Source organism: Pseudomonas gingeri (assembly GCF_013385425.1).
Taxonomy (GTDB): Bacteria; Pseudomonadota; Gammaproteobacteria; order Pseudomonadales; family Pseudomonadaceae; genus Aquipseudomonas; species Aquipseudomonas gingeri_D.
In genome coordinates this window covers 1-57,671 of the sequence record NZ_JACAQA010000043.1, presented here as the reverse complement: position 1 = coordinate 57,671, position 57,671 = coordinate 1, and the positions used below count along the sequence as shown (strand labels likewise).

The window sequence follows — 57,671 nt, the reverse complement described above, 5'->3', positions numbered from 1 at the left end:
GCACCTGGCGGTCGTGGACAGCTCCATCGAAGCGCACATGCTCGATCTGTTGATCTATCGCCTGAATGCCAAGCTGGCCCCCAGCGCGGGCGAACACACGTTCATGGTGTGCGGCAAATCCTGCCTGGCCGGAGACATTTTCGGCGAGTATCAATTTGATCGCCCACTGACCATCGGCGATCGGCTGTCGTTTGTTGACGCAGCAGGTTACACAATGGTCAAGAAAAATTGGTTCAACGGTCTGAAAATGCCGTCCATCGTGGTGAAGCAACTCGACGGAAGTGTCGAGGTGGTTCGTGAGTTTGGTTACAACGACTACATGTCCAGCCTTTCCTAAGCTGGCAGATAAAGAGAAATAGATAATTGAAGAAGAACGTACTTATCATTGGTGCAGGAGGTGTCGCCAAGGTGGTGGCCCACAAGTGCGCGCAGCACAACGACGAACTCGGTCGTATTGCTATCGCGTCGCGCAACATCTCCAAATGCCAGGCCATCATCGACAGCGTCAAAGCCAAGGGCAGCCTCAAGGTGCCCGCCGATATCCAGGCCTTCTCGTTGAACGCCCTGGATGTCGAAGCGACGAAGGCACTGATCCGCGAAACCGAATCGCAGATCGTCATCAACGTCGGTTCGTCCTTCCTGAACATGTCGGTGCTGCGTGCCTGCATCGATACCGGCGTGGCCTATCTGGACACCGCCATTCATGAAGAGCCGGGCAAAGTCTGCGAGACGCCGCCCTGGTATGGCAACTACGAGTGGAAGCACCTCGAGGAATGCAAGCAGAAGAACATCACTGCCATTCTCGGTGTGGGCTTCGATCCGGGTGTGGTCAATGCCTATGCCGCATTGGCGCAGCAACAGTATTTTGACAGCATTGACTCGATCGACATCCTTGATGTCAATGCCGGTTCCCATGGCAAGTATTTCGCCACCAATTTCGATCCGGAAATCAATTTCCGCGAATTCACCGGGCAGGTGTGGAGCTGGCAGAACAGCCAGTGGACCAGCAACACCATGTTCGAAGTCAAGCGCACTGACGATCTGCCAGTGGTCGGGGCGCAGAACCTGTACCTGACCGGCCACGATGAAGTGCACTCGCTGTCGAAGAATCTCGGCGTGCCCAATGTGCGTTTCTGGATGAGCTTTGGCGAGCACTACATCAATGTGTTCACGGTGCTCAGGAACCTTGGCCTGCTCTCCGAGCAACCGGTCAAGACCGCCGAAGGCCTGGAAGTGGTGCCGCTGAAAGTGGTCAAGGCCGTGCTCCCTGACCCAAGCTCGCTGGCACCCGGCTATACCGGCAAGACCTGCATTGGCGACCTGGTCAAGGGCACCAAGGACGGCCAGCCGCGTGAGGTGTTTATCTACAACGTGGCGGACCACGAGGAAGCCTACGCCGAAACCGACAGCCAGGGCATTTCCTATACCGCGGGCGTGCCACCTGTGGCGGCGGCCTTGCTGGTCGCTCGCGGCGAGTGGGACGTGCAACGCATGGCCAACGTCGAGGAGCTGCCGGCTGAGCCGTTCCTCAAGGCACTGGACGTGATGGGCCTGCCGACCCGTATCAAGGACGAACACGGAGACCGCCCCTGGAACGGCAAGGCCTGAGACCTCCACGCTAGTGTGAGTCTCGTTCCCTGTTCCATGCGCAAGAACGCCGCTCTTTGAGCGGCGTTTTTATTTGTGGGTAATAGCGCTCGACAAGGCCAGCAACTTTCAGCGATGAATCCCCTCCAAGGAGCGATACTTGCATCGTGTCAGCCACCCATTTCACCTCGACCGGCTTTTCTTTTGGCTGCCCGGCCCCTGAACCACCAACCAGTGGCTCTTCGATAGCGTATGACGGATTTTTAAATGAGTAGCAGCCCCACCACAGAAACCCCCGACAACTGGCAACCGGTCATTGCGCTGGCGTTGGCGGCCTTTGTCTTCAACACCACCGAATTCGTGCCGGTCGGCCTGTTGAGTGCCATCGGCGACAGCTTCGACCTGTCGAGCGCGCAGGTCGGGCTGATGCTGACGATCTATGCCTGGGTGGTGTCCCTGACCTCGCTGCCGGTGATGCTGCTCACCCGCAACGTCGAACGACGCAAACTGCTGATGGTGCTGTTCGGCCTGTTCATTGTCAGCCATGTGCTGTCCAGCTTGGCCGCAAGCTTTGGTGTCCTGCTGGTGAGCCGGATCGGCATCGCCTTGTCCCATGCGCTGTTCTGGTCCATCACCGCGTCCCTCGCGGTGCGGGTGGCGCCGAAGGGCAAGCAGGTGCAGGCGCTGGGCCTGCTGGCGACCGGGACATCCATGGCCTTGGTGCTGGGGATTCCGCTGGGCCGTCTGCTCGGCGAAGCCATGGGCTGGCGCACCACCTTTCTGGTGATTGCGTTGATGGCCGGCGCCCTGGTGCTCTGGCTGGGCAGAAGCCTGCCGTTGCTGCCGAGCCAGAACTCGGGCTCCCTGAGAAGCCTGCCCATACTGTTCAAACGCCCCGCACTGGTGGCGGTCTACGGCCTGACGGCGACGGTGATCACGGCTCAGTTCACGGCCTATAGCTATATCGAACCGTTCATCAAAACCGTGGCCGGCATGAGTGGCGAGGTGGTGACCCTGATCCTGCTGCTGTTCGGTGGCGCGGGGATTTTCGGCTCGCTGCTGTTCAGTCGATTCAATCGGCAGCACCCACAGCGCTTTCTGCTGGCGGCCACGGCGTTGCTGGTGCTGTGCCTGGCATTGCTGTTGCCGTTGAGTGGCGGGGTTTCGACGCTGGGGATACTCAGCGTGTTCTGGGGCATGGCGATCATGTGCTTCGGGCTGTCGCTGCAATCGAAGGTGCTGGTGCTGGCGCCGGACGCAACCGATGTGGCGATGGCTCTGTTCTCGGGGATCTACAACATCGGGATCGGTGGCGGGGCACTGGTGGGCAGTTGGGTGGGGCGGCAACTCGGGTTTGCCTATGTCGGCGTGGTGGGGGGCGTGTTAGCAGGCCTGGCGCTGGCGTTCTACGGCCTCTCGGTTTATCGCGCTGGCCGGGCAGGGGCGGGGCGCTGAGCCCTGATCGAACGTGGGCGCCAGGAGCCCGGTCAGGTTCCTGGCGCTCATCGTGTTGCAATCACATCGCGGCGTGGAAAATCTCTTCGATTTGCGCCTGTTCTGCCGTCCGCGGGTTGGTGAAGCCGCAGGCGTCTTTCATGGCATTGGCCGCCAATGTTGGAATGTCCTCCACCTTGACCCCCAATTCAGTCAGGCCGCCTGGAATGCCAACGTCCAAAGACAATTTACGGATGCCGGCAATGGCCGCGACCGCGCCTTGCTCGTGGTCAAGATGCTGGGTATCGATCCCCATCGCCCTGGCGACGTCCGTCAGGCGAGCCTGGGAAACGCTGGCGTTGAAGCTCTCGACGTGGGGCAGCAATATCGCGTTGCAAACACCGTGGGGCAGGTCATAGAAGCCACCCAGTTGGTGGGCCATGGCGTGCACGTAGCCCAGGGAGGCGTTGTTGAACGCCATCCCGGCCAGGAACTGCGCGTAGGCCATATTCTCCCGCGCCTGCATGTCGCCGCCGTTGGCGACCGCATTGCGCAGGTTGGCGGAGATCAGCTCCACGGCCTTGAGCGCGCAGGCATCGGTGATGGGCGTGGCCGCGGTGGAAACATAGGCTTCGATGGCGTGGGTCAACGCGTCCATGCCGGTGGCGGCGGTCAGGCCTTTGGGCATGGCGGCCATCAATGAGGGATCGTTGACCGACAGCAGTGGCGTCACGTTACGGTCGACGATGGCCATTTTCACGTGGCGGGTTTCGTCGGTGATGATGCAAAAGCGGGTCATCTCGCTGGCGGTGCCCGCCGTGGTATTGATGGCAACCAGTGGCATTTGTGGTTTGGCAGACTGATCGACGCCTTCGTAGTCACTGATATGCCCGCCATTGGTCGCACACAAGGCGATGCCCTTGGCGCAGTCATGGGGCGAGCCACCGCCGAGGGAGATGATGAAGTCGGCGCCGCTGAGCTTGAGTCGCTCCAGACCGTTTTCGACGTTACTGACGGTCGGGTTCGGCTTGGCCCCATCGAATAGGGTCGCCTGGATGTCCTGCGCCGCCAGCAATTTGGCGACCTTGTCCGCGACCCCAGCTTTTGCCAGGCCGGCGTCGGTGACGATCAGGGCGTGACGCAAACCATATTTGCGAATGGCGACCATGGCTTCATCGAGACTGCCGATGCCCATCATGTTTACGGACGGAATGAAGAACGTGCTGCTCATGACTAGCCCTCGTTATTGTGATTATTGGCCTGAACGGCCGGTGGTGCATTCATCAAGACGCACTCATCCTAGGAACGATGGCATAACGGTTAAATGGTCCTTTAGTCCTCGCAAGGGGGGTCTTTGGTCGTAATGGCACGCGGCTTCCTCCCATCGCAGGGGGGACCCCCTACCGAAGTAGGATACGGACCCGGGTCCAGTCTTCGTAGACTGAAGGATCAGACAGCGCACTTTGCGGACGGCGACCATGGGACAGACCCAAACAGACGGCATAATCAGCGCGATGTCGATGGCAACCGAGGCGCAAGAGGTGGCCCAGGAGCTGGCGCGGCAGCTATTGCACCCGTACTTGGGGTTTGTGCTGTTCTTTTGTTCGGTCGAATACGATTTGCGCGCCCTGGGCAGCGCATTGCAGCAGAGCTTTGGCGGCATTCGCGTGGTGGGCTGTACCAGCGCCGGGGAAATTACCCCGCAGGGCTATGGCCGAGGCTGTGTGACCGCGGTGGGTTTTGATCATCGGCATTTCTCCATTGCTGCCGAGCTGATCGACGAATTGGAACGTTTCAGCCTGATCGACGCCCAGCAAATGGTCGAGCGACTGGTCGGCGGCTGTCGCAGCAACAGCCTGGCGCCGATCAAGGGCAACAGTTTTGCCCTGACACTGCTCGACGGCCTGTCCAGCCGCGAGGAAACGGTCCTTGCCGCGCTGAGCGCCGCCTTGGGCGATATCCCGCACTTTGGCGGCTCTGCCGGAGACGATAACTACCTGACCCATACCCATGTGTACTTCGGCGGCGAATTCCACAGCGGCGCGGCCGTGGTGCTGTTGGTCAATACCTGGTTGGACTTCGAAGTGTTCACCACGCACCACATTCTGCCGCGTGCGGAAAAGCTGGTGGTCACCCGCGCCGATAGCGGCATGCGCCGGGTCTACGAACTCAATGCCGAGCCTGCGGCCGAGGAATACGCGCAGATCATCGGGGTGCCCGTGGCACAACTCAATCACCAGGTTTTTGCCGCTCACCCGCTGGCGGTTCGTATCAACGATCAGTACTACGTCAGGGCCATTCAACAGGTCAATCCTGACCTGAGCCTGAGCTTTTACTGTGCGGTGGAGAACGGCATCGTGCTCACGGCGATGACGCCCGGCCCCTTGCTGCCGAACCTGCAGACGCTGTTCGACGGCTTGCGGGAGCGCCTGGGGCCGTTGTTGCTGACCATCGGCTGCGACTGTTTCCTGCGGCGCCTGGAGCTGGAAGACGATGGCAGCGTCCAGCAGATCGGCGCCTTTCTGCGCGAGCAGCGGGTGATAGGTTTCAATACCTACGGAGAGCAGTTCAATGGCATGCATATCAACCAGACCTTTACCGGTGTCGCCATTGGACGCAACCGTGCAGTCATCTCCCGCTGAGCTGCTTGAGCAGATCGAACAACTGCGGCGGGACAATCACAAGCTGCGGCGGATCAATACGGCGCTGATCGAGCGGGTCGAGTCCGGGACCGCCCGTGGCAATGATTCCTATGCGGCCTTTCAGCACTCGGTGGTCCTGGCCGAACAGGTCAGGGAGCGTACCGATGCGTTGAACCAGGCCATGGCCGAGCTCAAGGCCAGCAATCATCTGCTCAGTGACGCACGCCTGCGGGCGGAAACGGCCCATCAACATCTGGTCGATGCCATTGAAAGTATTTCCGATGCGTTCGTGCTGTTCGATGAAGACCAGCGCATCGTGCTGTTCAACAGTCGCTTCAAGGCGTTCTGGGCCAACAGCCGGGTACGGATCATCGCGGGCATGCGCTTGACCGAGGTCAAGCGGCTGCTGGCCAGTACCGGGCTGTTCAGTGAAGAGCCACGGCACAGCGCCGGCGCACACCTGCTGTACCGTCTGAATGATGGTCGCTGGCTGCAGGTCAGCGAGCGGCCGACCCGCGAGGGTGGCCGGGTGATCCTGTTTACCGACATCACGGACGTCAAACTCAGCGAAACCATGCGCCGCGAGCAAGCCGTCGCGCAGAAGTCGCACCTGCTGCAACGGGCCGTCGACAACCTGTCCCAGGGTGTCGCGATGGTCAACGCCGAGGGCATCCTGGAACTGTGGAATCGGCGTTTCCTGGAGCTGAGCGGGCTGGCGCCGGTTGCCGCGCACAGGCTGTTTTCCGAGGTCATCGCCGACAGCGAACTGGAGCTGTTGACGCCGGACAGCCGCGACGCCAACGGCCGGGTGATCCATGAACGGGAGCAGCGGCTGGACGATGGCCGGGTGCTGGAAATTCGCACGCATCCCTTACCCACCGGCGGTTTCGTCAACACCTTCACGGACATCACCGAACGCTACCAGCATGCTGAAGCCCTCAGCGAGAGCGAGCGCTGGATCCGCCTGATCACCGACCATGTGCCGGCGCTCATTGCCTACCTGAACGCCGACCTGGTCTATGAGTTCACCAACAAGGTCTATGAACAGTGGTACTGCTGGCCGCGTGGCGTGATGCTCGGACAGAGCCTGCGCGAGGTCCACAGCGAAGAGCATTACCAGCGCCTGGAAACCTATGTCGAACGCGCCCTTGCGGGGGAAAGCGTGACCTTCGAATGCCCTGAGATCAACATCAACAATCAGGAGCGCTACATGCTGCGCTCCTATGTGCCCAATCGCTTGGCCAATGGTGAAGTGATCGGCATCTTTGTGCTGATCCGCGATATCACCGAACGCCGCCGTACCGCCGAAGCGCTGCACCAGGCTTATCAGAACCTCGAGCAGCGAGTCCGCGAGCGCACCACCGAGTTGACCACCCTGAACAGCCAGTTGCTGCGTGAGATCGACGAGCGCAGTCGGGTCGAGTCGCGCCTGCGTGAAGCCAAGCTCGAAGCCGAGCAGGCCAACCTGTCGAAAACCAAGTTTCTGGCCGCCGTCAGCCATGATCTGCTTCAGCCGCTCAACGCCGCACGCCTGTTTACCAGTGCCTTGTTGGAGCGCCGCGAACCGGAGGCCAACGCAACCCTGGTGCGTAATGTCAGCAATTCGCTGGAAGACGTGGAGAATCTGCTCGGCACGCTGGTCGATATCTCCAAGCTGGATGCCGGGGTGATCAAGGCCGATATCGCGCCGTTTGCCCTGAGCGAACTGCTGGAAAACCTGGCGGTCGAGTTCGCGCAAGCGGCTGCCAGCGAGGGCTTGCGCCTGGCGTTCGTGCCGTGTTCGGCGCTGGTGCGCAGCGATATCCAGTTGCTCGCGCGGATTCTGCGCAACCTGCTGAGCAACGCCATCCGCTACACCACCACTGGCCGCGTGGTATTGGGTTGTCGTCGGCATCGCCATTGTCTGTCCATCGAAGTCTGGGATACCGGTATCGGGATTGCCGAGAACAAACTGGAGGAGATTTTCCAGGAGTTCAAACGCGGCGACGCGCAACGACCCCATCAGGATCGCGGGTTGGGTCTCGGGTTGGCCATTGTCGAAAAAATCGCCGGGATCCTCGGGCACAAGATCAGCGTCCGCTCGACCCCCGGCAAAGGCTCGATGTTCGCTGTCGAAGTGCCGCTGACCCTCTGCGCGCCCAAGCCACAGATCCAGTTACCCATGACGGGGCTCATGCTCGAAAGGTTGCGCGGGGCACGGATCTGGGTGCTGGACAATGATGCGACGATTTGCGCGGGGATGCGCACGCTCCTGGAAAGCTGGGGCTGCGAGGTGGTCACCGCGCTGTGCGAACAGGACCTGGCGCGGCAGGTGGACAACTATCATGGCGACGCCGACCTGTTGATTGCCGATTATCACCTGGACCATGAGCAGAACGGTGTCGATGTCGTGGCCACGATCAACGCCCGACGTGGCTTGCCCTTGCCGGCGCTGATGATCACGGCCAACTACAGCAATGAACTGAAGCTGCAAATGCGTGAGCTGGGCCACACCTTGATGCACAAACCGGTGCGGCCGATGAAGCTCAAGACTGCCATCAGTCATCTGCTGGGCAAGGAGTCGGTGGGTTGACCCATTCAGCGCCGCAGGTAGGCGGTGAAATCGATATCCCCGGCGCTGAGAATCGCCTGGACCCGGTTATGCACGTTGAGCTTGCGCAGGATGGCCGAGACGTGCGCCTTGACCGTGGTCTCGGCGATTTCCAGGGTGTAGCCGATCTGTTTGTTCGACTCGCCCTTGGTCATACGTTCCAGGACCAGCAATTGCTTGCGGGTCAGCGATTGGAGTAACTCAGGCGCAAAGCCGGGGGCGCTGTTCATGCTGCGCCGGGTATCGGCCTTTGGCGAGTGGATGATATCCGGAGGCAGATAGACATTGCCGTTGAGGATCTGCTCGATGGCTTCAGTCATCTGCGCCCGTGGCGACGACTTGGTAATAAAGCCCACCGCACCGTACATGATGGCTTGCAGCACAATCTGCTTGTCTTGTTCGGCGGACACGATCACCACCGGGATGGTGGGCGCCTCGTTGCGCAGATTGATCAGGCCATTGAGGCCGTGCATGCCAGGCATATTCAGGTCGAGCAGAATCAGGTCGAAGTCGTCATGGCGCCGAGTCAGTGTCAGCGCGCTCTCCAGGTCGGCGGTTTCCATCACTTCGCAGCCCGGAAAACCGTCGCTGATCACATTGGCGATGGCTTCACGAAACAGCGGGTGATCATCGGCAATTAGAATTTTGTACATGGCCTTGCACCTGTTTATTTTTGATTGCGGTGTGATGGCGGGGTATCTCTGTTGTTCAGGGAAAGGGCTCAGGGTACGAGGTCCGGGGTAGGCGGCATAAGGGCGATTCCTTTCTTGTAATGGCGGCATTACATGCCACTCCCCCTGCTTTGTGAATGCGACGATAGTCAGGTAAACCCCTACTAAAGTACGAAGCGTTGCGCGTTTGCGGTTTTCCAGAAGGGCCAAATTACGACTAAATGACAAGGTGACCCCTGCCAAGGGCGTATTCGTTTGGCGGCGTGGGCTCTCTAGCATCTGTTCATCGCGTGTGCGACCCACAGACAATGACCCGCAAAGAGGCCTCAATCATGATTTACGCACCCCCCGGAACCCCAGGCGCTGTCGTTTCTTTCAAATCGCGCTATGGCAATTACATCGGCGGTGAGTTTATCGCGCCGGTCCATGGCGAATACTTCACCAATACCTCGCCGATCAACGGTGACGTGATTGCCCAGTTCCCCCGTTCCACCGCCGCTGATATCGAACTCGCGCTGGACGCCGCCCATGGGGCAGCCGATGCCTGGGGCAAGACCTCGGCACAGGATCGCTCGCGGGTCCTGTTGAACATTGCCGACCGTATTGAACAGCATCTTGAAGTGCTGGCCGTTACCGAAACCTGGGACAACGGCAAGGCCGTGCGCGAAACCCTGAATGCCGACGTTCCGCTGGCGGCCGACCACTTCCGTTATTTCGCCGGTTGCATCCGTGCCCAGGAAGGCGGCGCCGCAGAGATCAACGAACTGACCACGGCTTACCATTTCCATGAACCCCTGGGCGTGGTGGGGCAAATCATTCCGTGGAACTTCCCGCTGCTGATGGCGGCCTGGAAGCTGGCGCCTGCGCTGGCGGCGGGCAACTGCGTGGTGCTGAAACCGGCCGAACAAACGCCGCTGTCGATCATGGTCTTCGCCGAACTGATCAACGACCTGCTGCCACCGGGTGTCTTGAATATCGTCCATGGCTTTGGCCGTGAAGCCGGCGAGGCCCTGGCCACCAGCAAGCGTATCGCCAAGATCGCATTCACCGGCTCCACGCCGGTGGGCGCGCACATCATGAAGTGCGCGGCCGAGAACATCATTCCCAGTACGGTGGAGCTGGGTGGCAAGTCGCCGAATATCTTCTTCGAAGACATCATGCAGGCCGAGCCGCAGTTTATCGAAAAGGCCGCTGAAGGCCTGGTGCTGGCGTTTTTCAACCAGGGCGAGGTTTGCACCTGCCCGTCGCGTGCCTTGATCCAGGAATCGATCTACGACGCGTTCATGGCGGTCGTGATGCAGAAGATCGGCAAGATCAAGCGTGGCGATCCTCTGGACACCGAGACCATGGTCGGCGCCCAGGCCTCGGAGCAGCAATACGACAAGATTCTTTCGTACCTGAAGATTGCTCAGGAGGAGGGGGCGGTGCTCTTGACCGGCGGCGCTGCGGAGCGCCTGGAAGGCGATCTGTCCACCGGCTACTACATCCAGCCGACGCTGCTCAAGGGCAACAACACAATGCGCGTGTTCCAGGAGGAAATCTTCGGCCCGGTGGTGGGCGTGACCACCTTCAAGGACGAAGCTGAAGCCCTGGCGATTGCCAACGACAGCGAGTTCGGCCTCGGTGCGGGCCTGTGGACCCGTGATATCAACCGTGCCTACCGCATGGGGCGGGCGATCAAGGCCGGTCGCGTGTGGACCAACTGCTATCACCTGTACCCGGCGCATGCCGCGTTCGGTGGCTACAAGAAATCCGGTGTCGGCCGTGAAAACCACAAAATGATGCTCGACCACTACCAGCAGACCAAAAACCTGCTGGTCAGCTACGACATCAATCCGCTGGGCTTCTTTTGATGCGCTGAGCCTTTTACCGGCAAACGCTTGAAATGGCAGGAACCTGGCATGCCCTCGTTCCTGCCGTTTGTTTTGTCCATGCTCGGCTTGTCGCAGCAATCGAAGGCTGGTGGGCGAATAAAGGGCCGATTTGTTTTCCGTTGTGCGTCCCTGGCTTGTTAGTGGAGCGTCACCACCCGGCGGCTCTCGCCGATCCGGATCCTGTCCAGCGCCCGGTTCAAGGCGTCCAGGGCATCGAGAAGTGCTTTTGCCTCGGTCTCCCTGCCATCCCCCCAAAGGCGTTCAGCCATTTTGTTCAGGGCCTGGATGGATCTTTCGATCTCAGCAGCCGTTGCTGCCGCGCTAGCTGCCGGCTTTGTCTTTGGCATTTTCAGAACTTCAACTGTCGGGTGACTGATTTATTTATCATGGCAGGATCTCTCCTGGAAACGTGTTTTATCCATGGGGAAGGCTGGAATGGAACCTCTCGACCAAAGGACGCGACAGTTATGGAAACCCTCTTTTCTCAAGTCGGCGAGCGTTTGAACGATCGCCGATTTACGGTAGCAGGCAACGCCCACGGGCTATCCGGTGCAGGTACGGTATTTCATTACCATGTCGAGGGAAACGCTATTTCGGGCACCTACCAAGGCGGCCGGATCCGCATGGGTCATCAAGTCGGGCGCGTGACAGGCCCGGATACCATTGAGCTTCTTTATCATTGCTTGACCACGGAGGGCGAGATGCTTGCCGGTTGGTCCCGTGGCACGGTAGGCGTTGATCACGCAGGGCGTACCACTCTGGCTTTCGTATGGGGTTGGTTGTCGGGCGCGACTGGCGGTGGGGAGTCCAGCTACGTCGAGTTTGTCCCGTAGCCGTTAAGGATTCTCTGCGTAATCAAAAATGGTATCAGGGAGAAAGCTGTGAGCTTACGGATCGAGATAAAAGAAGCGCCTCAAGAGGCCGATTACCAGGCAATCCTGGCACCGTTGATCGAATACAACCAGGCACAAACCGGACGGGTGGGAGTCGAAAAACTTGCGCTTCTAATCAAGGATGAGACGGGCAACACTGAGGGTGGTTTATACGCCAAAGTTTCCGGACAGTGGCTATTCATTGAATTGCTTGTTGTGCCTGAAATCGCCAGAGGGCAGGGCATGGGATCGAAGTTGATGAACATGGCGCAAGCGCTGGCTCGTGAGAAAGGTTGCCAAGGTATTTGGCTGGACACTTTCTCCTTCCAAGCGCCGGAATTTTACCTCCGACACGGCTTCAGTATCTTTGGCGAGCTCAAGGATTACCCGGTCGCTGGGCACAACCGGTTTTTTATGCAAAAGCGGTTTGATCTTTAAGAGAAGCAGGCCGGGTAAGGGCTCAGATAGCCTGCACCTGAAAGCTGGCGTGGGTTCCACGCTTTCATTGCCCGATGGGTTGGCTGTACCGATCCTGGATGCGCTTCAACTCACCTGACTGGCGCAGTTGCTCCAGGGCGTCGGCCCAGGCGGCTACCCGTTTGTCGTCACTGTCGCGGCTGAAGGCAATGTACAGCGATGAGCGATAGAGCTCGATGGGAATCTGCCGCAGCGTGCCGGGGGCGATGTTCAACTCGCGGCTGTAGTAAGCCACCCCCGCGGCGGTGTCGCCGACGATGATGTCAGTGCGTCCGGCGAGCAGCATGCGATAGAGCTGCCGGCTCTCGATTGCAACTTTTGCGAGGTTGTTGAAGCCCCGCGACTGCAGAACCTCGGGTATCAGGCCGGCCTGTCTCGTCGTGATCTGTGGCGCGCGTAGTAGCTGTTCCAGGGAATTCACCGGCTGCTGCGCATTGGCTAACTGATAGGGGTAAATGGACTCTTCCACGATCGGTCCGACCCACTTGTATAAGGGATCGCGCTTCGCCGTGCGGAACAGGGAATACAGGATGGTCTTGGGGCGGGTATTCAATGCGTGGATGCTGCGCATACTGGGCAGCAGCACCATCTCGAAGTTATCCCCGGTCCGCGCCATGATGGCCCGGACGATCTCCGTGGACATGCCCGTGAGCTGATTGTTCTCCTGATAGTTGTACGGTGCCCACTCCTCGGTAACGACCAGATAGGACTCGGCCCTGGCGGGAGCGCCGAGCAATAGACAGAGCAGCGCTACAGCAAGTGTCGAAGACTTCACGTGTTCTGCCTGGTTGACTACACGGTGATCAAGGCTGGCTCCTGATTAAAGGGGCAAAATCAGTATAGACCCTGACACCTGTCTGACGTCTGAGGCAGTGTCGTAAACGGTGGTGCAGGTTTTCGCTGAAGCTTGTCCTGGCTGAGCATAGGCGTCGCAGCCAGTGGTATGAGTCAGCCTCCGGGCACCCAGTGCCCGGAGGTTGTCGCCTGTTACTCGAGCAATTGTTCCAGGCTTGGATCGCGGATCACGCGCTGCAGTGGCTGCGGTGCCCCATTTCCGGACTTCAGCATCTTCAACTTCAGGCCGGCGGTTTTCGCGCAAGCGTTGATGCCGTTTTCGTAGATCCCGCCCATGTCACACTTCCACTGGTAGAAGTTCACCAGACTGCCCGACATCTGCAGGCTGAAATCCGTGCTCTTGGTTCCAGGAGTGAACGGATGGCCTGCCGGAATGTTCTGGAACCACCTCATCCAGTCAGGCGAACCCACCGGTGGCGGATTTTTCTGGAACAGTGGATTCATGATCGCCACTTGCGGCGCCTCGGCCGTCATATGGCAGCTCTGGCAGGAGCTGTTGGGATTGTCCACCGGACCGTTGAGGCGCCCGTTCCAGCCCAGGTGGGTCGGCGGCAGCTCCTGGGTGTTGGCGTTGATGGCGGTCTGTTGCAGCGCCGGGTTGATTTTGGTGACGGTCGGTTTCGGGTTGGTGAAGTCATTGCCGGTTTCTTTCGGATCGTTGCCCCAGATGATCCCCACCGGTACCAGGTTGTCCCAGCCAGCCTTGCCGGTCTTGGCGCCGTTGTACTGGAAGGTGCCGAAGATCCAGCCGGTCTCCTTCATGCGGGTGTCACGTACGGCGATGTCCATCTGGATCAGGGCGACATCCTTCACCACGCGATTGGCGGAGGTGAAGGTGTCGGTGATATAGCCCTGCCACAACACCGGGTTGACCAGGAACGGCACGGTGTTGCGGTCGATGTCGGCAAACAGGGCCTTGCACACGACCGTACCGTTGGGGAAGCTGTTGGGCTGCGAGGTGTAGCTCGGATCAGGGTTCTGCGGGTCTTTCCAGACCTTGCCGATGGTGTAGGCGCCGATGTCGTTGTAAATGCCCACGGCGTAAGTCTGGCCGGTGGCGGTTTGCGTGGACGCCAGTTGCTGGGCCTGGATCTGCGCTTCCTTGGTCAAGCCATGGATGCCCTCGCGCCCCAGCGGGCCATAGTGCTGCCACGGCATGTGATACCACTGGCGAACCTTGTTTTTCTGAACGTCCCAATTGACGTCGACGTTACCTTCCAGGCAGTAGTTTTTCACGGCGTCCATGTAGGCACGCCAGGTTTCAAAATTGTTGTCCTGCTTGGTCGGCAGCTTCTTGAAGAACTCCGGCAGCGGGCCTTTGGGCGGTGTGGTGGGATAACTCTGGCTGAGCACGAATTTGGCGCCGGTATAGGTGTCGGGTGGCGCGTAGCCGTAGTCAGGGTAGGTGCCGGCCTGGGCGGCGACGCTGAACAACGCGGCCGCCACCGCGAAGGCTGTGAGCGTTCCTGGGGATTGGGTCATCGATCATCTCCTTGATAGGGAAAACGCCTGGCATCGCTTGGGCTTATGCTTGCCAATGCGGGGGCTTCCTTTTATTTATTTTTGGTCAAGGTCTCGGTTTGATCGCCGAGACGGGCTTCACGGGTGAAACGGGGTATCGAGTATGGGTGGTCTACCTCCTCGGCGGCGCCGGACGACTGAGTTCAATCCCCAACGATTTGCCAGGAATGATCAACAGAGAGGAAACGGAGTGTGCGCAGGGAGGGCGGGGGATTCTGACTATCGACTCCTGTCGATCGCTGGCCGTTCTTCCTTGCTATCAGGTGTAGGTCATTTTCAGGAAAGTGCCATCCTTTTAGATGGCAGCCAGGGGAACATCGGGAGGCATGCACGTGCTGAATCCATCGCGTTGGACACATCCTATAGTGTGAACAATGGACCGCTGGATTAACGGCTCAGGTCACTAGACAGATATCAAATGGCCGCCTACGCTGCAAATCGCTACTGTTAAACCTGTGCCTACACAAGCTGGATCGTTCGGTAATACCTGACATCGGATGTAAACTCTTCATTAGCCAGGAGGCTAACCTTATGTCTGTTCAACCGCTTACGCATGTACTCATCGATACCGATGTCGATTTCGATGATTACATGGCCATGTCGTATTTGCTCAAGCATCATGGGATAAAAGTCGAAGGTATTACTGTGACGGGGGTGGGCGCTGTTCACTTGAGTCACGGCGTTGAAAATGTCAGCAATTTCCTCACTTTGTTTAATGACCCTGAGATAGAACGTATCCCCGTTGCGGCGGGTCTTCAACGCCCCATGGTGTATAGCAATACCTTTCCCTTTGAAACACGCCAGGCGGCGGATCACCATTACGACGCCCTGTTTCCACGGAAAAACCCGAATCCCACGCGAGCCGATGCGCTCGCTTTTTTAAGGGAAACATTGGAAAAAGCCAATCATAAATTTACGGTGTTGATGATCGGTGGTGGTACGACCTGGGGGCATTTGTTCCAGCACGCTAAAACCGATAGTGCATTGCAACGCTTGTTGCTCAGCAAAGTAGACCGCATCGTGATGATGGGCGGGAATTTGTTGCCGGAATACGTCCAGCCTGGTGCGGGCGGTAATATTATTGACGCCCTGGGTGATGCGCCTTACTACACCAATCAGGTTGCCGAATGGAACATCTTCCTGGATCCGCTGGGTGCCCACTATGTCTTCAATGGCGGGGTCCCCATTCAATTGGTTGCGCTGAACGCCAGTAACTTTATCCCCATTACCCAGAGTTTCGTGAGCCAGCTCTCCCGGATTTCCAACCCGGTGGCTCAGTTCCTTACCCACGTGCTGCAAAGCTCGACCATCGCGCCGGGTATCGGCAAATATCTGTATTTCTGGGATCCCTTGGCGGCCGTCGCCATCACCGACCCTCAGTTTCTTCAATTTACCCGCTATCACCTGCGGGTGGAGCAGGAGCTGAACGAAGAGCAGGATATGACCGGGAAGTTGGTACCGGATAACGCGGGTGCCCCAGTCGATGTGGCCCTGTCGGCCGCCCCCGGATTCGTCACCACACTTTATCTGTACACCCTCGCAGGAAACTCGACCGAAGCCACCGCCGAAAACATGGCCAAAGCAGCGGAGGCCGTGGCCGCTAAGTAGCGTTGCAAGGCAAGGGCCGGCAGCCATGGAACAGCTACGCCGATCAGGGCGCCCCCGCGCCCTGTAGTAGCCGCTATTCAAAGGAGCGAATATATGAACGTCAAAGCAATGCTGGGTCGACTGTTGCTGTGCCTGGGTGGCGTGCTGGCGGTCTCGTCGGTTTATGCGGAGAGTGTGATCATCGCCACACCGCAACAAGGTGTGGGGATCACGGTCGATGTCTTTGATCATCCAGAGGCTTCAAGTGGCACGCCTTCTTCGACGAGCACGGTGCCCTTCAGGCCGCAAGCGTTTTATATACCCTCGGTGCAGTCGTTCAAGGGTAAGGTTTATATGTTCTGGGCCAACAACAATGACCAAAAGCATATAAATTATGCCACTTCGGCGGAAGGGAAAAACTGGTCTGCCACACAAACTATCAGTGTGGATAGTATTTTTAGTAATGTCTCGGTGAGCGTGTTCAATCAAAAATTGGTACTGACCTTTACCGATCCCCAGGGCCGCTTGAAGACCGTCAGCTCCGAAAACGGCACCGGCTGGTCCACGGCCAAGCCTATCAGTACGCTCCATACGGCCATCAATAACAAACCGATTGTGTATAACGGACAGCTCTTTGTCTTGTATAGCGAAAACTCAGGTAACGCTGTTTATTATGTCACCTCGAATGACGGTGTTGCGTGGAGCCGGGAAAATCTGGCCTTCCAGGAAAGCGCCGACAAAATTCTAACGATGGTGCCCGTCGTCTATAACGGTCAATTGTGGGCTTATTACGCTTTTGAAAATGGCGCCATGTTCGCCCGCACTTACGACCGGGCCGGCCAGTGGGGGGCGAAGCAAGCGCTGACGGGGATAAACGGCCAGGGGCCCAGGGGCTTCCTGAATAGTGCAACGATGATCGGCGAGCGCGTGTTTATCAGCAGCAGTTCCAGTACGTTTTATTCAAACGACGGGCTGCATTGGAATGCGTATTTCTCCAAACGCTTCCCTGGGAATTCGGCCTATCCATCGGGATTGGGCGTTTCCTATGCCATCACTGCAAACGATTTGACCATGAACAATCCGCAACTGCCCGCGGATCTGGCCACGGGCCTTAGCCATACCGATTATGCAACTTTCGCCTGGCGCAGCTTTATCGCACTGAACAATGCCGCCAACACGCCGTTGCCGGCTAACCGCGGCATTGGCAATCCCTCCAGCAGCTTTGCCGATTCGGGCAAGTTGCCACAATCTCCCAGTCCTTTGTTGTGGCAAACCTTCGCCCACCGCACCGAGTTGTTTCCTCCGGGAGGGGAAAAAAAAGGCGTAGGCGGCCCTACGCGGCCGTTCGCTTCCAGCCCGCAATACCGCTATGTCAGTTTCCCCAACGGTGTGCCTTTGGCCCCAGGCGCGAGTTTTGCTCATTACAACAATCTGGATGAGGCGACTCAAATAGGACAAAACGCGATATTTTTCCCGGTCAACCCACCACGACCAGCAATGAACGGGAGTCACTATGCCCCTTCGAACGACAGCCAGATCCTGTTCGAGGCCAAGGCCAATCCCGTCATTTACACGTATGCGCAAGGCCTGAGCATGTACCCGGATCATATCGTCCTGCCCGACGGCGCGGTGGAGGTCAAGGCGGCATGGCGCAAGCTGGCGGATATTCCGGTGGCGCAGCGTGCGCGCTACCATACGGCGACGGTGGTGACCTATCACGGCACCGATAAGGCACCGGTGGCGTACAACGAAGACTATGCCCTGGTCGCCTTGCATATCATCCATAAGACGGCCAACTACCCGACCTTCATTTTCGCCACGTTCGAGCATGAGGATGCGATGACCTTGCCCGACAAGTCGCCGACCGGGCTTTACTATATCGCCAACTACGACAAGGTTGCCTACTCGCCGGATAACGGTTTACCGCCGGTTGCTACCTTCTCTGACGGCAACACCACCCATACGGTGACCCTGCCCAGGGGCGATGTTGTGGACTCGGCCCATACTTCGCCCATCTACTCCGGCAGCAACGGGATCCCCAAGGGGCAGGCCGGGCCTATTCGTGTCGTGCAACCGCAAACCATCTATTCCGAAGTCACGGCGGTCAACAACCAGGTCAAGCAACTAATGGACGGCAGCAGTGCGTTCAACAATTCGGTCTGGAAGCACTACCGGCTTAAAGGGGTGCAGGCCATTCCGTCGAGCACTGAAACCGACCCGGATTATTACCTGGCCAATATCCTGGTCGAAAGCAGCCAGCCGGGGATTCAACTCTTTCGCGGAAGCAACGTATTCCCCGTTCCGGAGGACAACACCCTGACCAATATGCGCACGGTGAAGAACATCAAGGTGCCGGATTTTGATCACAGCACTGGAAGCCAGACCATGGGCGGCTGCATGGGTTGTCATGGCATCGCCCAGAGCACACTGAAACAAGGTTTCAGTTTTCTGTTTGATGCGATCAATCGCGCTAACTTCATGGACCCCTCCAGCCCTACCGGCTTTGCGAATCCGGAGACCATAGGTTTGCCGGATACTCGCACCCAGCATGCACGGGCTCTGAAATACTCTTTCGGCTTTCAGAACAAAGGCGCGGTTGAGGAGACGGGCAAGTAGGAAGCCGGTGTGGCTCACTCCCGCTTCTCGGCCACCAACAGCAATGACTGAGGCGCAGCACTCTGTGGGTGCTGCGGCTCCTGCAAAGTACTCAACCGAAAACCGGCCATGTCCAGCGCATTGAGCCAACTGGACAGGGTTCGGAAATACCAGGGCATGGCTTGCCACTGCCCCTTGAACCCATCGAAGGTTTCGTTTCGCCAACCATCCTGATAGTCGCCCGCCGCCGCAGTCCACGGATGGAGGGTCTGGATCACCAGCGCGCCGCCAGGGGCGAGCAGGGTGTTCATGGCGGCGAGCAGAGGGATGATGTCCTGGTGCAGCAGGGCGAAGTTGGCGCAGATCAGCGCGTAGTCGCGGCCGATATCCACCTTCGCCTCCACCAACGCTTCGTAGCTGGCCAAATGCACTGGCGAAGAGCCCGCCGCCCGCGCGGCCTCAACCAGCGTCGCATCGCCGTCCACACCGACCGCGTTGATGCCCCTCGTCGCCAGCGCCCGCAACAGCCAGCCCTCGCCACAACCCAGGTCGAGCACACGCTCGGGCTGGCGGCCCAGCACCGCCAGGAGGATGGCCTGGTCGGTGACCTGGCGGCGGCTTTCGATGGCGCCGCCGCGAACCGCTTCAATCCAGGATTGGGCGTTGTGATGCCAGCTTTGCAGGAGGGCGGATTCGGGGGCGGGCATTTCGGTGTCCGGAGTCGGTGGTTGGATGGAAGGATAGAACATCTATCCGCCTGCCTGATGGACTTCGTCGGTCATTCAGCGCCTGCCAGCGTGAAGGGTCGGACGGTGGAACATCAGGTGATCGCCCATGGCTTGGCCCTGGGCGAGCAGGCGTTGCCCCAAGGCAATCTGTGCCGGTTCCCAGTTCGCCAGGGCGCGATCCGTGTCGTCTGGGGCCTGGCTCAGGCACCGGGCCAGTTCGAGTGCGTTGAATGCCGCCTTGGAGGTGCTGGCGGCGGTGTGCGGCCGGGGAATGGCGGCCGCATCGCCGAGTAGGACCACCCGGCCATCAACCATCCGCGGCATCGCCAAATCGCGGATGCTTTGCACGAAAGGCTGTTCGGTGGCTTGCACCACTTCCCGAAAAGCGGGGGGCAGCAGCCTGTCGGCTTCCCTCCAGACATGCTCGCGCCACGCCGGCGCGAGAAGCCCTTCCGGTACCGAATAGTCGCGCTTGTGCCCATTGGCGTCGGTCATGAGATCGCCGATGAGTGGCTCCTCGACAACCCGATACCAAACCCAGTTGTAGTAGCGTTGTCCGGGACGAATATCGTTGTGTTCACCGGGTACCAGGTAGCCCAGGATGTGCGAGCCGCCGGCGTTTGCGAAACCGAAGTCACCCGCCAACACCTGGGCAGGCAACTCGGGCAAACGGCTTTCTGGCAGGAGGCCGCGCCAGGCAACATAGCCGGCGTAGCCAGGCTGGTATTCTGGCCAGAGCAATTGACGTACCTGCGAGTTACCGCCATCAGCGGCGACGAGCAAGTCAGCCTCGATGCGCTCGCCGTCTTCGAACACGGCCACCACCCGACCGGCTTCTGGCTGATCGAGGTCCACCAGGACTTTCCCCTGGTGGTAGCGCTCATTGCCGAAGGCCTGGCGCAAGGTTGTGTAAAGCAGTGACCAGGACGTCTGGACTTGCGGGGCCAAGGTTTTGCTTTGGACACGGCCGTCCGGATACAGCACGGTGCGGTACTGCGAGCGAACGCCCATCTCCAGGTGGGTCAATGGAACGTTCAGCTTGCGAAACGCTTCGACCACCTCCGGCTGCAGCACTACGCCGCCGCCTCGACTGTCGAGGTCGTGGGAAGAACGCTCGAAAATATCGACGTCCCAGCCGATCTGGCGCAGCAGATTACCTGCGAAAAGCCCGCCCAATGATCCGCCAATCACCAGGGCACGAGGTGCCCCGGCAGGTCGTTGAGGGTGAGTTGTAAATGTGCCCATGGTAGGTCCTCCTTTTCGACCCACTCTAAGGGCTGGACCGGACGCTGATAATCAGCACTCCTCGCCAAACCGTATTGCGTGAGTTGCAACACCGGTCTGGGTAGAGGCCACCATGACCGCGCTCACGCTCGGTCATGGTGGCCGCACTCAAAGCGACCGGGTCAGGGGCAGTTGTAAAGGCCGTCGGCCAGTGGCGTGGGCCAGGGCATTGCCGAGGGCGGCCGCCATCGGGCCTTGCACGATCTCCGCGGCGCCCAGAAATGGCTGGCCTGGCTGATCGAGCAAATGCACTTCGACACGCCGTGGCAATTGTGGAAAACGCAGGATCGGATAACCGCTCCAGTCGTAACTGCGGACGCCTGCGGCATCAAAATCGACGGCTTCGAACAACGTCCAACTGGTGGATTGCACAATCCCACCCTCTATCTGGTTTCGCAGGCCATCGGGGCTGACGATCTGTCCGACATCCACGGCCGTGACCACCCGATCAACCACGATGTCACCGGTTTGCGGGTGAACGTTGATCTGCACCGCCAGGGCGCAATACCCCATGATGTTTTTGTATCGCGCGAAGGCAAAGCCGACCCCCACGCCCGGCTTGACGGGCTGGGTTGTCCAGCCGAAGTCGTCCCGCACTCGCGCTATCACCGCCCGAGCGCGAGGGTCATCCAAATGGGCGAGGCGCAAAGCGACGGGGTCCACACCGGCGCGCGCCGCCAGCTCATCCATGCAGGCTTCGATCGCGAAGACATTGATGTGCGCACCCAGGGAGCGCATCGCCGAGGTGCGAAATGGCATCAGGGTGATGAAGTTCATGTCGATACGGGTCGAGGCCGTGTTGTAGAGGGGCACGGCGTTACGATCACCGTCGCCTTCCGGTTGTGCGATAGGCACCGATGGGGCCGAGGTGAAGGGTTTGGAGAGCAAGCGTGCCGGCAACAGGCGACCGGCATTGACGATGCGTTCGTTGTGCGGGGTCGTCCACAGTTCGTAGGCCCAATCCTGGATCCGGCCGTCTTGATCCAGGCTTGCCTGCACCTCGGTGATCATGGCCGAGCTGTAGGGCTCCCAGAGGTTTTCCTGCTCGCGCATCCATTGAACCCGCACGGGAGAGCCGGGCACGCGCATGGCAATCAGGGCGGCGTCCGCCGCCGCGTCATCCGCGCCGTTATGGCCGTAACAGCCGGACCCTTCGGTATGGATGCAGCGAACCCGTTCCAGGGGTAAGCCGAGCATTTGCGCGATACCCGCGCGTAGCGGATAGACACCTTGGGAGTGGGTCCAGACAGTGAGCACGTCGTCCTTTAACCAGGCCACCGCGCAGGACGGGCCGATAGAACCGTGCATGAGATAGTGCTTGGTCACCCGTGCCCGATAACCCGGTCCGGGGGCCGCCGCCGGACTGCCCGTGTGGCTGATGGGGTAACGGCGCGATGGCAAGTGCGGGAGCAACGCATGGATGCTGCGTGCGTCGGGCAGCGCAACGCCTTCGCTCCATTTCGCCTGCGCATACCCCGCGCGCATCGCCTTCACGGCCTGCCATTCGTCCTTCGCAACCACGGCCAGGTAGTTGCCGTCATGAACGACCTGCACCACACCAGGCAGGCTTTGCAAGGCCTCGGGATCAAACGACAGCAGTTGGCAACCTGGCCTGGGTGGCCGGATGAGTCGGGCATGCAGCATGCCTGGCAAACGCATATCTTGTACGAATGCGGCACCGCCACTGACCTTGGCCGGGATGTCCAGGCGAGGCAGTGAGTGCCCGATCAGGCTGAATTCTCCAGGGGCCTTTGCTGGCGATTTCGGCAGCGCATGGCGATGCAGGTCCACGCCGCCGACGGCCTCGAAGTAGCTCATGCGCTGCCCGTCGGGCCCTTGAATCAGCGCATCACGGGTCACCAGCCCATCAGGCTCGACGTGCCAATGCCTGGCCGCGGACTCCACCAGCAATTGGCGCACCTGGGCCGCGGCATTGAATAACGCCGTGCCACTGTCGACGATGGTGTGACTCCCCGCGGTATAGCCTTCATCGGGTGTCAGCGCGGTGTCGGCAGTCAGCATGTTGATGGTATCGGGCGCCACTTCCAGACGCTCGGCGGCGATCTGTAACAAGGCGGTTTTCACTCCGGTACCCAGTTCGACCTTACCGGTGTAGACGGTTATTCCCTGCGCATCGACGCGTATCCAGGCATCCAGGTAAGGGTTGCTGCGCAAGCTGCCGGCCAGGTCTGGAGCCAGGACCAGCGTGCCGAGGGTATCCACCTCGGTGTCGGCCCATGCATTGCCGGCAACCGGTAGCAGCGAGAACGCCACCAGCAAGGAACCGTTGCGCAGGAAGGCGCGCCGCCCGAGATCGACGTTAGCGTTGCTCTTCATGGTGTGCTCCCGACGCGGCGACGGCACGGATGGCCTCGATGATTCGCAAATGTGTACCGCAACGACAGAGGTTCGGCGCCATGTGAGTGGTGATTGTCTGCTCGTCAGGGTTGGGATTGCGCTCCAGCAGTGCCTGGGCGCGCATCAACATTCCGGCGATGCAGTAGCCGCATTGTGCGGCTTGTTTTTCGATAAAGGCCTTTTGCAAGGCGCCGGGCTGATCGGCTGTACCCAGGCTTTCCACGGTACGGATTTTTTTGCCCTGCACACTTGAGCAAGGGGTGACACAGGAAAAGATCGGCTTGTCGTCGACGATCACCGTGCAGGCGCCACACTGGCCAAGCCCGCAGCCATACTTTGCGCCATTGAGCTCAAGCTGGTTGCGCAAGGCATAAAGCAGGGGCGTGTCGGCGTCGATGTCCAGCACGTGGGACGCTCCATTGACATTCAGGGTCATGCGGCTCATTGCGCATCCTCGCGTAAGTCGTCGATAGTTTCCGGGAGGTCGGCCCAGGGATGATTCGGCTCGGCGCGAGCGCGCAGGTATGTCGCCAGCACCGTGAGTTGGGCGTTGTTGAGAAGGGCGGCGAACGCCGGCATGCCGGGGCCTGAAGCGCCCGGGGTCATGGCGATGCCCTCCCGTACCGTCTTCACGAAGTTGCGCGAACTGGCGGAGCGCAGGGCCGAGGTGTCGGCAAGATCAGGACGCCCGTCGATCAAACGCATGGGGGCGCCTGCGCCATGACAGCCGGCACAGGCCGCCTGGAAGAGGGCGGCCCCTTCATTGCGTGCCGTCGGGTCGAGCGCTCGGGTGTCAGGCGTCGGCGAGGGTGTTTCAGCTGGAGTGTGCGCACCCAGGCTCAGCAGGTATTCGGCAATGGCCTGCACATCACTGACGGGCATTTTCCCCAGGCCCAGGCTGACCGGTCTCATGGGGCCGGCCGCCGCCCCATGATCGGCCGCCACCTCGCCGCGCAGATAGTCCACCAGTTGCTGACTGTTCCAGGGCTTGCGCGCTTGGGCCAAACCCAGCAGGGAAGGCGCCTCCCAGCCATCGACCGTACCGCCGGCCAGCGATTGCCCAGACTTTTCGGCGCCCAAAAGGTTGAGCGGTGAATGGCATCCCGCGCAGTGCCCGGCGCCTTCGACCAGATACCGGCCTCGACTCCATTGCGCCGTTTGCCCGGACTCCGGTTGTGCTTGTGCGCCATGAAGGAACAGCAGGTTCCAGAACGAAACCAGCGGCCGAATGTTCATGGGGAAGTTCATCTGGTTCGGCCTGGCGGGCGAGTCCACTGGCGGTCCGCTCATCAAATAGGCATAAGCGTCTTTCAGATCGTCCTCGCTCATGCGGCGATAATGGGCATAGGGAAACGCCGGATACAGAAAATGCCCATCACGGGATACGCCGTGACGCATGGCCCGCTCGAACGCCTCCAGGGACCATTGACCCATACCCGTGCGATCGTCGGGTGTGATGTTGGTGCTGTAGAGCGTGCCAAAGGGGGTCACCAGCGGGAGTCCGCCGGACAGATACTCGCCACCCGGGCGCGTATGGCAGACCGCGCAATCGCCGGCCTCGACCACCAGCGCTCCGCGCCGGATCTGCTCGGCATTGCGCGGCGCAGGTTGCTTGACGGGGGGCAGGGAGGGTCGCCACATCAGTGCACCGGCTAAAGCGGCGCCACAGACGGCGAGGGTAAGCCCACCTAGCCACAGACCTTTCTTGTTCATGCTTGCTCATCCTTCGCCAGCGTTGTGCTCGAAACGGGAAGGGTAGGCAGGCATGCCGAAGCGGGGTATCACCTCGCCGCGCAACAGTGTGTTGCGCCAACTGCACCTGCGCCGAGCATTGCGCCTCGCGCATCGTAGTGTTGCTCCGCCGCCTGATTCCTAAGTTGCAAACAGGCACCTAGGCTAGCGCCATCCATTCAACCCCTAATGAGGTGTGGCCATGTCCCTTGGCAGCTCCACAACGTCTGATCTGAAGGCGACGCCTGTCACGTCGCCAACCCTGTCCACCACGATGGTCGTTTTGCTTGCGTTCTGTTGCGGGGCCGTCGTCGCCAACCTGTATTACGCCCAGCCCATCGTTGAACTGATTGCGCCGCAGATTGGCCTGTCAAGCGAGCACGCCAGCCTCATCGTTGCCTTGACTCAGCTCGGCTACGCATTGGGTCTGTTCTTTTTGGTGCCCCTGGCCGACCTGATGGAAAATCGTCGGCTGGTGGTTGGCTTCTCGCTGGCGGCTTCCTTGTGCCTGGCCGGTGCCGCGCTGAGCCAGACGCCTTCAGCCTTTCTGATCTGTTCGTTGCTGATCGGCCTCACATCGGTGGCCGTGCAGATCCTGGTGCCACTGGCGGCGCATATGGCGCCGGAAAAATCCCGCGGCCAGGTGGTGGGCAACATCATGAGTGGCTTGCTGTTGGGGATTCTGCTTTCCCGCCCGATTGCCAGCACGCTCACCGAGTCGTTCGGCTGGCACGGGGTGTTCTTTGGTGCGTCCGCCCTGATGGCGATGATCGCGCTCTTGATGGGGGTTGCCCTGCCGCAACGAATGCCCGCTCACCGTGCCAGCTACGGGGCGTTGATCGGTTCGATCTTCAGCCTCGCGCGCCGTTATGCCGTGCTTCGCGAACGCTCTTTGTATCAAGGATTGCTCTTTGCCAGCTTCAGCATTTTCTGGACGATTGCGCCTGTCGAACTCATCCGTCATCACCATTTCAGCCAAACACAGGTAGCCCTGTTTACCCTGGTGGGCGCGGTCGGGGCGATAGCGGCTCCGATTGCAGGACGCCTGGCGGATGCCGGTCATACGCAGCGGGGTAGCCTCATCGCCCTGCTACTGGCGCCGGCATCGCTATTGATCGCGGCACTGCCGGCCTCGGGTTACCTGTGGCTGGTGGTTAGCGCCGTGCTGCTGGACTTTGCCGTTCAACTGAACATGGTGCTGGGACAGCGTGAGGTCTATGCTCTTGATCCGCATAGTCGCGCTCGCTTGAATGCGGTCTACATGACGAGTATTTTCCTTAGCGGAGCCTTGGGCTCGGTGCTGGCGAGCCCGCTTTACGAACGCCTGGGATGGAATCTGTTCGTCTGCCTGGCTGCTTTGATACCCGCCGTGGCGGCCGTGCTGTTTTTCAGCCGCCTGCGCTTTAGTGCGAAGTTGTGAGGCTTGCCAGCACAACCCTTCAAGGCAAACACGCGAGGCTTGTTCAGAATGCATCCAACCAGGTATATCGGTTGAGCCACTGGGTCCAGTCGCTCACAACATCGGAGTTTGGGCCATGGACAAACTGCTTGCGCTGACTATGTTCGTCGAAACCGTGCGCTGCGGTGGCTATTCTGCCGCGGCGCGTAAACTCGGCGTTTCAACCTCATCCGTCACTCGCCAGGTCGCCAGCCTCGAAACGGAGTTGGGCGCGTCGTTGCTCAATCGTACGACGCGTAGTACCAGCCCCACCGTCGCGGGACAAGCGTACTTCGAAAAGGCTCTTTTTATCCTGGATGCCCTCGCCGAGGCCGACACGGCCGTTGCCGACCGCAACGCCGTGGCCCGCGGGCGCCTGAGGGTCAGCGTACCGGTCGAGTTTGGCCGGCGGGTCATAGCCCCGCACATAGGGCGCTTGCTTGCCCAGTATCCAGAACTCGACGTGAGCCTGTCGCTGAGCGACCAAATGACCGATCTGTTGAAGGAGCGAATCGACCTGTCCGTTCGCTTGGGCTCCTCATTGGCCAGCGAAGACATTATCAGTAAACCGATCGGCCGGTTCGAACGCTGGATCGTTGCAAGCCCCGACTATCTGGCCGGAGCCGGCATTCCCTTGCAGCCACAGGCGCTTTTGAATCACGAATGCTTGCGCTTCGATTACGAGGGCCTGCATCAGGGCTGGGTTTTTCGCAGCCCGGAAGATTGCATTCGCATCAATGTCCAGGGACGGCTTGAAAGCAACAATGCCGATATCCTCCGTGAGGCGGCCTTGAGTGGCCGAGGCATTGCGTTGCTGGCGGATTGGCTGGTGGCCGAGGATGTGCGCCAAGGACTTCTGACCCGCGTACTCGCCAACTACGAGGCCAACCCGGGCGAGGCCAATGGCATGATCAATGTGTTGTATTTGCCAAACCATCGAGGATCCAGCCGGGTGAAGGTTTTTATCGCCTTTCTCGAGGAAATCCTCAGCTACTGAGGGGGGATGACAGCGCCCACGCAACACTGCATTGCGCTGCGGATATCTACTCGGAGCGAGTCATTTCACCTAAAGTCGGGTCACTGGACATTTCGGTCGATCCACATGAAAAACACGTTCATCGCCTTGGCCTTTGATTTTCTCAATCCCTGGTGTTGGGTCGGTGAAAAACGCCTGCGCCAAGCCATGGCTACCACCGGGGTCATCCTGCCAGTCGACTACCAGGCGTGTCGGTCGCACCCGGCAGCCCAGGTCGGCATGGACTATCGCACCTACCGGGAGAATCGCTTCGGCAGCCAAGCCAAAGGCCATGAAGAAGCCCTTTCCCTTGCCGCCGCGCAGTTCGGTATTTCGTTGGACTTCAGCCTGATCACCACGGTGCCGGATACGGAACGCGCGCTTCGGCTCATGCGGTGGCAGAGGGATAGGGGGCAATACACCCAAACCCTGTTTGAAGGCATTTACCATGCGCTTTTTTGCGAGGGCAAGGACATCAGCGATCCAGCGTCGCTGGTTGCCTTGCTCCCGCAAGACACCGAAGAGCGGCACCTGGCCATGAACTTTCTGCGCAGCGAAGACGGCGTCAAGGCGCTTGTGGAGGCCGAACGCGAAACCAGCGCATGGTGTGGGCGCCTGACACCAGCCATCCAGTCCGGCGGCACGGTAATCAGCGGCGCGCAGCCATCCGCCATCTTGGCAACGCTGCTCAAACCTCCCCGTAGCCAGCACCTCGTTGCGCAATAGCTACATCAAGGTGCTGGGTGCAATCCCCAGGAGACCCGTCAGGGTGTTCATGATGGCCTGTTGTCTGGTGCGGTTGGCCTGGTGTTCCGCTTCTGCGGCAGCCACATCCGCTTGGCAGTGCGGGCAGGTCGACTCGTGGGGATAGATGTATTGCAAACAGCCACGGCACAGGGCCAGTTGCACGGGAATGCGTCCTTCATCCGGCGATTTCTGCCCTTGATTGGCCCAGGCCAGTTTGATCACCTGACCGCTATCGCTGACGCTGCTGACTTTTTCACCGGTGTCGATACGCTCGGTGATCAGGTCGAAACGCCCGACCGCGAAGGAGGCCTGCGGGGCGTCCTCGATTTTCACGATTCGTTCTCGCAGCCCTTGTTTTTCCAGGTCCAGCGCACGGTAATGGCAGTAAGGATTGTTGCCTGGCTTGCCCAGCAAGGAGTGTGAGGTCCAGGTGCAGCCACCGCGGCACACATCGTTGTAGTAACAGCTGCGGCAATAACCCCACAGGTCCTCGACGCCGCGCAGGCGCCCGAAATGCATGCCTTCACTGTAATGCCAGATGTCGTGCAGATTCATATTGCGCACGTTCCCGCCGGAAAAGCCGACGGTGGCCAGGGAAGGGCAGCCTTTCACCGTGCCATCGGCCTCAAGTGCCAGAACCGTTTGGCCGGCGGCGCAGCCACTCCAATGCACGCGCTCGTCACCAAAGCCGCGCCAGAGATGTTCGTAAGGGCCGTAGTAGCCAATGTTGTTGCCCACGTTCATCAGCAGGCCGCGATCGACCCCCTCCCGGTAAAGCCGCGCCAGCAACGGCATCACTTCAAGCAACTGGCTGGGTTGTAGCAGTAGCTCCGGGTGATCGACGGCATTGCCCATGGCGACCGTGAGCTGGATCTGCCAGTGAGTGGCGCCCAGCTCGATAATGGTGTCCATGAGCGCCGGCAAATCCGGCAGGGTGGCCGCGCCGATCTGCGTGTTGACGCTCACGGCGAGCCCGGATTGTTTGGCGCGGCGCAAGGTGTCCACGGCCTTGTCGAAGGAGCCCGGGACATTGCGTACCGCGTCATGCAGCGGGGCAAGACCATCGAGCGAAACGCCGACGCCATTGAGGCCGGCGTCGACCGCGGCCTGCATCTTGGCGGGCGTCAGGTTACGTCCGCCTGTTTGTATGGCGCAGTACATGCCGTGATCGTGGATCGCCCGGATCAGCTGCGTCCAGTCCTTGCGCAAATAGGCTTCACCACCGATCAGGGTGATCTCTCGTGTACCGAGAGCCGCCAGTGAGTCGATCACCTCCAGGCATTCGCGCGTGTTCAGTTCATCGGGACGTCGATGGCCCGCGCGTGAGCCGCAGTGCAGGCATTTGAGGTCGCAGGCCAGGGTGATTTCCCAGACCACATGAACCGGTACGTAGCGTTTGAGGTCGGTCTCACTGAGATAACGGGCAGGGCGGTTGTCTGACATGGGAAAATCCTTGCGCGCGGGCACGGCGCGATACGAGTCCATCGAAGTGTTCGCGCCTTCCCTAGCGTCGATGGCGCGGTTGGATTTGCCTCTGGTTGGAAAGACCCGGGAGAGACCAGAATCGGCCTCGCCCGGGCAAAGCGGACTAGCGTGCTTCCAGGCGCGCGATTTCCGCGTTCAATTGCTCGAGGGCGCTTTGCAGCACACCGTGATGCGCCAGTTGCTGCTCTCCCAGGTGCACAACGGATTTCAGTTGCGCCAGATCGCCACTGGCTTGTGCCTGCTGCACCGCCACGGCGTAGAGCGGCAGTACGGGATGCCTCCCAGGCTCGTGCTGCTCGACGGGGGCCTGGCTGACAGCGGCGTGCCTGACGTAATGCTCTTGGCCATGCTCGAAGTAGTTATAGTCGACAAACCCGCTGGCCCAATCCGCGCCGAGGATCCCCTTGAGATGAAACGTCTCGGCGATCTGGCTGGGCGGTCTGCTTGGGCCACCCTCCAAGGTGAGGACAATGTGGTTCTCCACCGAGGCTGTCAGTTTGGCCTCGGAGTAATTGCCCCAGACCTTGGCGCGGAAATTAACCGTTGGGTAGGTGCTGGCGAACACACTGGCAATCCCGGTGACGGTCTTGCGAGCGGTATCGACCAGCAGATCGAGGGTAAGTACCGGCGCACCCAGCAGTGGGGTATGGGTGATGAGGCGAGTATGAAAAAGTCCAATCGACATGGTGCAACTCCCTTGATTGTATGCGGACAGTTCAATCTGATCGCGCCGCCAGTCAGCGCCGCTCCAGCCTGCTGATTTCGCCCTTCGCGGCTTCCAGTGCGCTCTGCAACTGGGGTTGCTGCTCCAGTTGCTGTTTGGCGAGGCCGGCCAGGTGTTTCATCTGGGCCAGGTCGCCGCTGGCAATGGCGCTCTGAATCGGCGCGGCGTACAGGGGCATAATCGGTGGGTAGGGCAGAATGACCGGGCCAGGGCCCATGGGTGGGAAGAAGCGGGATTGCACCGGTTCATTGAGGTGGGCGGGGACGTTGTTGACACTGACCCGGTGCTGGCCATCCTGGTAGTGGTAGCTGGCCACGCCTTCTTTCCAGTCACTGCCCACCACCAGGTGCAACTTGAAGTTCACGGCAGTGTTCGCAGTGGGGCCGCCGTGGTTGCCTTGAGCGGTAATCAGGATTTTGCTGACGGCCGGTGACATGACCGTCATGTAGGTGTATTCACCCCAGACATCCGACTGTAGATCGAGCGGCGGGTTGATCGCCTGGGTGACGATGGCAGTACCACTGACACTCTGCTCGGGCGTAAAGACCAGCAGATTGAGCGTCAGGCTTTGTGCCCCGGGGGCCGAGGTGCCAATTCGATAACTGAGTGGGAACAAGCCGACAAGTTGCTGAGTAGAACCAGACATAGTTATTGCCTCCATTGCATTGAGAGAAAGGCCCTAAAGCTTCTCTAAACGGGAAACTTCCTTGGCCAGCTTTTCATACGCGGTTTGCAGGTCTTGCGGTTGCGGCTTCGTTGAGTCACGTTGCTTCAGCAACGCTTTCATCTGCTGCAGATTGCCCTCCTCGATCGCGCCTTGGATGGCGGTCCCGTAAGGAGGTAAAGCGTGGGGCGTTGAACGATTCATAACGATGGATCCTTCCGTGGTGTTGCCAAACCCTCCTTCCGGGAAGGAGGGCACCCTTATGCACGCTGACCCCGTTTCGTGGCGATGTTTTGCCCGTCGACAATGGCCGCTTGCAATTGCGCGTTAGCGAAGGCACCGGTGGTGGGCGACGATTCAATCGCGCCGTTGAGTTGCCCACGCTGACTGTGTAATGTTCGGGGGCGTCTTGATGACCGGATTGTGATGATCGGCGGCCAGGAGGGGATGTGAAAAAAACGTGCGAATCGATAGTACGTTGGTCATCTTTCTATCCTTGAGAGAAAACAACGAAACGCATGGATCAACTCGTCACTCAGGGCGAGCGAATAGATGATCGCAAGCACAAACCATCCCTGATTTTCTTGGGTATTAGCTGTCGGTAACAGCAGGTTTTCCGATACTCGCAGACTGGCATTTCGCCAGTTACGTAACCCTAGATATGAATTTTCGATCGTGCCAAAAAAAGCGCCGAACGGTCATGTCGGTTCATTTTCAGGAAGCGTGCGCTGTGAGCCGTTGTATCAAATGGCGCCCTATAGACCGCAAGGTACGCGACAATCGCCAGCTCACCTTAGAGGGCATCAGCCCATGGACACTAGAATCTTACGCAACCTGATGCGCATCGTGCAGACCGGCTCGTTGTCGGCGGCCGCGGAGCAGTCCAGTTTGACGGTGCAGGCGTTGGCCGCGCAGTTGAACAAGGTCGAAGAGCAGTTTGGTTTTCGCCTGTTTCGGCGCTCCAACAAGGGCTTGACCCTGACCCCCCAGGGCACGGAACTCACGCCCTACATGGACAAGGTGTTGGTCGCCACGCGACAGATGGAAGAGAAAGTCACCGCGCTGAAGGCGCCTGGGCAACGCACCCTGAAGGTGGCGCTCAATACCACGCTGTCGGAGGACTTCAATCGGAGAATGATCGGGCGCCTGATCGAGGTGTTCCCTGACCATCAGCTGGAATTCAGCTACGCCGAGTCGATGGAAAACCTCAGCAAACTCAAGAACGAAGGCTTCGACCTGGCCGTGTTGATCGGCCCGCAAAAGCTCGGATTGCCGAGTATTGTGCTGCCGGATGTGCATATCCGGGTGGTGGGCGCCCACTGTGGTGATGAGCGCGATCCGTTGGTGCTGCTGGGTAATAAGTTTCTGGTTCGTCCGGCGGATGATTGTCCGTATTCCCACAGTTTCTCGCGCTTTCTCGATGCCGGCCTGGGGCGCTATGAATCCGCCCAGCGGATGATCTACTCCGGCAGCGAAATCCTGACCCTTTCGTTGATCACGCAGATGGACGGCCTCGGCATGGTGTCCCGCGAGGCGGCCCTGCGTAACGGCTTGAGCATCTTTCCTGATTTCGAGGATTTCCTCGAAGTGCGATTGGTGGTCAACAACCCGGAGTTGTCGAGCCAGGCACTGAACGATGTGGTCGCGTTGGGCCTGCATGAGCGAGTCGCGCACCCTGTACGCAGCCGTTCCAAGCCCGGTATCGAAAATGTGCTTCAGTGATCGGCGGTGTCGTTGGCACTGGTGTTCAACCACAGGCGCAGCTCCGTCTTGAGGAGTTCGCCGTAGCTGTTCTTGAGCAGTACGTTACGCAGTTCTGTCGGGTAGATGGGCGCATCGCCATAGATGATGGTCTTGATTGCCCCGCCATCGTAGCCTTGGTGGCGGGCCTGCTCGACCATGCAGGTGAACATGGCGGGGGCCACGAACAACGTGATATCGCCGAATCCGCTCGCCAGTTCGAACAGTTCGTCGACCTTGAATCCGCGAGACTCCGGGACGACATGGCGAGCGGCCCGGCGTACATGGATCAGGTTATAGAGCCCGGCACAGTGAGACATCGGCGCTGCATAGACCACGGCCTCATCGGCGTCGATCGGATCGACATCGGGTGAATAGCCCTGTGACATGGCCGTCAAGTTGCCATGGCTGAGCATCACCGCCTTGAAGCGATCGGTGGGACCGCAGGTGTAGAACAGCCAGGCGAGGTCATCGGCCTGACGCGGGCAGGGCGTGTCCGGCGGCGAAGTGATTGAGGTGAGTGCGCCCATGTCCTCCCGATCCAGCTCTCGACACGCCTGGGGCAGGGCCCCGGGCGCGAACACCTGGCCGCCATCGGTCAAAATCAGCCGGGCCCGGGCATTGCGCACGATCCAGCCGGCCTCGACGGGGTGCAGCTTGCAGTCGATCGGCACCGCCACCGCGCCGGCCCACCAGATGGCATAGAGCAGTTCGAGGTATTCGCAACAGTTCATCATGAACAGCGCGACCCGATCGCCGGGGGCAATGCCGTGCTCGTCGATCAGATACCCGGCACGGTGCCGGACCAGGTCGACAAACACGCCGTAGTTGGCGACTTGCCGTCGTCCCTCGAACAAGGCCGGACGCTCCGGGTAACGAAGGCCGGCGTCGTCCAGCCAGTTGGCGATATTCATGCTCGGCTCCTGCGTGGCTGATCGCGGATTTCCTGGTCAGTCGTCGACGCCAACTGCCCTGTTTAGAGCGAGCACTACGAGTCTTCACCGCATTGAGCGGCATAGTCCGTCAGGTGTGGATTTGCGTCCATGAGAAATAACTTCAGGCATCTCAAGCGTTGTTTGAATCGCCCTTCAAGGCAAAGTCCGCGGGGTCGAACCGATCGCTCGTGTCCATCCGAATATTTCGCAGCCCCACTGTTTCCAGGTGCGACGCGTATAGGGGTTCCGAGAAATAGCTGATCAGGATGGAGCGACGGCGTGCGCCGATGACGTTCAGACTGCCCGCATGCACCAGATCGACATCAAAAACCAGGATGTCTCCCGCGGAGCCTGAAAGCTGCACGGACCGGGACTCGTCATTGAAGTCGAAGGGTGGTTCTTCCTGCCCGGGGCGATGGCTGCCGGGGACGATCCGTGTCGCGCCGTTCCCGGGGCCATAGTCGTCAAAATAAGCCAGGGCGCCGACCATGTCGCCGGGCCGTTGGGCCGACAAGTCGCGGTGCAGCTGTTGATGGCCGCGACCGGCCAGGGGCTCGCGACCCTCCACCTGGGAGAGGAAGAATCGTTCTCCGATCAACTCACCCACCACCGCCAGCAACTCCGGCAGGCGGCACACCGCCTGAACCCTGGAGTCATCGTCCAACAACGAGTGGCGACAATCCATGCCCCGCGGTACTGGCCATTGATCCGACGGTTTCACGCCTGCATCGAATACGGTGCGAAGCTCATCCAGCCACTCGGCCGGGATCGCTCGGCGCAGCAGCACATAGCCCTCTCGATGGAGTTGCTCGCGGTCAGTCATAGTGTCCTCAAGTCCCTTGCCACCCACGCCTCCTGCAGAACCGGCCCATGGCGATTTTGCAGCATACGGGGCTTCCACGGTGGTGACCACACCGGCGGGAGACGTTTGCCCGTCTCCCGTCAAGGGCGGGCTCAGGCGTTGAGCGGGTTCAGCTTGGCGATCAGGACCTGAGCGGCTTCGGTGGACGAGCCCGGGTTCTGGCCGGTGATCAGCAGACCGTCACTGACGACGTGGGAGGACCAGTCATCGCCCTTGGAGTACAGGCCACCGTTGGCGACCAGTATGTCTTCAACCAGGAAGGGCACTACGTCGGTCAGGCCTACAGCTTCTTCCTCGGTATTGGTGAAACCGGTGACTTTTTTGCCTGCAACCAGTGGCGTACCGTCAGGCTTTTTCACGTGGCGCAGCACGCCCGGAGCGTGGCACACCAGGGCAGCAGGCTTGCCGGCAGCCAGGAACGCCTCGATCAGATGGATCGATTTTGGATCTTCAGCCAGGTCCCACAATGGGCCATGGCCACCTGGGTAGAACACCGCGTCGAAATCACCCTGGGAGACGCTGTCCAGTCGCACGGTGTTGGCGAGCAGGGCGGTCGCCACGGCATCGCTCTCGAAGCGGCGGGTCAGGTCGGTCTGGAACGATGGCTCGTTGCTCTTCGGATCGAGCGGCGGCTGGCCACCTTTGGGCGAGGCCAGGACGATATCTGCATTGGCGGCGAGGAAGGCGTAGTAGGGCGCTGCCAGTTCTTCCAACCAGAAGCCGGTTTTACGGCCAGTGTTGCCAAGTGTGTCGTGGGAGGTCAGTACCATGAGAATTTTCATTTTGAGCGTCCTGTTTTCAGTTTGAGGCCGTGGGATCACGACAAATCGAGCGTTTTAATTAGACTGGTCGTCTATGGCCTGGGCGAAGAAAAATTATTGGGTAGCCTTGATGATCAGCTCCGCGACGTGCTGTGGATAGAACAGCATCGCTACGTGGCTTGATGGCACTTTACGCTGTATTCCTTTTTGTCGGGTGGGGTGAATGTGTGGCTACAGTATCTTCCATTAGACCAGTCGTCTAGTATTTTTTTAGGTCTTTTTGCGCAACGCTTCTCATGGGTTTTTCCTACGCGATGAGGTGTCGCGAAAGGACAGTGGATTGACGTTGGGGGGGGGAGAGTAACGCGAGCAGTGCAGCACCACGATGGGCGATACACCACTCATGCCATGATTCAGGGCAGGTTGAGAATCTGGCGGGTCGTGGCTATCGCCGTCTCGAAGGGCTGGACACTTTTCGTAATCTTCACCATGACGCTGGCGCCGACCCACAATTGATAGAGGCTCTGCGCAACGTTGCGAGGATTACCGGTGATGGTCAGAGAGCCTTCGGCCACACCGATCTCAATCGCATTCGTGAGGCGATCGATAATGCCCGCCGTGCCTCGCTGGAGCACGGCGCGCATGGTTTCGGAAAGGTCGGCAACTTCCACGCCCAACTTCACCGCCAGGCACTTGCCCTGGCAATTCTGAAAGGACTGGGTGGCCTGCCAGATGTGAAAGTAGTTCAGCAACCGCTGGGCCATCGTCTGGTTGGGCTGGGCGAGCGTCTGATCGATATCGTCGAGGTAGGACTCGAAATAGTCTTCCAGCACGGCCTCGCCAAACGCGTCTTTCGAGCCGAAGTAGTGATAGAAAGATCCTTTCGGCACACCGGCGGTGGCCAGGATCTCGTTCAGGCCCACGGCGGTATACCCTTTGGCGGCCATGATTCGTTGGCCTACATCAAGGATTCCTTGGCGGACATCAGATGTTTCGCGAGTCTTTGGAGTGTTCATGGGGCGATGGTAGTGGTTCCTAGTCGATCGGTCTACTAGGGGGTCTTGTTTTAACCCCGTCATGCGGCGGGTGTTGGATTTCCAGGTCAATAGATCAACAAGCGCCAGCAAGAGGCCAATCGCATCAACTGATCCGCAACCCACTGCTCTTGTCAAACACATGCAAATGCTCGCAACGGCCGCGCGAGGTCATGTGCTCGGACCGGATGCCGACCACCACCGAGGTCAATGTGTCGGCCCAAGGCGATGAAACACGGCGGACATCGAACCATGGCGTTCAGGTGAGCACCAGACCTGGCCCTCGGACCACATCACCCGATCGCGCAGTTCCCGCACCTTGGGATGGTCCACGAGCGCATCATCGGGCAGGGGCAGACCGGACGGATCGAAGATGACCGTCTCGGCGCCCATCAGCGTCAGGATGTGTGCCGCTTCCTCCGTCAGCAACCGACTGAAGGAGCGTTCGCGAGTCGATCCATAGAGCAAAAGAATGCGCGGCTTGTGCGTGGGCGGGCGGTACTGGGCGAGCCGATCATCGCTAGGTATATCGAACAGTGACAGGTCCAGGTTCGGCGCATCGCTGGGGTTTTCCTGGGTAAATTCGTTCATCAGAGCTCACCAATCCGGTCCAGCGCCTGCTTCAACTCCGTAGGGTTGAGCGCTTTGAAATCGAGAGAGAAAAAGGCGGCGAATCGCTGGCGGATGTGCGCGACCGTCGCGTCAAATGCGGCCTGGACCTCTTCATCCGTGCCGCTGACGTCAGACGGATCAGCCAAGCCCCAGTGGCTCTTGATGGCGGGGCCGAAGTACACCGGGCAGGGCTCGCCGCCGGCCTTGTCGCACACGGTGATCACCAGGTCCGGCGGATTGTCGGCAAAGCTTTCCGAGCCCTTGCTATAAAGTCCCGAGGTGTCCACGCCAAGCCCTTGCAAGGTGCTTACCGCGCGAGGGTTCAAGCGCCCGCTGGGGAAGCTTCCGGAACTGACGGCCGTCATCCCTTCAGGCGCCATCAGGTTGAACAGGCCTTCGCTGAGCACGCTGCGGCAGCTATTGGCGGTACACATGAACAGAACTTTCATCATTTGCTCCTGGGCTTGGATGCTCAACCGCAGGGCCTGGGGTATGAGCGGGATGGGAAGTGTGAGAGGGCGGCCAACCTTTGATTGTCTCGGGCGCGGGCTCAGCAGCAAGCGGCCTGGCGAACAGGGCGGTCTGCCATGGAGGCAAGGCGGTCGGTGCCCCGGTCGACCCAGGCTCGATTGGCCTTGAGGGTCACCTGGAGAATGTCCGAGACCCACTCCGGCAACTGCGGGTGCAGGCGGTAATAGATCCATTGCCCTTGGCGGCGATCTTCCAGCAGCCCGCAGGTGCGTAGCTGGGCAAGATGACGAGAAATTTTCGGCTGGCTATCGTCCAGCGCCCAGATGAGTTCACAGACGCAAAGCTCTCCCTGTTCGCAGAGCATCAGCATGATCCGAGCGCGGGTCTCGTCACCGAGGCACTTGAAGACAGTGGCGGGGGAAAGACTCATGGTGGTGTCTCACAATACATATGAATATTCGTATATTCGAATATACATATTTATAGGCTGTGTCGATAGTGCCGGTGCGGACGGCGTTGAGCCGGGATCGGGCGTTGTGGTGTCAGCTCTGGAGGAGGGGGGCACAACCCCCCGAGCGTAACGGACTTGGGGGGGATGTCATCGTCTGCGGCTTCTATTCACCGGCGGGTATAAATCAACAGCAAAATAGCCCCCTGTACCGAACCCGTGCTATGTGCCGCATCCGGCGCCCGGCAACAGTAGTCGCCGACATTCAATGTTCGTTCCTGATCAAAGAAGGAGCCTTGCAGTACGAACAACTGCTCCAGCTCCCCGGCATGGGTATGACTGGCGACCTGGGCGCCGGGATCGACCTTCATCAACAGGGTCTTTTCACCGCGCTCGGGGTCCTCGAACAGCGGCTTGATCCAAAAGCCTTCCGCCGCCGTCGGCAGCCATTCATCAGCGGAAGACGAATGATAAAGCGAGCCGTTGACCGGGCCTTGAATGCCGTTCTTGGCGCTGATTTTCCAGGAGGGGGCTTCATTGTCTGGCATGTTTTGCACCTGGGAGTGGGTTGGCTTACAAGTCCTTGACCAGTCGTAAGGCGTCGTAGATCGCGGCATGGGTGTTGCGCGCTGCCACCGCATCGCCGATGCGGAACAGCTGGAATGTGCCGTCCGGATTGGTCACGAGCTGTTGCGGGTGGCCGACGATCAGGTCCTGCTGCTCAACCACGCCACCGTTGCTGGACGCCGGTTTCAGCTCGAAATACAGCTCGTCCAGCGGTCGGGTGCCGTGGTTGACCACCACTTGATCGACGCGCCGGACCTTGCGCGCACTGCCATAGTCGCTGTCGATGCTTGCCAGCAGCCCGGCGCCCTCGCGCTCTACCGCGAGCAGGCGGAAGGTGACGGTGAAGGTGGTATCCAGCGCTTGCAGCGAGCGCATATAGGGCACCAGGTTCATCGCCATGACCTCTGGCGCGAAGGTCCGGTCCGGGGTCATGATTTCGATTTTCGCGCCCGTTCTGGCAATGAACTCGGCGGCTTGCAGGCCGGCATGATCACCGGCATCGTCGAACAGCAGGACATTGCGCCCGGGTTTCACATCCCCGGAAATAATGTCCCAGGCCGAGACCACCAGCTCATTGCCGGCCGAGAGAATCTCGGTGTGGGGTAGGCCTCCGGTGGCGATGATCACCACGTCCGGGTTTTCGTCCCGCACGGTGCCGGCTTCGGCCCAGGTATTGAAACGAAAGCTCACGCCGCGCGCCAGGCACTGGGCCATGCGCCACTCGACGATGCTGATCATTTCCCGCCGCCGTTCCGATTGCGCGGTGAGTCGAACCTGCCCGCCGGCCTGGTTGGCGGCTTCGAACACCACCACCTCATGGCCACGTTCCGCCGCCACCCGTGCCGCTTCCAGCCCGGCGACACCGGCCCCGACAATCACGATCCTGCGCTGGCGCGCGGCCTTGGGAATGTCATGGGGCATGCTGGTTTCGCGGCCGGTGGCCGGGTTGTGGATGCAATAGGCGGCCCCGCCCTGGTAGATCCGGTCCAGGCAATAGTTGGCGCCGACGCAGGGGCGAATATCCTCTTCACGACCCTCGATGATCTTGCGCACGATATGCGGATCGGTCATGTGCGCGCGGGTCATGCCGACCATATCGATCTTGCCCGAGGCGATGGCATGGCGGGCGGTGGCCACGTCCGGGATCTTCGCCGCATGAAAGGTCGGGAATTGGGTGGCGGCGCGAATCTCCCCGGCGAAATCCAGGTGCGGTGAGTTGCGCATGCCCTGGATCGGAATCAGGTCGGTCAGGCCGGCGTCGGTGTCGATATGCCCGCGCACCACGTTGAGAAAGTCCACCATGCCGCTGTCTTTCAGGCGCCTGGAGATGTCCAGGCCATCGGCCTGGGTCAGCCCGCCGGGCATTTGCTCGTCGCCGGTATAGCGCACGCCGACGATAAACTCATGGCCGACACGCTGGCGGATGGCCCGCAGGATGTCGAAGGTAAAGCGCAGCCGATTGTCGATGGAGCCCCCATAGGGCGCCTCGAGGTCGTTGGTCAGCGGTGACCAGAACTGATCCATCAGATGCCCATAGGCTTGCAGCTCGATGCCATCCAGGCCGGCGGCCTTCATCCGCTCGGCGGCATCGGCATAGTCCTTGATGATGCGTTCCACATCCCAGTCTTCCATCTTCTTCGGGAAAGAGCGATGGGAGGCCTCGCGTTCGAACGACGGTGACACCACGGGCAGCCAGTCGCCCTTGTCCCAGCGCGTGCGCCGGCCCAGGTGGGTCAACTGGATCATCACCGCCGCGCCATGCTCGTGGCAGGCGTCGGTGAGGTCGCGCATCCAGCCGACCACCTCATCCTTGTAGGCGAGGATGTTGTTGAACACCGGCGGACTGTCCCGGGAAACCGCGGCCGACCCCGCGGTCATGGTCAGGGCCACGCCGGCCTTCGCCCGCTCCACGTGGTAGGCGCGATACAGCGCCTTGGGCATGCCGTCCACCGGATAGGCCGGTTCATGGGCGGTGGTCATGATGCGGTTGCGCAGAGTCAGGTGCTTCAACTGATAGGGCTGGAGGAGCGGATCGTTCAGCATCGTCAAGACTCTCCGGAACAGGGCAGGGACCTCGGTTGAAATTACGGTAGGGCGAAATGTACACCTGTGTCAACACACTGGACATAGGTGTACATTTTGCTTGCGCAGCGCTGGGTGAGGGATTAGGATCGAGCCATGAACGAACCATCCAAAGCAGTAGAAAGCGGCTGGAGAGGGTCCCTGGAAGGGTGGCTCGACGCCGCATATGAAAGCCTGACCGAGTGCGGCGTCGATACGGTCCGGGTGATGCCGCTGGCCAAGAAGCTGGGGCTGTCGCGCACCAGTTTCTATTGGTTCTTCAAGGACCGCGAAGAGCTGCTCGGCGCCTTGATCGAACGTTGGCGGGTGAAGAACACCGGCAACCTGGTGGCCCAGACCGAGTGTTATGCCGAGAGCATTGCCGAGGCGATGCTCAATGTTTTCGACTGTTGGCTGAACCCCGACCTGTTCGATTCACAGTTCGAGTTCGCCATGCGCAGCTGGGCCTTGCAGTCCGCTGAAGTGGCCGAACATATCCGGGTCGCCGACATCGCCCGACGTGAAGCGTTGATCCGGATGTTCAGGCGTTTCGACTATGACTTCGACGCCGCCGATGTGCGGGCGCGAACGATCTACCTGACTCAGATCGGCTACATCAGCACCAACACCCGGGAGGACATCGGCGAGCGCATGCGGCGGATTCCCGAGTACGTGAAGATCTTTACCGGCCAGGAACCCCTGGAGCGCGAGTTGAAACGTTTCTACGCCCGCCATGGGTATGTCACGGATGACGCGTCACCCCCCAACCCGCAATGACCGCGACTTCTGACTGACGAAGGCAGGTTCATATGTTCGACGCACCCACGATAGGCATTATCGGTGGATCGGGATGGCTTGGCCGCTCGATTGCCCAGGCGCTGCTCGACAAGGCATTTGTCCCGCCCGAGGCGTTGGTGCTTTCGAACCGCAGCGGCCGTCACCCGTTACCGGGCGCCAGGCGCTCGCAGGTGACGCTGACCTGTGACAACCAGGCCCTGGTGGAGCGTTGTGAGGTGATCATCCTCGCCGTACGTCCCGAACAGTTTGCCGAGGTGGAGATTTTCGCTGAAAACCGCCTGGTGATTTCCTTGATGGCCGGTGTGCCCTTGGCGGAGGTGATGGCGCTGACCGGCAGCCGCCAGGTGATCCGCGCCATGGCCAATGCCGCCGCGCAAATCGGCAAGTCCTACACGCCCTGGTTGGCCGCGCAGGCGGTCAGCGACCCGCAGAAAGCCTTTGCCCAGCGGCTGTTCGAAACCTTCGGTGGCGCCGATCAAATCTTCAGCGAAGGTCATTTGAACTACCTCACGGCGCTGGTGGGGACCGGGCCGGCCTACCCGGCGCTGCTGGCGCGCAGCCTGCTCGAACATGCCCTGGGCGTCGGCCTGCCTGCCGCCATTGCCCGGCGTGCGGTGAACGCCGTGGTGGTGGACGCCAGCCAGCTGATCGGCCCTGGCTACAGCGTCGATGAACTCTTGCAGACACTCATCAGTTATCGCGGCGTCACCGCCGCGGGCCTTGAAGCCATGATTGCCGGCGGCTTCGATAAAACAATAAAAGCAGGTCTGGATTCGGCGGCCTCGGTCGCCAGTGCCATGGGTCCATTTGTCCATTCTGCTGACACCCAAGAAGGTCCGATGACGCGGTAGTTGGCCCTTCCTAACTCTGGCCGCAATCGAGGTTAGCGTTTATGAATATAAAGTCTTTCTCGAAGACGGGACTTGCCCTGGGGATCGTCGCCTTCAGTGGATGGGCGGCAGCAGCGGAGTGCGGCGATGTGACCATCGCCAATATGAACTGGCAATCGGCCGAGGTGATGGCCAACGTCGACAAGTTGATCCTCAATGCCGGCTACGGCTGCAATGCCAGCCTGGTCACCGGCGATACGGTGCCGACCATCACCTCGATGGCCGAAAAAAGCCGACCCGACATCGCTCCGGAAGGCTGGATCGACCTGGTGCCCGAGGTCGTCAGGACGGGCATTCAGAGCGGTAACCTGATTCAGGCGGCGAACTCCTTGTCCGACGGCGGCTCGCAAGGCTGGTGGATTCCGAAATACATCGCCGACGCCCATCCGGACATCAAGAGCTTCGATGATGTGAAGAAGCACCCGGAACTGTTTCCGGCCCCGGACGACCCCAAGAAAGGCGCGATCTACAACGGTCCGCAAGGCTGGGGCGGCACGGTGGTCACCAGCCAGTTCTACAAGGCCTACGGTTTCGAGAAGGCCGGTTTTGTGCTGGTGGATACCGGCTCGGCGGCGGCGCTGGACGGCTCCATCGCCAAGGCCTACGAGCGCAAGGCGCCCTGGCTGGGCTTCTACTGGGCACCCACCGCGTTGCTGGGCAAGTACCCGATGGTGAAACTGGACAATGGCCATGCGGTCGATCCGGCGGAGTGGAAGCGCTGCAACACGGTCGCCGACTGTCCTGATCCGAAACCCAACGGCTGGCCGATCGATCGGGTCTATACCTTGACCACCAAGTCCTTCGCCGCGCGCTCGCCCACCGTCATGGCCTACCTGAACAAGCGCGCCTGGTCCAATACCACGGTGAACAAGCTGATCGCCTGGATGACCGATAACCAGGCCACCGGCGAGGAGGGCGCCAAGTACTTCCTGAAAAACAACGAAGCGCTGTGGAGCCAGTGGGTCAGCCCTGAGGCGTCGAGCAAGATCAAGGCCGCGCTGTAATCCCGCGGAGCCATGCAGTCCGTTGCGACGGGCTGCATGGCTCCCTTGGCGGCAACAACAATAAAAACACCCATGTATTGAAACGACCTGCCAGCGTTCTTACGGTCTTCTACGAAAGGGGAATGTCATGGAGTGGTTGCTCAGCTTTCCACATATGGATGACGAAAGACTCCGCGCCTTGAAAAAGGTCATCGACGGGGCCTTTCGTCATTTCACCAGTACCTACGGCGATGCGTTCGAAGCTTTTTTCCAGCCGCTGCAAGTGTTCCTCAATCAATCCGAACGATTTATGACCAGCACACCGTGGCCGATCATCATCGTGCTGGTGGCGCTGATTGCCTGGTTCGCCAGTCGCAGCTGGCGCATCGTCCTGGGGTGCGTGTTCACGCTGATGGCGATCGGTTATCTGGACATGTGGACCGACACCATGAAAACCCTGTCGATGATCTTCGTCTGCACCGTCATCTCCATCGTCATCGGTTTGCCCACCGGCATTGCCATGGCCCGCTCCAATCGCCTGCGCAACCTGATCAGCCCGGTGCTCGACGTGATGCAGACGTTGCCGAGCTTTGTCTACCTGATTCCGGTGGTGATGTTGCTGGGCATCGGCAAGGTCGCCGGGCTGATCGCGGTGGTGGTCTATGCCTTGCCGCCGATGATCCGCCTGACCAACCTCGGCATCCGCCACGTCGATGCCGAGATGCTGGAGTGCGCCGATGCCTTTGGTTCGTCCAGTTGGCAGAAACTGAAAAATGTCCAGTTGCCGCTGGCGTTGCCATCGATCATGGCCGGCATCAACCAGACGATCATGATGGCCCTGGCCATGGTGGTCATCGCCTCGATGATCGGGGTCGAGGGGCTCGGGCAACCGGTGCTCAAGGCCATTTCCAACCAGTACTTCACCCTGGGCATGTTCAACGGCCTGGCGATTGTCGGCATTGCGGTGATCTTCGACCGGGTCAGCCAGGCCTACGGCAGAAGACTGCAAAAGCACCTGGAGCGGGTTCATGGCCACTAATCCGAGCGATGATTTCGGCATCGAAATCAGGCATCTCTACAAGATCTTCGGTTACGAGGCGCAAGCCAGTATCGAGCGGGTCAAGCAGGGCATGAGCAAGGCCGAGCTGCTGAGCCGGCACAGTCATGTGCTGGGCCTGAAGGACATCAATATCAGCATGCCATCCGGCGGCATCCAGGTGATCATGGGGCTGTCCGGGTCGGGCAAATCGACCTTGATCCGCCATATCAACCGCCTGATCGAGCCCACGGCCGGCGAAGTCATGGTCGGTGGCGTGGATGTGCTGAAGATGAGCCCCCACGAGTTGCGGGAATTTCGCCGGCACAGCATTTCCATGGTGTTCCAGAAGTTCGCGCTGCTGCCGAACCGCACCGTGCTCGAGAATGCCGTCTATGGCTTGGAGATCCAGGGCATGGCCCGTGGCCGGCAAGTGGAGATCGCCATGGGCTGGCTGGAGCGGGTCGGCCTCAAGGGCTACGAACTGCACTACCCGAATCAGCTGTCCGGCGGCATGCAGCAGCGGGTCGGCCTGGCCCGGGCCCTGGCCAGCGACGCGCCGATCCTGTTGATGGATGAAGCCTTCTCGGCCCTGGATCCGCTGATCCGCATGGACATGCAATCGGTGCTGCTGGACCTGCAGAAAGAAATCAGGAAGACCATCGTCTTCATTACCCATGACCTGGATGAGGCGCTGCGCATCGGTGATCGCATCGCGATCCTGCGTGACGGCGAGGTGGTGCAACAAGGCACCCGGCAGGAGATCGTCATGAGTCCCGCCGACGACTACATCGCCAACTTCGTCAAGGAAGTGAACCGCGGCCGGGTGATCAGCGTCGAGGCCATCATGCGTCCGTTTGTCCAGGTCAAGGCCCAGGCCGCGCTGACGGTCCCTCTGGGGACGTCACTGGAGTCGGCGGTCAAGCGGCTGGTTGAAGCGGGCGTCGATGAGCTGGTGGTGACGGACAGCCAGGGGCAGCCCGTGGGGCAACTGGCGCTCAAGTCGATCATCGCGACCATGGTCACTTCGACCGTGAGCGAAGCGTCGTCGGTGGCGCCGTCAAGAAGTGTGGCGCAGGCGCTGCTGCGCTGAGAGATCAAGCCCAGGGTGGCTCGATCTCTCAGGGTTTGACTAGGGCGCCGGGATCAAGGCTGTTCAAGGGTTTTGAAGGGCGAGCCGTTCGTGCCACGTCGCATCAGGTGGCCGATGCTCATGATCACCAGCGGCGTGAACAGCGCGATATAGGCATTGTCGATGCCCCACGGATTGCCGGCCAGGAACCATCCGACGGTCGCCACCAGGGAGGCGATAATGCTGATGAACGCGGCTTTCGGCGTGCCGAATTTAGGCGCGTAGAACACCATCAGCACCAGCACCGCCAGGGACGCGCGCAGGGCTTTGCCGAGGAAGGCGATCATCAGCACCTTGTCGGAGGTCAGGGCCAACGCGATCGGCAGCAGGCCGACGACGACGGTCGCCAGTCGGACAAAACGCAGGGATTTGACGTCGCTTTTTTCCGGGTTGAACCAGGGCTCGTAGAAGTCCCGCAGCAACAACGTGGCCGAGCCCATGCTCACCGCCGAGATGGTGCCGAACAGCGAACCGGCCAAACCCGCCACCACCAGGCCGGCGGTCAATTGATCCATGCTCGCGATCAGGCGCGGAAAGGCTTGCAGCGAATCCACCTGGGGAAACAAGGCGGCGCTGCACATGCCGATCAAGGCCGCGCCGATACCGAAGGGAATCATCAGACCCGCGCAATAGAAGCACGCCCGTTGCGCCTTGCCCGCGTCGCTGACCGTGTTCACTGCTTGAATCACATACTGGGTGGAGAAGATCGAGCCGATGCCGGCGATCATCCAGGCGATGATCTGACCCCAGCCGATGGCGGTCCAGTCGAACATGCTGGGCGGCAGTTGAGTGCGCAGTGCGCTGATGCCGCCGACCTGTTTCAAGCCGAACCACAACGCCAACCCGACGCCGAGGTACTTGAGGCTGGCGTGGACGAAGTTGGTATAGATAACCGAGCGCATACCGCCGATGCTGACGTACAGCACCGACACCACACCGACAATGATGATCGCCAGGGTGCGATCGACTTGCAGCACACTGGCCAGCACCGCGCCGCCGCTGGCATAGATGGACACCGCGACGATTTCCAGGGCGAAGATGGTGATGATCGAGGTGGCAAAACGGGTTTTCTGCCCGTAGTTGCGCGACAGCACGCCGGAGATGGTGTTGTCGCCCAGGTCCTTGTATTTGCGCGCCAGCAGCCAGGCGAACAACACAAAGCCCAGGGCCAGGGCGAAGAGGTTCCAGGCGGCGGAGATACCGGTTTTGAAGCCGGTTTGCGCGGTACCGATACTGACGGCGGTGCCGATAAATTCCGACAGCATCAAAAAGCCGATCAGAAACGCCGGAAAGTGCCCGCCGCCGGTGGTGTAGTTATTGGCGCTACGCGAGTGCCGACGCACACCGAAACTGATCAGCGCGAGGCTGAGCATGTAGAACGCGGTGATGGAAAGGACGATCCAGGAGGAGTGGGACTGCATGGTCATTGCCCGATCAACGTGATGAAGGTTGAGGGAAATGCAGCAGGGGCGCGTTCGCAGGCTGGGTTCATGGTGATGCTCTTTAAGTATTGTTGTTGTGGCTTTTAGCTTCCTACCTTTGGTTTTAGGTGTCTAATATTGAGTAAGTATTGGTGAATACCTTAAAGGTATCGGTGCGGGCCAGAAAGACGTTGAACTATTGGAGATGAAACATTCCGATTACCCTTGTAGGATTGGTCCTTCAGTTCCCGACGAGTCAGAAAAATGGATGTTCACTCGATTCTTGCCTTCACCCTGGTTGGGGGTATTGCCATCGCCAGTCCTGGTCCCGCGACGTTGATGGCATTGAACAACAGCATCACCTACGGCCCGCGCTCCACCCTGTGGTCGTCACTGGGTAATGCCAGTGGCCTGTTCTGTCTGTCGGCGGCGGCCATGCTGGGGCTCGGGGCGTTGCTGGCCAGCTCCGAATGGATGTTCAACGCGGTGAAGATCGCCGGTGCCGGTTATCTGTTCTATCTGGGCGCCAAGCAGTTGTTGAAAAAGAGCCCGGTACTGGCAGGTGAAGCTCAAGGTCACCCGACGCGCAACAGACCGTCGCGCGGCAAACTGTACAAGTCGGCGTTCCTGACGGCGGCCACCAACCCCAAGGCAACGATATTTTTCACCGCGCTGTTCCCGCAGTTCATCGATCAAAGCGCTGCACTGCTGCCGCAATTTCTGATCCTCACGGCGATCTTCATGGCCTTGTCGCTGACGTCCTTGAGTTTGTATGCCGCACTGGCCTCTCGCGCCAAAGGCCTGCTGATCCGTCCCGTATTTTCCAAATGGGTGAATCGGGTGGTGGGTTCGACCTTTATTGGCTTTGGTGCGGCGGTACTGAGCATGCGTCGGCAGAGTGTTTAGGGGAGGGGGAAGCTGTCGAGCGTGAGCGGCGGCAATCGGCCAAGAGCTGACGTTTCAAGGTATATGAGGCAGAGAGGCTGCTAGAAAAAGGGGGCCACTCAAATGTTCGCCTTCTGCACTCCAGAGCAAGAATCCACATGACTACACCTGCAACCCAGTATCCCATCGAGAAACACAAACACCTCTATGCCAAGTGGTGCGCCGCCGCAGCGTATGGCCGCGGTCTGGCCGGCGGGGGTAATTCCCTGGCTTTCGATCTGATAGAGGCAAGCGGCCTGGGCCTGGTAACCGGGCCAGAGAGCATCGGCCAGAACGTCGATAAATGGCAGATCGGCTTCATGAAGAAGATAGAGGTCGAGGCTGCGCGCTTGGGCGTGACCGATTTCTCCTTCGGCCGTGCCCAGAAGCTAGTCAACATCTACTTGAAAACGGTGCTGGTCTGCGGTGGCCACCACCAGCACCCGAGAGTCGCCTTGCTCCACCCTCCGCTGGATTTCGAACTGTTCAAAGGATTGCGCAGTTTCCTGTCGAAGAACCGCGTCGCGATGTGCAAGGCGCGCTCAGCATTCATCGCCGCGCAAAAGCGTAATCCGCGATGGACTAAGTTCTCTGAGGCTGACTACGTGGCACACATAGATGTCATCAAGTTGCTGATGGACGGCAAGCCGCTCTACCAGGTCGAGGAGCACTGGGAACTCTGAGCAGGTCAGAGGTTGGAGCGAGTTATAGCCAACTTGGAGCTCTCTCGAGAGGCGGCTAAGGGGCGAAAGGGGGTAGTCACAACAGGCTACTATCGACTCGAAGCGGACGGTTATCCGCTAACGGCTAGCTAAGATTCGGGTCTTCCGGTTGAGAGTCGCTATGATGCTTCCGCAGGTCGTTCTATTCAAACTACGGAGTAACCTGCTCCGCGGAATACTGCCAGTGGGTGTGGTTGGGGTCGAGATGGACTTGCCCCTACCAGACCGGACACCAATTCCCCGTTAAATTGATGCCGCTGCCAAGCGCCTAAATTCTCTCGGCGACCTATATTTCAGCGCGCTGTGCGGATGCTGCTCGTTGTAATGCTCGAAGGCAATCGTCAGATTGCGCAGCGCTGTTTCTCGATCAGGCTTGGGCATGTGCGCCACGTAATCTCGCTTGATCGTCTTCACGAAACTCTCCGCCATACCGTTGCTTTGTGGACTGCGTACCGGCGTGGTCACCGGCTGCAAGCCGATCTGGCGGGCAAACAAGCGGGTCTGCTCGGCGATATAGGCCGAGCCGTTATCGCTCAGCCACTGCACGGGCGTGTTCGGCAGTTGATCACCAAAACGCTTCTCCACGCTTTCCAACATCAAGTCTCGGATGTCATCGCCGCTGTAGCCGGTCGGGCTCGCAACCCAGCCGATAGCCTCTCGATCACAACAGTCCAGGGCAAAGGTCACGCTCAGTTTTGCACCATCGTCGCAACGGAACTCAAAGCCGTCCGAACACCAGCGTGTATCACTGGTTTTCACGGCAATACGGCCTTCATGCCGGCGCGGTACGCCAGGCTGTTTGATGCGACGTTCAAGTAGCAGGTTGTGATCACGCATGACCCGGTAAACCCGCTTCACGTTGATGGCGGGCAGCAACTGGATTTCACGTGCGCGGCGTAACAAGCCCCAGACACGACGGTAGCCATAGCTGGGCAGTTCGCTGACTTGCTGCTTAATCTCGGCGACCAATTCCGTATCGTTCACGAGCCGGCCTCGCCGTGCGACGGGCGATATCGATTGCTTGCTTCGAACCGTTAATTGCGAGCGCGACACACCGAGACATTCGCTGACCAGTTTCACTGGTCGTCCCCCGGCAACAAGGGTGAGTGCGCAATCCATTTTCGCGACCGGGCGATCTCCACGGCCTCTTTGAGGACTTCCGCTTCCATCGTCTTCTTGCCCAACATCCGTTGCAATTCGCGGATCTGTTTGAGTGCATCACTCAGCTCAGACGCCGGCACCACGGCCTCGCCAGCACTAACCGCCGACAGGCTTCCGTCCTGGTACAGCTTGCGCCACAGGAACAGCTGGTTGGCGTTGATGCCGTTGCGCCGGGCAACCACGGACACGCTTTGCCCAGGCTCAAGGCTCTCGCGAACCATGGCCAGCTTCTGGTCGGTACTCCAGCGGCGTCGGCGTTCCTGGCCGAGCAGCTCGCCACCCTTATCGTTGCTGTTAGTCATAAACATACCCGTTTGCCTATCCCTTATCTTAAGGGGGGAACGGTGTCCTGTCTTTCATGGGGCTCGTTCACGAGAGAACTTTAATCGTCGACGTCAGAGTGCATTTTTGAGTCGGTATTGACTACTCTGCGTTTGCATCTACATTGATGGCCATACGATTTCACGGTAGGGACATCATGCAGATCGAGCGCGTTGAGATTCAGAATTTCAGGTTGCTTCAAGACGTCAGTCTTGGGCTTGAAGCTGGAACCACTTTGATTGTCGGGCGGAACAATTGTGGCAAAACGTCTATTGCCGAGGTGTTTCGTCGGCTGCTCTCGGACAGGGTGCCCTCTTTCAAATTGGAGGACTTTTCCCTCGGCTGCCACGAGCGGTTTTGGACAGCATTTGATGCGTTGCATAATGGTGTTCCCCGTGCCGACGTCGCAGCCATGCTTCCAGCGGTCCAAGTCACGCTGGACATTTCTTACGACATCAACGCGCCAGATCTGGGTTCGCTCAGCGAGTGCATTGTGGATCTTGATCCAGATTGTTCGTGCGCACGCATCGTCCTCACGTATGGGTCGAAACCTACAGCTCTGGATTCATTGTTTGAGGCAATTCCGCTGCCCGGAGATGAACAACTTGAGCGGTCTGCGTTTTTTAACCTGATCAAGGTACGCCTAGCATCGTCTTACGAGGCTCGACTTGAAGCTGTCGACCCTAACGACCCCACGAATCGAAAGGATCTTGAACTCAGATCTCTCACCACCCTGATCCGCGGAGGATTTATCAATGCGCAACGCGGACTGGACGACGACACGCATCGGGAGCGCGATGTTCTTGGCAAAGTGGTTGAGGTGCTTTTCCAGTCGGCCTTGACGGATCCGACTGATCCTCAAAAGCGCACAACCGCTGAACAACTTCACGGTGCCGTTGAAAAAATTCAGAAAGATCTTCATGACGGCTTCAATGCCGGCCTGACATCCCTACTCCCGACATTCGAGCTGTTTGGATACCCGGGGCTCGATGATCCCGGCCTTACTACCGTCACGACCTTTGATGTCGAGCGGCTGCTTAAAGACCATACGCAGGTTAGGTATCGGGGCGTAAATGGGCTGACTTTGCCGGAGAGCTACAACGGTTTAGGCGTTCGCAACCTGGTATACATCCTTCTTCAGTTGCTGAAATTTTTCAGGGAGTTCCAGGCAACGCCAGCAGCGGCAAGTGTCCACCTCATTTTCATCGAAGAGCCTGAAGCACACTTGCATCCCCAGATGCAGGAGGTCTTCATCCGTCAGCTCCATCTGATCAAAGGGGAGTTTGAGAAGCAGCTGAACGACAGTCGGCCATGGCCAGTGCAGTTTGTGATTTCCACTCACTCTCCGCATATGGCCAACGAGGCGCGCTTTGAAACCATGCGTTACTTCTTGTCAGCGGCCGATGAACACGGTATCCGGCAGTCAAAAATCAAGGACCTCAGACAGGGGATGGGGGGCGTGTCCCTGCCGGATAGAGACTTTCTGTACCAGTACCTCACGCTCACGCGCTGTGATCTGTTCTTTGCAGACAAGGCAATTTTGGTTGAAGGCACATCTGAGCGTCTGCTTCTGCCGACCATGATTGCCAAAACTGACGCAGCCGCGGTCGGCGAGCCTAAGCTTGCGAGTCAATACGTGACTGTGATGGAAGTTGGTGGGGCGTATGCGCACCGATTCCATGACCTTCTCTCCTTCCTGGAGCTGCGTACCCTGATTGTGACGGATATCGATTCCGTTAAGCCAAACGCGGACAACAAACGAAAGGCTTGTCCCGTAGCAGAAGGCCAGTTCACCAGCAATGGATGCCTCAAGGACTGGTTTGAACCCAACATCTCTCCGACGCAACTGCTTGCAAAAACGTCGGCAGAGAGGACGAAGGGAACTAGGCGCCTGGCGTACCAGGTACCTGAGGTGGCCGATGGACCATCGGGAAGGAGTTTTGAGGACGCCTTCATTCTGGCAAATCTGGGCCGATTTGATTTAGGCCAAGGTGATGCAGCGCTTTTGGCTTATGGGCTTGCGGCTGATCAGAAAAAATCTGAGTTCGCTCTGAAATATGCGATTGAGGATACGAATTGGGCGGTGCCTAGATATATCGCAGAAGGATTGCGATGGTTAGCCGTTGGCGCTCCGGTCGTCGATGCACAGGTAGCTGTCCAAGCAATGGCCGCCGTCGCAGAGGCTGCCGGCCAGGTAATAGCCGCTGAAAGAGGCAATGGTGATGCCTAACCGTCAGGAGAGCCCAGCAGATATTGCCGGTCGACAAGCACTAGAACGCATGTTCGCATGTCTCGACGAAGGCCAAAGTTTTCGACTCGAAGCCGGAGCAGGTGCGGGCAAAACGTACTCTCTGGAGAAGGCTCTGAGCCTTCTGATCGAACGTAGGGGAACTGCCTTGGTCCGTCAGGGGCAGCAGATTGCGTGCATCACCTATACCAACGTTGCGAAAGACGAAATCATCTCTCGTTTCCAGGCCCACCCTGCGATCCGAGCAGAGACGGTGCATGGCTTCTGCTGGTCTGTTCTCAAGGATTTTCAGACCTCGCTTCGGACCTTCCTCAGTGGCCAAGACTTTTGGCGAGAGCGCTTTGAACCTCTGGGAGGCATAGGCGGGAGACGAATCCATTACGAAATGGGCATCCCTAGGGTCTCTGACGAAGAAGTCTCAATTCGGCATGAAGATGTGCTCACCTTGATGATTCAAGCGTTACCGTCGCAGAAATTCAGGGCGGTGATCACCTCGCGATATCCCATTTTGTTTATCGACGAGTATCAGGACACCGATGAGCAGTTCTTCGAAGCGTTACGGTCATGGTTTTTGGATCGTGCAGAGGGGCCATTGATTGGTCTCTTTGGGGATCATTGGCAAAAAATCTACGGTTCAGGTTGTGGTTTGGTTGAACATGAAGCTCTTCAGGTGATCGACAAAAACGCAAATTTCCGATCTGCCTCTCGTATTGTCGACGTACTCAATCACATGCGGCCGGAATTACTTCAGATGGTGAGTGACCCCGAATTGATCGGTGAGGCTCGGGTGTTTCACACCAATGGTTGGCCTGGCGTTAGACGAACAGGACAGGGTGGTGGGCATTGGAAAGGTGATACTAGCCCTGATGCTGCACGTGCATATTTTTTATACCTGAAAGCGCAGCTCATCGCTGAAGGATGGGACTTCTCTCCCAAGAAAACCAAGATTTTGATCCTCAACCATAGCGGCATTGCCCGGGAGCAGGGCTACGAGTCCATTCCACCGATATTTGGGCGGTTCAATGAGTCGTGGTTAAAAAAAGAAGATCCGCACATAAAGTACCTTACTGATCATCTTGAACCCGCTTGCGCGGCATACGCTCAGCGCCGTTATGGCGAAATGTTCAAACACCTGGCGAGTGACCGTCCAACAATCCGTCAGCATGGCGATAAAGTGGCGTGGGTCGAAGCCATGGACACACTGGACGAGCTGAGGCTGACAGGAACCATTGGCGACGTAATTGATCACCTCCGCAGGGTGCCCCAAATGCAATTGCCCGATGCCGTGGTGCGGAACGAGCAAAGGTTGGAGGCTGCTGGGGAAGAGGTGAGTGACGAAGAACCTCGGCGGGTTACGCAGCTGCGAAAGTTGCGCGGGGTACCTTATCGTGAATTGATAGCACTTGATGAGTTCATCGATGGGCACACGCCCTTCGCGACCAAGCATGGGGTCAAGGGAGCTGAGTTTGAGAATGTGGTCGTTGTCCTGGGACGCGGCTGGAACGAGTACAACTTCGCTGAAATGCTCGAATGGTGTCAGGCTGGGCCTCCTGCGGATAAGCGTGCGCGATTCGAAAACAATCGCAACCTCTTCTACGTGGCGTGCTCACGTCCAAAAATACGTTTGGCACTATTGTTTACCCAACTGCTCAGTCCAAATGCGCTTCGGCAGATTACAGCTTGGTTCGGCGACGAATGCGTCATTGAGCTTCCCCCAGAGCCGGGTAACTGAAAGAGGTATTGTGCCCAACACCACGCACGGCATTCTCAGGCATGTCATTCCTATTTCCTTCGGCTTGTAGTCTTCCAAAATACGTCTCCAGGTGTTGATATTTCGCAAGACATTCTTGATGAGTTAAAAACTGATTGCGGATCAATTGAATAATAGGATCCCACACGGGGGAGGGCGCTCATGATTGACGATGACTACGGCCATGACAGGGACTATGTGCCTTCCTATCTCCACCCAGATCAGATTCCCCAATACGCATTGGGTGAGTCTCTGACATCGCTGAAATTCTTCAGCACGGATATGAACCTTGTCAGTCAGTCGATGAACCTGACCATCGTCGATGAATTCGTGATGGATTTGGAGTACGACTACCTCCGTGCGAAATTCAACGAAACCTCCAACCCCTATGACTCGGTCTTCCTTGCCGCTCAGTCACAGATGTGGATTTTCAGCGCTTATGAGGTCATGCGAACGTGGATTGAGAAAGCCAAAGGCTACGTCAAAACTGCTGAGAATTCAGGACTTCACCTAAAGCTCAAAGACCTCAACCGCGACCGGGGATATATCAACTACACAGCTCTACAAAGGGCGGATGAGGTTCAGGCTCTGATTGATGACCCCTCGCTTGTGAAGGCGCTGGAGGACGATCTGGCGCGTATCAATTTCCTTTTCATTAGGCTGGAGACCCTACGTGTCGCCCTCGCCAAGCATGAGGTCAGGAAGCGTCCTAGCGCGATGATGGTGGGTGGTACTGTGGGGTACATGAACCGGGAATGCGGCTCGCTGGAGTATCAGATGAATAGCGGCATGATTATTCAGGGAAATATTTCTCGCAGGGACATTGCTGATGGAATTCGGGCGATTCCAGACTTCACCGTTCCTACGGCAGAGGAAATGAAAAGCTATGAACTGTTCATGAGGGGGCTTTCCGATGATGAGGCAACGGAGCTTTTCAGAAGCTTCGAGTGAGCAAGTGGGTCTGAAATTATTTGTATCCTAATTCACGATGATGAGAAAACCGCGACGTTGTAAATCGGGACATTTTCCGGTCCGAGTTGATTCTTGAATGATGGCCTGATGGCTGTTGTAATTCATTCCAGATGGTTCGGCTGCACGATGCCGTAAAGTTTTATCTTACGTTGCAGCATGGAGCGCGAAATATTAGCGGTCACCGACTGTCGCGCTCGTTTTCCAGCGCTGGCGCTGCAACAGCTCCAGCAGGCGGGGCGGCGCAGGGCTTCGAAATCGCTGATAGACCATTGATCACGGGCCGAATCGATCGGGCATGTCCCGCCAGGCTGCGCTCGAGTAAAGCCCCCACAGCACGCCGTTGAGCATCAAGCGGGCATCAGCTCTCGGGCGTCCGGTGCACCGATATGTAGTAAAAAGATCGGCGATCTATGCCCCAGTCCGCGCCAGAAAGTTCATATCGCTTGTAGTGAAAATGTGACAGATTTATTTTCTATCCTGAGACGTCGGCTGATCGCTTACAGCATCTTGTTGCACTGACCGGTTGAGCCCGCCGTCCCATTTTTCTCAGATGTCCAGTGTGACTGGCGGCAATCGGCCACAAGTGGACAGTCGCTAGGCTAGCAACCAAAGTATCAATATATGTTGTTGATGAGGTCGGATTTTAGCGTACTTTGGTTAGTCTCTACATCTTGGAGCCACAATATATACCCCTTCATACGCTACAGTCTCAACTGAAGGTAAGGCTTGAAAGTGTGCTAGCTATTTGCTATCTTCTGAAGTGGCTTATGGGCAGATTTTGGATCGCGTATCGCGATCAGTGGAAAAATTGTCCGAAAGGATTGCCCCCTATGAGACTTGTCGCTTCTTGACAGTCCCTACAGTAGCGTAAGAGTGCCCATAAGCCACCTTCCCCCTCCGCTTGAAGCGATAAAATGAGAAAAGTAGACGCTCTTCGAGCTGTGCGTACGAAGTCTGAGCTTGCACTGCTTTTGGGTTTTAAACCAGCAGCCTTCACTTATCTATTATATAAACTCAAGCCTTCAACACAGTATCAAAGCTTTACAATTCCGAAAAAGAGCGGCGGAACTCGCACGATCTACGCTCCATCTGAACGACTGAAAGCATTGCAGACTTCTCTTTCTCTGTTGTTGCAGGACTGTAGTGAAGAAATAGAGAAAGCTTGGGTGGGAGGGAGTGATTCAAAATCTACACTTTCACACGGCTTCGTGCGCAAGCGCTCGATCATTACAAATGCCATGATGCATCTGCATAAGAAAAATATTCTCAATGTGGACCTGAAAGATTTTTTTGATAGTTTTAATTTTGGGCGAGTTAGAGGTTTTTTCATAACTAATCGAGAGTTCTGTCTAAACCCAGACATTGCTACAGCCATCGCACAAATTGCATGTCATGATAATAAACTACCGCAGGGTAGTCCTTGCTCTCCTGTAATCACTAATCTTATTACAAATATTTTAGACATAAGGCTTGCGGCGTTGGCGCGGTCCCACTCATGTACGTATTCTAGGTACGCTGACGATCTGACTTTTTCCACCAGAGAAAAAGTGTTTCCTTCGCAAATAATGAAAGAAGATGTAGGAAGCTATACCCCTGGAAAAAAGCTCAAAAGCGAAATCAAACGCGCCGGCTTTGAGCTCAACCATAAAAAGACAAGAATTCAATATATGGATTCGCGTCAAGACGTTACCGGTCTGATTGTAAACAAAAAGCCAAACACAAGATATGAATACTGGAGAACAGTAAGGTCTCAATGCCACTCATTATTCAAAAGTGGATCATTTACTAAAAAGGTTGACGGAAAATTTATTGAAGGGAATATTTTTGAACTCCAGGGTCAGCTAAATTTCATTGATCAAATTGATTATTTTAATCGTTTGAGACAGCATCCTCCGCTGAATCCAGAATACGCATTGTCCAATCATCTAATCAATACGCGCAAACTTTTGACAGGGAGAGAGGTAGTATTCAGTCGTTTCTTATACTATCGCCATTTTTATGGTAATGAGACTGCAACAATACTATGTGAAGGGAAAACTGATAACGTTTATTTGAAATCTGCTCTGAACAAGCTTGCCCTGAAATATCCACGGTTAGCCATACCTAAATCTGCAGCAAACCCTTATAAACTACTGGTCTCGTTCATGAACTACACCGAACGCACCCGTTTTTTGCTACAGCTCTACGGCGGCACGTCTTACCTTCATGTATTCCTTAATTCATTTGAGGAACATTACAAATTTTATAATGCGCCGAAACCGAAAAATCCTGTGGTTGTTGTATTAGATAACGATTCGGGCTTCAATAGTATCGACGGATTGCTAAAAGGGAAGCTTTCCGGAACTCCTTACCCTGATACATTGAGCAAGAGTGAATTTCGAAAAGCAGACTTTATTCATGTTACTAAAAATCTCTATGTGGTGCTGAATCCCTTAGGCCCCAAAGGAGAGTTTTCGGCAATTGAAAGCCTCTTCAGTCCAGCGACACGTAATATTAAAATTTCGGGGAAGTCGTTTAATCCTGAAAATAACATGGATAAGAACACCGAGTTCGGTAAAGAAATATTCGCGAGTAAGGTAGTTGTGGCTAACAAAGATACCATTGATTTTTCTGGGTTTGATGTGCTGTTGAGCAGAATCACTATGTGTTTAGAACATTATGATTTGATAAGGTAGTAGTCTGTGCAGGCTCATATTCGCAAAAAACAGGGCTTTTTGAGCGAGTCTTAGTCCATAGTCAATGGCCAACCACTACAGTTGCCATTGCCATGCGAATCACACACCTTGTATCGGTGCCGCCAAATTGCTCGGCTTTCCAGGTCGATCTCGCCCTTCAGTTTACATCGTCCTATCGGATCTTAAGTTTAGTGTCATTCGGGCGGGAGTCATTTTTAATCCAAAAAATGGGCGTTCACCTAACAACTGTAGTGGTCAACTGATCCCG

48 protein-coding genes and 3 pseudogenes (1 of these 51 running past the window's edge) are annotated in these 57,671 nt (G+C 58.5%); 25 read left to right on the top strand and 26 right to left on the bottom strand.

Going from position 1 to position 57,671, the window contains the following annotated elements; all coding sequences use genetic code 11:
* The 3 genes from HX830_RS30905 to HX830_RS30895 all read left to right on the top strand — a co-directional run.
* A protein-coding gene (locus HX830_RS30905) for a carboxynorspermidine decarboxylase (protein WP_103496852.1) crosses the window boundary here: on the top strand, positions 1-337 show its 3' end. The gene continues 761 nt to the left of window position 1, outside the view; only the last 337 of its 1,098 coding nucleotides appear in the window; the start codon falls outside the window, past its left edge; the stop codon is at positions 335-337.
* A 26-nt stretch (positions 338-363) separates the two neighbouring features.
* Entirely contained in the window at positions 364-1,608 is a 1,245-nt protein-coding gene (locus HX830_RS30900) for a saccharopine dehydrogenase family protein (protein WP_103496851.1), read from the top strand.
* A 246-nt stretch (positions 1,609-1,854) separates the two neighbouring features.
* Positions 1,855-3,042: a sugar transporter gene (locus HX830_RS30895; protein ID WP_103496850.1), complete on the top strand. Its 1,188-nt coding sequence runs from the start codon at positions 1,855-1,857 to the stop codon at positions 3,040-3,042.
* 61 nt (positions 3,043-3,103) lie between these two features.
* Here HX830_RS30895 and yiaY read toward each other — a convergent pair whose 3' ends face one another.
* The gene (yiaY, locus tag HX830_RS30890; protein WP_177104584.1) at positions 3,104-4,252 is read right to left on the bottom strand and encodes an L-threonine dehydrogenase; all 1,149 of its coding nucleotides are present in this window, start codon (positions 4,250-4,252) and stop codon (positions 3,104-3,106) included.
* A gap of 247 nt (positions 4,253-4,499) precedes the next feature.
* On the opposite strand from yiaY, the gene nosP reads away from it, so the two are divergent.
* Positions 4,500-5,663 carry a nitric oxide-sensing protein NosP gene (gene nosP / locus HX830_RS30885; protein WP_177104582.1) on the top strand — a complete coding sequence of 388 codons (1,164 nt, stop codon included), beginning with the start codon at positions 4,500-4,502 and terminating at the stop codon, positions 5,661-5,663.
* Positions 5,593-8,235 carry a hybrid sensor histidine kinase/response regulator NahK/ErcS' gene (nahK, locus tag HX830_RS30880; protein ID WP_177104580.1) on the top strand — a complete coding sequence of 881 codons (2,643 nt, stop codon included), beginning with the start codon at positions 5,593-5,595 and terminating at the stop codon, positions 8,233-8,235. Before nosP ends, nahK begins: the two co-directional genes overlap by 71 nt.
* A 5-nt stretch (positions 8,236-8,240) precedes the next feature.
* Here the strand turns inward: nahK and HX830_RS30875 are convergent, their stop codons facing one another.
* Entirely contained in the window at positions 8,241-8,906 is a 666-nt protein-coding gene (locus tag HX830_RS30875; protein ID WP_177104569.1) for a response regulator transcription factor, read from the bottom strand.
* A gap of 350 nt (positions 8,907-9,256) precedes the next feature.
* Here HX830_RS30875 and exaC point away from each other — a divergent pair, with 350 nt between their 5' ends.
* Positions 9,257-10,777, top strand: coding sequence for an acetaldehyde dehydrogenase ExaC (gene exaC / locus HX830_RS30870; protein WP_103496845.1), 1,521 nt, complete (start codon positions 9,257-9,259; stop codon positions 10,775-10,777).
* Positions 10,778-10,935: 158 nt separating this feature from the next.
* Here the strand turns inward: exaC and HX830_RS32275 are convergent, their stop codons facing one another.
* The gene (locus HX830_RS32275) at positions 10,936-11,145 is read right to left on the bottom strand and encodes a hypothetical protein (RefSeq protein ID WP_103496844.1); all 210 of its coding nucleotides are present in this window, start codon (positions 11,143-11,145) and stop codon (positions 10,936-10,938) included.
* Positions 11,146-11,265: 120 nt separating this feature from the next.
* Here HX830_RS32275 and HX830_RS30865 point away from each other — a divergent pair, with 120 nt between their 5' ends.
* Positions 11,266-11,631: a hypothetical protein gene (locus HX830_RS30865; RefSeq protein WP_177104567.1), complete on the top strand. Its 366-nt coding sequence runs from the start codon at positions 11,266-11,268 to the stop codon at positions 11,629-11,631.
* A 48-nt stretch (positions 11,632-11,679) separates the two neighbouring features.
* Positions 11,680-12,108: a GNAT family N-acetyltransferase gene (locus HX830_RS30860; RefSeq protein WP_177104565.1), complete on the top strand. Its 429-nt coding sequence runs from the start codon at positions 11,680-11,682 to the stop codon at positions 12,106-12,108.
* A 64-nt stretch (positions 12,109-12,172) separates the two neighbouring features.
* Here the strand turns inward: HX830_RS30860 and HX830_RS30855 are convergent, their stop codons facing one another.
* Positions 12,173-12,922, bottom strand: a complete 750-nt coding sequence (locus HX830_RS30855; protein WP_177104563.1) for a transporter substrate-binding domain-containing protein — start codon at positions 12,920-12,922, stop codon at positions 12,173-12,175.
* A gap of 212 nt (positions 12,923-13,134) precedes the next feature.
* Entirely contained in the window at positions 13,135-14,484 is a 1,350-nt protein-coding gene (locus HX830_RS30850) for a hypothetical protein (protein ID WP_152741945.1), read from the bottom strand.
* A 570-nt stretch (positions 14,485-15,054) separates the two neighbouring features.
* Here HX830_RS30850 and HX830_RS30845 point away from each other — a divergent pair.
* Both HX830_RS30845 and HX830_RS30840 read left to right on the top strand, forming a co-directional pair.
* A complete protein-coding gene (locus tag HX830_RS30845; RefSeq protein ID WP_177104561.1) occupies positions 15,055-16,131 on the top strand; it encodes a nucleoside hydrolase in 1,077 nt (358 codons plus the stop codon).
* Between the two features lie 93 nt (positions 16,132-16,224).
* Complete coding sequence (locus HX830_RS30840; protein ID WP_177104559.1) at positions 16,225-18,726, top strand: sialidase family protein; 2,502 nt, start codon at positions 16,225-16,227, stop codon at positions 18,724-18,726.
* Between the two features lie 14 nt (positions 18,727-18,740).
* On the opposite strand, the gene HX830_RS30835 is transcribed toward HX830_RS30840, so the two are convergent.
* The 5 genes from HX830_RS30835 to HX830_RS30815 form a co-directional block, all read right to left on the bottom strand.
* Positions 18,741-19,412, bottom strand: coding sequence for a class I SAM-dependent methyltransferase (locus tag HX830_RS30835; RefSeq protein ID WP_177104621.1), 672 nt, complete (start codon positions 19,410-19,412; stop codon positions 18,741-18,743).
* A 75-nt stretch (positions 19,413-19,487) separates the two neighbouring features.
* On the bottom strand, positions 19,488-20,678 hold the full coding sequence (locus HX830_RS30830) for an FAD binding domain-containing protein (protein WP_177104557.1): 1,191 nt from the start codon (positions 20,676-20,678) through the stop codon (positions 19,488-19,490).
* A 147-nt stretch (positions 20,679-20,825) separates the two neighbouring features.
* Positions 20,826-23,054 (bottom strand): xanthine dehydrogenase family protein molybdopterin-binding subunit, encoded by a 2,229-nt coding sequence (locus HX830_RS30825; protein WP_177104555.1) that lies wholly within the window; start codon positions 23,052-23,054, stop codon positions 20,826-20,828.
* Positions 23,038-23,520 (bottom strand): (2Fe-2S)-binding protein, encoded by a 483-nt coding sequence (locus HX830_RS30820; RefSeq protein WP_177104553.1) that lies wholly within the window; start codon positions 23,518-23,520, stop codon positions 23,038-23,040. Before HX830_RS30820 ends, HX830_RS30825 begins: the two co-directional genes overlap by 17 nt.
* The gene (locus HX830_RS30815) at positions 23,517-24,716 is read right to left on the bottom strand and encodes a c-type cytochrome (protein WP_371317558.1); all 1,200 of its coding nucleotides are present in this window, start codon (positions 24,714-24,716) and stop codon (positions 23,517-23,519) included. Before HX830_RS30815 ends, HX830_RS30820 begins: the two co-directional genes overlap by 4 nt.
* A 292-nt stretch (positions 24,717-25,008) precedes the next feature.
* Between HX830_RS30815 and HX830_RS30810 the strand changes: the two genes are divergently transcribed.
* From HX830_RS30810 to HX830_RS30800, 3 genes are all read left to right on the top strand, one after another.
* Positions 25,009-26,226, top strand: coding sequence for an MFS transporter (locus tag HX830_RS30810; RefSeq protein ID WP_177104548.1), 1,218 nt, complete (start codon positions 25,009-25,011; stop codon positions 26,224-26,226).
* Positions 26,227-26,341: 115 nt separating this feature from the next.
* Positions 26,342-27,241, top strand: a complete 900-nt coding sequence (locus HX830_RS30805) for a LysR family transcriptional regulator (RefSeq protein ID WP_103496832.1) — start codon at positions 26,342-26,344, stop codon at positions 27,239-27,241.
* Positions 27,242-27,346: 105 nt separating this feature from the next.
* Positions 27,347-27,985 (top strand): DsbA family protein, encoded by a 639-nt coding sequence (locus HX830_RS30800; protein ID WP_177104546.1) that lies wholly within the window; start codon positions 27,347-27,349, stop codon positions 27,983-27,985.
* On the opposite strand, the gene HX830_RS30795 is transcribed toward HX830_RS30800, so the two are convergent.
* From HX830_RS30795 to HX830_RS30780, 4 genes are all read right to left on the bottom strand, one after another.
* Positions 27,986-29,449 (bottom strand): GDL motif peptide-associated radical SAM/SPASM maturase, encoded by a 1,464-nt coding sequence (locus tag HX830_RS30795; RefSeq protein WP_103496830.1) that lies wholly within the window; start codon positions 29,447-29,449, stop codon positions 27,986-27,988.
* A 145-nt stretch (positions 29,450-29,594) separates the two neighbouring features.
* Positions 29,595-30,176, bottom strand: a complete 582-nt coding sequence (locus tag HX830_RS30790; RefSeq protein WP_103496829.1) for a DUF1842 domain-containing protein — start codon at positions 30,174-30,176, stop codon at positions 29,595-29,597.
* Positions 30,177-30,228: 52 nt separating this feature from the next.
* A complete protein-coding gene (locus tag HX830_RS30785) occupies positions 30,229-30,861 on the bottom strand; it encodes a DUF1842 domain-containing protein (protein ID WP_100941713.1) in 633 nt (210 codons plus the stop codon).
* A gap of 33 nt (positions 30,862-30,894) precedes the next feature.
* Positions 30,895-31,083: a DUF1843 domain-containing protein gene (locus tag HX830_RS30780; protein WP_103496827.1), complete on the bottom strand. Its 189-nt coding sequence runs from the start codon at positions 31,081-31,083 to the stop codon at positions 30,895-30,897.
* Between the two features lie 606 nt (positions 31,084-31,689).
* On the opposite strand from HX830_RS30780, the gene HX830_RS30775 reads away from it, so the two are divergent.
* Complete coding sequence (locus HX830_RS30775) at positions 31,690-32,601, top strand: LysR family transcriptional regulator (RefSeq protein ID WP_152741941.1); 912 nt, start codon at positions 31,690-31,692, stop codon at positions 32,599-32,601.
* A 77-nt stretch (positions 32,602-32,678) separates the two neighbouring features.
* On the opposite strand, the pseudogene HX830_RS30770 reads toward HX830_RS30775, so the two are convergent.
* The 9 genes and pseudogenes from HX830_RS30770 to HX830_RS30730 form a co-directional block, all read right to left on the bottom strand.
* Positions 32,679-33,533 (bottom strand): annotated as a pseudogene (locus HX830_RS30770) (AMP-binding protein); the annotation flags it as partial.
* Positions 33,534-33,684: 151 nt separating this feature from the next.
* Positions 33,685-34,377: a phytanoyl-CoA dioxygenase family protein gene (locus HX830_RS30765; protein WP_177104534.1), complete on the bottom strand. Its 693-nt coding sequence runs from the start codon at positions 34,375-34,377 to the stop codon at positions 33,685-33,687.
* 131 nt (positions 34,378-34,508) lie between these two features.
* Complete coding sequence (locus HX830_RS30760; RefSeq protein ID WP_152741938.1) at positions 34,509-35,198, bottom strand: type 1 glutamine amidotransferase domain-containing protein; 690 nt, start codon at positions 35,196-35,198, stop codon at positions 34,509-34,511.
* Between the two features lie 392 nt (positions 35,199-35,590).
* Positions 35,591-36,193 (bottom strand): TetR/AcrR family transcriptional regulator, encoded by a 603-nt coding sequence (locus HX830_RS30755; protein ID WP_152741937.1) that lies wholly within the window; start codon positions 36,191-36,193, stop codon positions 35,591-35,593.
* Positions 36,194-36,442: 249 nt separating this feature from the next.
* Positions 36,443-36,802 (bottom strand): annotated as a pseudogene (locus HX830_RS30750) (NAD(P)H-dependent oxidoreductase); the annotation flags it as partial.
* The gene (locus tag HX830_RS30745; RefSeq protein ID WP_177104530.1) at positions 36,802-37,272 is read right to left on the bottom strand and encodes an arsenate reductase ArsC; all 471 of its coding nucleotides are present in this window, start codon (positions 37,270-37,272) and stop codon (positions 36,802-36,804) included. The pseudogene HX830_RS30750 and the gene HX830_RS30745, both read right to left, overlap by 1 nt.
* Positions 37,273-37,373: 101 nt before the next feature.
* On the bottom strand, positions 37,374-37,724 hold the full coding sequence (locus tag HX830_RS30740; RefSeq protein WP_177104520.1) for a metalloregulator ArsR/SmtB family transcription factor: 351 nt from the start codon (positions 37,722-37,724) through the stop codon (positions 37,374-37,376).
* A gap of 188 nt (positions 37,725-37,912) precedes the next feature.
* Positions 37,913-38,290: a cupin domain-containing protein gene (locus tag HX830_RS30735; RefSeq protein WP_177104518.1), complete on the bottom strand. Its 378-nt coding sequence runs from the start codon at positions 38,288-38,290 to the stop codon at positions 37,913-37,915.
* Positions 38,291-38,315: 25 nt separating this feature from the next.
* Positions 38,316-40,352: an NADH:flavin oxidoreductase gene (locus HX830_RS30730; RefSeq protein WP_177104516.1), complete on the bottom strand. Its 2,037-nt coding sequence runs from the start codon at positions 40,350-40,352 to the stop codon at positions 38,316-38,318.
* A 135-nt stretch (positions 40,353-40,487) separates the two neighbouring features.
* Here HX830_RS30730 and HX830_RS30725 point away from each other — a divergent pair, with 135 nt between their 5' ends.
* From HX830_RS30725 to HX830_RS30705, 5 genes are all read left to right on the top strand, one after another.
* On the top strand, positions 40,488-41,147 hold the full coding sequence (locus HX830_RS30725) for a TetR/AcrR family transcriptional regulator (RefSeq protein ID WP_103496816.1): 660 nt from the start codon (positions 40,488-40,490) through the stop codon (positions 41,145-41,147).
* A gap of 32 nt (positions 41,148-41,179) precedes the next feature.
* On the top strand, positions 41,180-42,019 hold the full coding sequence (locus tag HX830_RS30720; RefSeq protein WP_177104514.1) for a pyrroline-5-carboxylate reductase family protein: 840 nt from the start codon (positions 41,180-41,182) through the stop codon (positions 42,017-42,019).
* A gap of 41 nt (positions 42,020-42,060) precedes the next feature.
* Positions 42,061-43,062, top strand: coding sequence for an ABC transporter substrate-binding protein (locus HX830_RS30715; RefSeq protein ID WP_103496814.1), 1,002 nt, complete (start codon positions 42,061-42,063; stop codon positions 43,060-43,062).
* A 154-nt stretch (positions 43,063-43,216) separates the two neighbouring features.
* The gene (locus HX830_RS30710; RefSeq protein ID WP_371317559.1) at positions 43,217-44,080 is read left to right on the top strand and encodes an ABC transporter permease; all 864 of its coding nucleotides are present in this window, start codon (positions 43,217-43,219) and stop codon (positions 44,078-44,080) included.
* Entirely contained in the window at positions 44,070-45,170 is a 1,101-nt protein-coding gene (locus HX830_RS30705; protein WP_177104510.1) for a quaternary amine ABC transporter ATP-binding protein, read from the top strand. The genes HX830_RS30710 and HX830_RS30705 overlap by 11 nt, the downstream gene beginning before the upstream one ends.
* Positions 45,171-45,223: 53 nt before the next feature.
* Here HX830_RS30705 and HX830_RS30700 read toward each other — a convergent pair whose 3' ends face one another.
* On the bottom strand, positions 45,224-46,630 hold the full coding sequence (locus tag HX830_RS30700; protein ID WP_177104508.1) for a sodium:solute symporter family protein: 1,407 nt from the start codon (positions 46,628-46,630) through the stop codon (positions 45,224-45,226).
* A gap of 264 nt (positions 46,631-46,894) precedes the next feature.
* On the opposite strand from HX830_RS30700, the gene HX830_RS30695 reads away from it, so the two are divergent.
* Positions 46,895-47,536: a LysE family translocator gene (locus HX830_RS30695; protein WP_177104506.1), complete on the top strand. Its 642-nt coding sequence runs from the start codon at positions 46,895-46,897 to the stop codon at positions 47,534-47,536.
* Between the two features lie 137 nt (positions 47,537-47,673).
* Positions 47,674-48,237, top strand: coding sequence for a hypothetical protein (locus tag HX830_RS30690; RefSeq protein ID WP_177104505.1), 564 nt, complete (start codon positions 47,674-47,676; stop codon positions 48,235-48,237).
* Between the two features lie 282 nt (positions 48,238-48,519).
* Here HX830_RS30690 and HX830_RS30685 read toward each other — a convergent pair.
* Positions 48,520-49,739 (bottom strand): IS3 family transposase gene (locus HX830_RS30685; protein ID WP_218171439.1). Its coding sequence is split into 2 segments (ribosomal slippage): positions 48,520-49,394 and positions 49,394-49,739, totalling 1,221 coding nucleotides; the frame shifts between segments, so codons are not numbered across the junction.
* A gap of 176 nt (positions 49,740-49,915) precedes the next feature.
* On the opposite strand from HX830_RS30685, the gene HX830_RS30680 reads away from it, so the two are divergent.
* The 3 genes from HX830_RS30680 to HX830_RS30670 all read left to right on the top strand — a co-directional run bounded on the left by HX830_RS30680 (position 49,916) and on the right by HX830_RS30670 (position 54,707).
* Positions 49,916-51,988 carry an ATP-dependent nuclease gene (locus HX830_RS30680; protein ID WP_177104503.1) on the top strand — a complete coding sequence of 691 codons (2,073 nt, stop codon included), beginning with the start codon at positions 49,916-49,918 and terminating at the stop codon, positions 51,986-51,988.
* A complete protein-coding gene (locus tag HX830_RS30675) occupies positions 51,981-53,738 on the top strand; it encodes a UvrD-helicase domain-containing protein (protein WP_177104501.1) in 1,758 nt (585 codons plus the stop codon). The genes HX830_RS30680 and HX830_RS30675 overlap by 8 nt, the downstream gene beginning before the upstream one ends.
* A 180-nt stretch (positions 53,739-53,918) precedes the next feature.
* Positions 53,919-54,707: a hypothetical protein gene (locus tag HX830_RS30670; RefSeq protein ID WP_177104499.1), complete on the top strand. Its 789-nt coding sequence runs from the start codon at positions 53,919-53,921 to the stop codon at positions 54,705-54,707.
* A 297-nt stretch (positions 54,708-55,004) separates the two neighbouring features.
* Here the strand turns inward: HX830_RS30670 and HX830_RS30665 are convergent.
* Positions 55,005-55,191: pseudogene (locus HX830_RS30665) on the bottom strand (transposase); the annotation flags it as partial.
* Positions 55,192-55,642: 451 nt separating this feature from the next.
* Between HX830_RS30665 and HX830_RS30660 the strand changes: the two are divergent.
* Positions 55,643-57,403 (top strand): retron Ec67 family RNA-directed DNA polymerase/endonuclease, encoded by a 1,761-nt coding sequence (locus tag HX830_RS30660; protein ID WP_177104497.1) that lies wholly within the window; start codon positions 55,643-55,645, stop codon positions 57,401-57,403.
* Positions 57,404-57,671: the final 268 nt, after the last annotated feature.

Bases quoted from the DNA above. Each gene is read 5' to 3' on its own strand.
- HX830_RS30895 (WP_103496850.1), top strand. From the start codon at position 1,855: ATGAGTAGCAGCCCCACCACAGAAACCCCCGACAACTGGCAACCGGTC.
- yiaY (WP_177104584.1), bottom strand. From the start codon at position 4,252: ATGAGCAGCACGTTCTTCATTCCGTCCGTAAACATGATGGGCATCGGC.
- nosP (WP_177104582.1), top strand. From the start codon at position 4,500: ATGGGACAGACCCAAACAGACGGCATAATCAGCGCGATGTCGATGGCA.
- nahK (WP_177104580.1), top strand. From the start codon at position 5,593: ATGGCATGCATATCAACCAGACCTTTACCGGTGTCGCCATTGGACGCA.
- HX830_RS30875 (WP_177104569.1), bottom strand. From the start codon at position 8,906: ATGTACAAAATTCTAATTGCCGATGATCACCCGCTGTTTCGTGAAGCC.
- exaC (WP_103496845.1), top strand. From the start codon at position 9,257: ATGATTTACGCACCCCCCGGAACCCCAGGCGCTGTCGTTTCTTTCAAA.
- HX830_RS32275 (WP_103496844.1), bottom strand. From the start codon at position 11,145: ATGCCAAAGACAAAGCCGGCAGCTAGCGCGGCAGCAACGGCTGCTGAG.
- HX830_RS30865 (WP_177104567.1), top strand. From the start codon at position 11,266: ATGGAAACCCTCTTTTCTCAAGTCGGCGAGCGTTTGAACGATCGCCGA.
- HX830_RS30850 (WP_152741945.1), bottom strand. From the start codon at position 14,484: ATGACCCAATCCCCAGGAACGCTCACAGCCTTCGCGGTGGCGGCCGCG.
- HX830_RS30845 (WP_177104561.1), top strand. From the start codon at position 15,055: ATGTCTGTTCAACCGCTTACGCATGTACTCATCGATACCGATGTCGAT.
- HX830_RS30840 (WP_177104559.1), top strand. From the start codon at position 16,225: ATGAACGTCAAAGCAATGCTGGGTCGACTGTTGCTGTGCCTGGGTGGC.
- HX830_RS30835 (WP_177104621.1), bottom strand. From the start codon at position 19,412: ATGCCCGCCCCCGAATCCGCCCTCCTGCAAAGCTGGCATCACAACGCC.
- HX830_RS30830 (WP_177104557.1), bottom strand. From the start codon at position 20,678: ATGGGCACATTTACAACTCACCCTCAACGACCTGCCGGGGCACCTCGT.
- HX830_RS30825 (WP_177104555.1), bottom strand. From the start codon at position 23,054: ATGAAGAGCAACGCTAACGTCGATCTCGGGCGGCGCGCCTTCCTGCGC.
- HX830_RS30820 (WP_177104553.1), bottom strand. From the start codon at position 23,520: ATGAGCCGCATGACCCTGAATGTCAATGGAGCGTCCCACGTGCTGGAC.
- HX830_RS30815 (WP_371317558.1), bottom strand. From the start codon at position 24,716: ATGTGGCGACCCTCCCTGCCCCCCGTCAAGCAACCTGCGCCGCGCAAT.
- HX830_RS30810 (WP_177104548.1), top strand. From the start codon at position 25,009: ATGTCCCTTGGCAGCTCCACAACGTCTGATCTGAAGGCGACGCCTGTC.
- HX830_RS30805 (WP_103496832.1), top strand. From the start codon at position 26,342: ATGGACAAACTGCTTGCGCTGACTATGTTCGTCGAAACCGTGCGCTGC.
- HX830_RS30800 (WP_177104546.1), top strand. From the start codon at position 27,347: ATGAAAAACACGTTCATCGCCTTGGCCTTTGATTTTCTCAATCCCTGG.
- HX830_RS30795 (WP_103496830.1), bottom strand. From the start codon at position 29,449: ATGTCAGACAACCGCCCTGCCCGTTATCTCAGTGAGACCGACCTCAAA.
- HX830_RS30790 (WP_103496829.1), bottom strand. From the start codon at position 30,176: ATGTCGATTGGACTTTTTCATACTCGCCTCATCACCCATACCCCACTG.
- HX830_RS30785 (WP_100941713.1), bottom strand. From the start codon at position 30,861: ATGTCTGGTTCTACTCAGCAACTTGTCGGCTTGTTCCCACTCAGTTAT.
- HX830_RS30780 (WP_103496827.1), bottom strand. From the start codon at position 31,083: ATGAATCGTTCAACGCCCCACGCTTTACCTCCTTACGGGACCGCCATC.
- HX830_RS30775 (WP_152741941.1), top strand. From the start codon at position 31,690: ATGGACACTAGAATCTTACGCAACCTGATGCGCATCGTGCAGACCGGC.
- HX830_RS30765 (WP_177104534.1), bottom strand. From the start codon at position 34,377: ATGACTGACCGCGAGCAACTCCATCGAGAGGGCTATGTGCTGCTGCGC.
- HX830_RS30760 (WP_152741938.1), bottom strand. From the start codon at position 35,198: ATGAAAATTCTCATGGTACTGACCTCCCACGACACACTTGGCAACACT.
- HX830_RS30755 (WP_152741937.1), bottom strand. From the start codon at position 36,193: ATGAACACTCCAAAGACTCGCGAAACATCTGATGTCCGCCAAGGAATC.
- HX830_RS30745 (WP_177104530.1), bottom strand. From the start codon at position 37,272: ATGAAAGTTCTGTTCATGTGTACCGCCAATAGCTGCCGCAGCGTGCTC.
- HX830_RS30740 (WP_177104520.1), bottom strand. From the start codon at position 37,724: ATGAGTCTTTCCCCCGCCACTGTCTTCAAGTGCCTCGGTGACGAGACC.
- HX830_RS30735 (WP_177104518.1), bottom strand. From the start codon at position 38,290: ATGCCAGACAATGAAGCCCCCTCCTGGAAAATCAGCGCCAAGAACGGC.
- HX830_RS30730 (WP_177104516.1), bottom strand. From the start codon at position 40,352: ATGCTGAACGATCCGCTCCTCCAGCCCTATCAGTTGAAGCACCTGACT.
- HX830_RS30725 (WP_103496816.1), top strand. From the start codon at position 40,488: ATGAACGAACCATCCAAAGCAGTAGAAAGCGGCTGGAGAGGGTCCCTG.
- HX830_RS30720 (WP_177104514.1), top strand. From the start codon at position 41,180: ATGTTCGACGCACCCACGATAGGCATTATCGGTGGATCGGGATGGCTT.
- HX830_RS30715 (WP_103496814.1), top strand. From the start codon at position 42,061: ATGAATATAAAGTCTTTCTCGAAGACGGGACTTGCCCTGGGGATCGTC.
- HX830_RS30710 (WP_371317559.1), top strand. From the start codon at position 43,217: ATGGATGACGAAAGACTCCGCGCCTTGAAAAAGGTCATCGACGGGGCC.
- HX830_RS30705 (WP_177104510.1), top strand. From the start codon at position 44,070: ATGGCCACTAATCCGAGCGATGATTTCGGCATCGAAATCAGGCATCTC.
- HX830_RS30700 (WP_177104508.1), bottom strand. From the start codon at position 46,630: ATGCAGTCCCACTCCTCCTGGATCGTCCTTTCCATCACCGCGTTCTAC.
- HX830_RS30695 (WP_177104506.1), top strand. From the start codon at position 46,895: ATGGATGTTCACTCGATTCTTGCCTTCACCCTGGTTGGGGGTATTGCC.
- HX830_RS30690 (WP_177104505.1), top strand. From the start codon at position 47,674: ATGACTACACCTGCAACCCAGTATCCCATCGAGAAACACAAACACCTC.
- HX830_RS30680 (WP_177104503.1), top strand. From the start codon at position 49,916: ATGCAGATCGAGCGCGTTGAGATTCAGAATTTCAGGTTGCTTCAAGAC.
- HX830_RS30675 (WP_177104501.1), top strand. From the start codon at position 51,981: ATGCCTAACCGTCAGGAGAGCCCAGCAGATATTGCCGGTCGACAAGCA.
- HX830_RS30670 (WP_177104499.1), top strand. From the start codon at position 53,919: ATGATTGACGATGACTACGGCCATGACAGGGACTATGTGCCTTCCTAT.
- HX830_RS30660 (WP_177104497.1), top strand. From the start codon at position 55,643: ATGAGAAAAGTAGACGCTCTTCGAGCTGTGCGTACGAAGTCTGAGCTT.